Origin of the sequence: Halomonas saccharevitans, assembly GCF_900116405.1 — a bacterium.
Classification (GTDB): Bacteria; Pseudomonadota; Gammaproteobacteria; order Pseudomonadales; family Halomonadaceae; genus Halomonas; species Halomonas saccharevitans.
Genome location: NZ_FPAQ01000018.1, coordinates 1 through 54281 on the forward strand (window position 1 = coordinate 1; position 54281 = coordinate 54281).

The 54281-nt window shown below is 67.4% G+C and carries 57 protein-coding genes, 1 tRNA gene, 2 rRNA genes and 1 pseudogene (1 of these 61 running past the window's edge); 30 read left to right on the forward strand and 31 right to left on the reverse strand.

All coding sequences use genetic code 11. The annotated features are described in order from the left end of the window. The 4 genes and pseudogenes from BM388_RS09620 to rlmM form a co-directional block, all read left to right on the forward strand. A 23S ribosomal RNA gene (locus tag BM388_RS09620) occupies positions 1–76 on the forward strand; the annotation flags it as partial. Positions 77–159: 83 nt separating this feature from the next. Continuing rightward, positions 160–275 (forward strand): 5S ribosomal RNA (rrf, locus tag BM388_RS09625). A gap of 109 nt (positions 276–384) precedes the next feature. After that, a pseudogene (locus BM388_RS09630) lies at positions 385–828 on the forward strand (DUF2721 domain-containing protein). Next, positions 812–1879, forward strand: a complete 1068-nt coding sequence (gene rlmM, locus BM388_RS09635) for a 23S rRNA (cytidine(2498)-2'-O)-methyltransferase RlmM (protein ID WP_089849531.1) — start codon at positions 812–814, stop codon at positions 1877–1879. The pseudogene BM388_RS09630 and the gene rlmM overlap by 17 nt, the downstream one beginning before the upstream one ends. Positions 1880–1915: 36 nt before the next feature. Here the strand turns inward: rlmM and BM388_RS09640 are convergent, their stop codons facing one another. Then, a complete protein-coding gene (locus BM388_RS09640; RefSeq protein WP_089849533.1) occupies positions 1916–2206 on the reverse strand; it encodes an antibiotic biosynthesis monooxygenase family protein in 291 nt (96 codons plus the stop codon). 42 nt (positions 2207–2248) lie between these two features. Between BM388_RS09640 and tusA the strand changes: the two genes are divergently transcribed. Beyond that, on the forward strand, positions 2249–2500 hold the full coding sequence (gene tusA, locus BM388_RS09645; RefSeq protein WP_089849535.1) for a sulfurtransferase TusA: 252 nt from the start codon (positions 2249–2251) through the stop codon (positions 2498–2500). Positions 2501–2515: 15 nt separating this feature from the next. On the opposite strand, the gene BM388_RS09650 is transcribed toward tusA, so the two are convergent. The 3 genes from BM388_RS09650 to BM388_RS09660 form a co-directional block, all read right to left on the reverse strand. Then, positions 2516–3232, reverse strand: a complete 717-nt coding sequence (locus BM388_RS09650) for a hypothetical protein (RefSeq protein WP_089849537.1) — start codon at positions 3230–3232, stop codon at positions 2516–2518. Positions 3233–3329: 97 nt separating this feature from the next. Next, the gene (locus BM388_RS09655; RefSeq protein WP_089849539.1) at positions 3330–4406 is read right to left on the reverse strand and encodes a DUF3080 family protein; all 1077 of its coding nucleotides are present in this window, start codon (positions 4404–4406) and stop codon (positions 3330–3332) included. Then, complete coding sequence (locus BM388_RS09660) at positions 4378–5769, reverse strand: MATE family efflux transporter (protein ID WP_089849674.1); 1392 nt, start codon at positions 5767–5769, stop codon at positions 4378–4380. The genes BM388_RS09655 and BM388_RS09660 overlap by 29 nt, the downstream gene beginning before the upstream one ends. Before the next feature lie 202 nt (positions 5770–5971). Between BM388_RS09660 and BM388_RS09665 the strand changes: the two genes are divergently transcribed. Next, the gene (locus BM388_RS09665; protein WP_089849541.1) at positions 5972–6556 is read left to right on the forward strand and encodes an elongation factor P hydroxylase; all 585 of its coding nucleotides are present in this window, start codon (positions 5972–5974) and stop codon (positions 6554–6556) included. Positions 6557–6592: 36 nt separating this feature from the next. Here BM388_RS09665 and BM388_RS09670 read toward each other — a convergent pair whose 3' ends face one another. Next, positions 6593–7147 (reverse strand): hypothetical protein, encoded by a 555-nt coding sequence (locus tag BM388_RS09670; RefSeq protein ID WP_089849543.1) that lies wholly within the window; start codon positions 7145–7147, stop codon positions 6593–6595. A gap of 1 nt (position 7148) precedes the next feature. After that, positions 7149–8036 (reverse strand): TatD family hydrolase, encoded by an 888-nt coding sequence (locus tag BM388_RS09675; RefSeq protein WP_245781515.1) that lies wholly within the window; start codon positions 8034–8036, stop codon positions 7149–7151. Positions 8037–8151: 115 nt separating this feature from the next. Here BM388_RS09675 and BM388_RS09680 point away from each other — a divergent pair, with 115 nt between their 5' ends. Continuing rightward, on the forward strand, positions 8152–10089 hold the full coding sequence (locus BM388_RS09680; RefSeq protein WP_089849547.1) for an ATP-binding cassette domain-containing protein: 1938 nt from the start codon (positions 8152–8154) through the stop codon (positions 10087–10089). 124 nt (positions 10090–10213) lie between these two features. Here the strand turns inward: BM388_RS09680 and BM388_RS09685 are convergent, their stop codons facing one another. Next, positions 10214–10660: a universal stress protein gene (locus BM388_RS09685; protein ID WP_089849549.1), complete on the reverse strand. Its 447-nt coding sequence runs from the start codon at positions 10658–10660 to the stop codon at positions 10214–10216. 107 nt (positions 10661–10767) lie between these two features. Here BM388_RS09685 and BM388_RS09690 point away from each other — a divergent pair, with 107 nt between their 5' ends. Continuing rightward, positions 10768–11358 (forward strand): hypothetical protein, encoded by a 591-nt coding sequence (locus tag BM388_RS09690; protein WP_089849551.1) that lies wholly within the window; start codon positions 10768–10770, stop codon positions 11356–11358. Positions 11359–11364: 6 nt separating this feature from the next. Here BM388_RS09690 and slyA read toward each other — a convergent pair whose 3' ends face one another. Continuing rightward, on the reverse strand, positions 11365–11808 hold the full coding sequence (gene slyA, locus BM388_RS09695) for a transcriptional regulator SlyA (RefSeq protein WP_089849553.1): 444 nt from the start codon (positions 11806–11808) through the stop codon (positions 11365–11367). A 181-nt stretch (positions 11809–11989) separates the two neighbouring features. Next, positions 11990–13201, reverse strand: a complete 1212-nt coding sequence (locus BM388_RS09700) for a DUF5924 family protein (protein WP_425431922.1) — start codon at positions 13199–13201, stop codon at positions 11990–11992. Between the two features lie 145 nt (positions 13202–13346). Between BM388_RS09700 and fadB the strand changes: the two genes are divergently transcribed. Then, on the forward strand, positions 13347–15536 hold the full coding sequence (gene fadB / locus BM388_RS09705) for a fatty acid oxidation complex subunit alpha FadB (protein WP_089849556.1): 2190 nt from the start codon (positions 13347–13349) through the stop codon (positions 15534–15536). Between the two features lie 51 nt (positions 15537–15587). Continuing rightward, positions 15588–16766, forward strand: coding sequence for an acetyl-CoA C-acyltransferase FadA (gene fadA / locus BM388_RS09710; RefSeq protein ID WP_089849558.1), 1179 nt, complete (start codon positions 15588–15590; stop codon positions 16764–16766). 267 nt (positions 16767–17033) lie between these two features. Here the strand turns inward: fadA and BM388_RS09715 are convergent, their stop codons facing one another. Both BM388_RS09715 and BM388_RS09720 read right to left on the reverse strand, forming a co-directional pair. Beyond that, positions 17034–17495 (reverse strand): flavodoxin family protein, encoded by a 462-nt coding sequence (locus tag BM388_RS09715; RefSeq protein ID WP_089849560.1) that lies wholly within the window; start codon positions 17493–17495, stop codon positions 17034–17036. Between the two features lie 113 nt (positions 17496–17608). Beyond that, positions 17609–18070 (reverse strand): potassium channel family protein, encoded by a 462-nt coding sequence (locus tag BM388_RS09720; protein WP_245781517.1) that lies wholly within the window; start codon positions 18068–18070, stop codon positions 17609–17611. Positions 18071–18258: 188 nt separating this feature from the next. Here BM388_RS09720 and BM388_RS09725 point away from each other — a divergent pair, with 188 nt between their 5' ends. From BM388_RS09725 to BM388_RS17580, 3 genes are all read left to right on the forward strand, one after another. Beyond that, a complete protein-coding gene (locus BM388_RS09725; RefSeq protein WP_089849565.1) occupies positions 18259–19842 on the forward strand; it encodes a thymidine phosphorylase family protein in 1584 nt (527 codons plus the stop codon). Continuing rightward, entirely contained in the window at positions 19842–20747 is a 906-nt protein-coding gene (locus BM388_RS09730) for a ribose-phosphate diphosphokinase (protein WP_089849567.1), read from the forward strand. The genes BM388_RS09725 and BM388_RS09730 overlap by 1 nt, the downstream gene beginning before the upstream one ends. A gap of 190 nt (positions 20748–20937) precedes the next feature. Then, complete coding sequence (locus BM388_RS17580) at positions 20938–21594, forward strand: cell division protein ZipA C-terminal FtsZ-binding domain-containing protein (RefSeq protein WP_139233921.1); 657 nt, start codon at positions 20938–20940, stop codon at positions 21592–21594. A 57-nt stretch (positions 21595–21651) separates the two neighbouring features. On the opposite strand, the gene BM388_RS09740 is transcribed toward BM388_RS17580, so the two are convergent. The 5 genes from BM388_RS09740 to BM388_RS09760 form a co-directional block, all read right to left on the reverse strand. Next, positions 21652–22917, reverse strand: coding sequence for a M20/M25/M40 family metallo-hydrolase (locus BM388_RS09740; protein ID WP_089849571.1), 1266 nt, complete (start codon positions 22915–22917; stop codon positions 21652–21654). Between the two features lie 94 nt (positions 22918–23011). Further along, a complete protein-coding gene (locus BM388_RS09745; protein ID WP_089849573.1) occupies positions 23012–23965 on the reverse strand; it encodes a zinc metalloprotease HtpX in 954 nt (317 codons plus the stop codon). Between the two features lie 245 nt (positions 23966–24210). Then, entirely contained in the window at positions 24211–24432 is a 222-nt protein-coding gene (locus tag BM388_RS09750; protein WP_089849575.1) for a hypothetical protein, read from the reverse strand. Positions 24433–24920: 488 nt separating this feature from the next. Next, complete coding sequence (locus BM388_RS09755) at positions 24921–25511, reverse strand: NADPH-dependent FMN reductase (RefSeq protein ID WP_089849577.1); 591 nt, start codon at positions 25509–25511, stop codon at positions 24921–24923. A gap of 45 nt (positions 25512–25556) precedes the next feature. Then, complete coding sequence (locus BM388_RS09760) at positions 25557–26612, reverse strand: SO_0444 family Cu/Zn efflux transporter (protein ID WP_089849579.1); 1056 nt, start codon at positions 26610–26612, stop codon at positions 25557–25559. Positions 26613–26841: 229 nt separating this feature from the next. Here BM388_RS09760 and BM388_RS09765 point away from each other — a divergent pair, with 229 nt between their 5' ends. The 3 genes from BM388_RS09765 to BM388_RS09775 all read left to right on the forward strand — a co-directional run bounded on the left by BM388_RS09765 (position 26842) and on the right by BM388_RS09775 (position 28928). Then, positions 26842–27600: a VIT1/CCC1 transporter family protein gene (locus tag BM388_RS09765; protein WP_089849581.1), complete on the forward strand. Its 759-nt coding sequence runs from the start codon at positions 26842–26844 to the stop codon at positions 27598–27600. Between the two features lie 188 nt (positions 27601–27788). Next, entirely contained in the window at positions 27789–28226 is a 438-nt protein-coding gene (locus BM388_RS09770) for a nucleoside deaminase (protein ID WP_089849583.1), read from the forward strand. Between the two features lie 198 nt (positions 28227–28424). Next, a complete protein-coding gene (locus BM388_RS09775; protein ID WP_089849586.1) occupies positions 28425–28928 on the forward strand; it encodes an Hsp20/alpha crystallin family protein in 504 nt (167 codons plus the stop codon). 31 nt (positions 28929–28959) lie between these two features. On the opposite strand, the gene BM388_RS09780 is transcribed toward BM388_RS09775, so the two are convergent. Continuing rightward, entirely contained in the window at positions 28960–29598 is a 639-nt protein-coding gene (locus BM388_RS09780) for a DsbA family oxidoreductase (RefSeq protein WP_089849588.1), read from the reverse strand. A gap of 168 nt (positions 29599–29766) precedes the next feature. On the opposite strand from BM388_RS09780, the gene BM388_RS09785 reads away from it, so the two are divergent. Beyond that, positions 29767–30105, forward strand: a complete 339-nt coding sequence (locus BM388_RS09785) for a zinc ribbon domain-containing protein YjdM (RefSeq protein WP_089849590.1) — start codon at positions 29767–29769, stop codon at positions 30103–30105. A 2-nt stretch (positions 30106–30107) separates the two neighbouring features. Here the strand turns inward: BM388_RS09785 and BM388_RS09790 are convergent, their stop codons facing one another. Together BM388_RS09790 and BM388_RS17845 are read right to left on the reverse strand one after the other, a co-directional pair. Further along, the gene (locus tag BM388_RS09790) at positions 30108–31019 is read right to left on the reverse strand and encodes a complex I NDUFA9 subunit family protein (protein ID WP_089849678.1); all 912 of its coding nucleotides are present in this window, start codon (positions 31017–31019) and stop codon (positions 30108–30110) included. Between the two features lie 48 nt (positions 31020–31067). Continuing rightward, positions 31068–31208 carry a hypothetical protein gene (locus tag BM388_RS17845; protein ID WP_175535071.1) on the reverse strand — a complete coding sequence of 47 codons (141 nt, stop codon included), beginning with the start codon at positions 31206–31208 and terminating at the stop codon, positions 31068–31070. Between the two features lie 244 nt (positions 31209–31452). Between BM388_RS17845 and BM388_RS09795 the strand changes: the two genes are divergently transcribed. The 7 genes from BM388_RS09795 (at position 31453) to BM388_RS09825 (ending at position 38359) form a co-directional block, all read left to right on the forward strand. Next, a complete protein-coding gene (locus tag BM388_RS09795; protein ID WP_089849591.1) occupies positions 31453–31914 on the forward strand; it encodes an SUF system Fe-S cluster assembly regulator in 462 nt (153 codons plus the stop codon). 71 nt (positions 31915–31985) lie between these two features. Next, entirely contained in the window at positions 31986–33428 is a 1443-nt protein-coding gene (gene sufB / locus BM388_RS09800; protein ID WP_089849594.1) for a Fe-S cluster assembly protein SufB, read from the forward strand. Positions 33429–33621: 193 nt separating this feature from the next. Further along, complete coding sequence (gene sufC, locus BM388_RS09805; RefSeq protein ID WP_089849597.1) at positions 33622–34374, forward strand: Fe-S cluster assembly ATPase SufC; 753 nt, start codon at positions 33622–33624, stop codon at positions 34372–34374. After that, positions 34371–35720 (forward strand): Fe-S cluster assembly protein SufD, encoded by a 1350-nt coding sequence (gene sufD / locus BM388_RS09810; protein ID WP_089849599.1) that lies wholly within the window; start codon positions 34371–34373, stop codon positions 35718–35720. The genes sufC and sufD overlap by 4 nt, the downstream gene beginning before the upstream one ends. A gap of 3 nt (positions 35721–35723) precedes the next feature. Next, the gene (locus tag BM388_RS09815) at positions 35724–36965 is read left to right on the forward strand and encodes an aminotransferase class V-fold PLP-dependent enzyme (protein ID WP_089849601.1); all 1242 of its coding nucleotides are present in this window, start codon (positions 35724–35726) and stop codon (positions 36963–36965) included. An 18-nt stretch (positions 36966–36983) separates the two neighbouring features. Beyond that, positions 36984–37556 carry a putative Fe-S cluster assembly protein SufT gene (gene sufT, locus BM388_RS09820; RefSeq protein WP_089849603.1) on the forward strand — a complete coding sequence of 191 codons (573 nt, stop codon included), beginning with the start codon at positions 36984–36986 and terminating at the stop codon, positions 37554–37556. A gap of 20 nt (positions 37557–37576) precedes the next feature. Continuing rightward, complete coding sequence (locus BM388_RS09825) at positions 37577–38359, forward strand: SanA/YdcF family protein (protein WP_245781518.1); 783 nt, start codon at positions 37577–37579, stop codon at positions 38357–38359. Here the strand turns inward: BM388_RS09825 and BM388_RS09830 are convergent. The 4 genes from BM388_RS09830 to BM388_RS09845 form a co-directional block, all read right to left on the reverse strand. Next, positions 38280–38726, reverse strand: coding sequence for a hypothetical protein (locus BM388_RS09830; protein WP_089849607.1), 447 nt, complete (start codon positions 38724–38726; stop codon positions 38280–38282). The two genes, BM388_RS09825 and BM388_RS09830, sit on opposite strands and share 80 nt — an antisense overlap. 115 nt (positions 38727–38841) lie before the next feature. Continuing rightward, positions 38842–39750, reverse strand: coding sequence for a 30S ribosomal protein S6--L-glutamate ligase (gene rimK / locus BM388_RS09835; protein ID WP_089849609.1), 909 nt, complete (start codon positions 39748–39750; stop codon positions 38842–38844). Positions 39751–39813: 63 nt separating this feature from the next. Then, complete coding sequence (locus BM388_RS09840) at positions 39814–40251, reverse strand: ATP-dependent zinc protease family protein (RefSeq protein ID WP_089849611.1); 438 nt, start codon at positions 40249–40251, stop codon at positions 39814–39816. A 24-nt stretch (positions 40252–40275) separates the two neighbouring features. Further along, positions 40276–41301 carry a DUF3549 family protein gene (locus tag BM388_RS09845; protein ID WP_089849613.1) on the reverse strand — a complete coding sequence of 342 codons (1026 nt, stop codon included), beginning with the start codon at positions 41299–41301 and terminating at the stop codon, positions 40276–40278. A 297-nt stretch (positions 41302–41598) separates the two neighbouring features. Between BM388_RS09845 and BM388_RS09850 the strand changes: the two genes are divergently transcribed. Together BM388_RS09850 and BM388_RS09855 are read left to right on the forward strand one after the other, a co-directional pair. After that, positions 41599–41931, forward strand: coding sequence for a YqcC family protein (locus tag BM388_RS09850; RefSeq protein WP_089849615.1), 333 nt, complete (start codon positions 41599–41601; stop codon positions 41929–41931). A gap of 9 nt (positions 41932–41940) precedes the next feature. Then, on the forward strand, positions 41941–42441 hold the full coding sequence (locus tag BM388_RS09855; RefSeq protein ID WP_089849617.1) for a gamma-glutamylcyclotransferase family protein: 501 nt from the start codon (positions 41941–41943) through the stop codon (positions 42439–42441). 70 nt (positions 42442–42511) lie between these two features. Here the strand turns inward: BM388_RS09855 and BM388_RS09860 are convergent, their stop codons facing one another. Beyond that, positions 42512–43147: an OmpW/AlkL family protein gene (locus BM388_RS09860; RefSeq protein ID WP_089849619.1), complete on the reverse strand. Its 636-nt coding sequence runs from the start codon at positions 43145–43147 to the stop codon at positions 42512–42514. Between the two features lie 198 nt (positions 43148–43345). Then, positions 43346–43936 carry an OmpW/AlkL family protein gene (locus tag BM388_RS09865; RefSeq protein ID WP_089849621.1) on the reverse strand — a complete coding sequence of 197 codons (591 nt, stop codon included), beginning with the start codon at positions 43934–43936 and terminating at the stop codon, positions 43346–43348. A 264-nt stretch (positions 43937–44200) separates the two neighbouring features. Here BM388_RS09865 and BM388_RS09870 point away from each other — a divergent pair, with 264 nt between their 5' ends. Continuing rightward, entirely contained in the window at positions 44201–44509 is a 309-nt protein-coding gene (locus BM388_RS09870) for a hypothetical protein (RefSeq protein WP_089849623.1), read from the forward strand. 123 nt (positions 44510–44632) lie between these two features. Here BM388_RS09870 and putP read toward each other — a convergent pair whose 3' ends face one another. From putP to BM388_RS09900, 6 genes are all read right to left on the reverse strand, one after another. Then, positions 44633–46123 (reverse strand): sodium/proline symporter PutP, encoded by a 1491-nt coding sequence (gene putP, locus BM388_RS09875; RefSeq protein ID WP_089849625.1) that lies wholly within the window; start codon positions 46121–46123, stop codon positions 44633–44635. Between the two features lie 177 nt (positions 46124–46300). Continuing rightward, the gene (gene putA / locus BM388_RS09880) at positions 46301–49492 is read right to left on the reverse strand and encodes a bifunctional proline dehydrogenase/L-glutamate gamma-semialdehyde dehydrogenase PutA (RefSeq protein ID WP_089849627.1); all 3192 of its coding nucleotides are present in this window, start codon (positions 49490–49492) and stop codon (positions 46301–46303) included. Positions 49493–49666: 174 nt separating this feature from the next. Continuing rightward, entirely contained in the window at positions 49667–50503 is an 837-nt protein-coding gene (locus tag BM388_RS09885; RefSeq protein WP_089849629.1) for an AraC family transcriptional regulator, read from the reverse strand. Between the two features lie 71 nt (positions 50504–50574). Beyond that, positions 50575–50940, reverse strand: coding sequence for a hypothetical protein (locus BM388_RS09890; protein WP_089849631.1), 366 nt, complete (start codon positions 50938–50940; stop codon positions 50575–50577). Positions 50941–51043: 103 nt separating this feature from the next. Then, a tRNA-Gly gene (locus BM388_RS09895) sits at positions 51044–51117 on the reverse strand. A gap of 411 nt (positions 51118–51528) precedes the next feature. Continuing rightward, the gene (locus BM388_RS09900; RefSeq protein ID WP_089849633.1) at positions 51529–51936 is read right to left on the reverse strand and encodes a CBS domain-containing protein; all 408 of its coding nucleotides are present in this window, start codon (positions 51934–51936) and stop codon (positions 51529–51531) included. A gap of 272 nt (positions 51937–52208) precedes the next feature. Here BM388_RS09900 and BM388_RS09905 point away from each other — a divergent pair, with 272 nt between their 5' ends. From BM388_RS09905 to BM388_RS09915, 3 genes are all read left to right on the forward strand, one after another. Continuing rightward, positions 52209–52772: a YqaE/Pmp3 family membrane protein gene (locus BM388_RS09905; RefSeq protein ID WP_089849635.1), complete on the forward strand. Its 564-nt coding sequence runs from the start codon at positions 52209–52211 to the stop codon at positions 52770–52772. Positions 52773–52847: 75 nt separating this feature from the next. Next, complete coding sequence (locus BM388_RS09910) at positions 52848–53717, forward strand: EamA family transporter (RefSeq protein ID WP_089849637.1); 870 nt, start codon at positions 52848–52850, stop codon at positions 53715–53717. 63 nt (positions 53718–53780) lie between these two features. Then, positions 53781–54281: the 5' portion of an NAD(+) kinase gene (locus tag BM388_RS09915; RefSeq protein WP_089849638.1), read on the forward strand. 381 nt of this gene lie beyond the right edge of the window; 501 of the gene's 882 nt are visible here — the first part of the coding sequence; its start codon is at positions 53781–53783; its stop codon lies beyond the right edge, outside the window.

Consider the following 54281-nt stretch of genomic DNA (forward strand, 5'->3'; position numbering starts at 1 on the left):
TGGTTGATAGGCCGGGTGTGGAAGCGCTGCAAGGCGTTGAGCTAACCGGTACTAATGGCCCGTGAGGCTTGACCATATAACACCCAAGCGGTCTGCCGATGGCAACCGACACGACGGATACGCGAGACGCATCTCGTCAGCATGATTCACCGTTTTTCGCCTGACGACCATAGCGTACGGGAACCACCTGATCCCTTGCCGAACTCAGCAGTGAAACCGATCAGCGCCGATGGTAGTGTGGGGACTCCCCATGCGAGAGTAGGTCATCGTCAGGCACCTATTCCGAGAAAACCCCGAGCTCATAAGAGCTCGGGGTTTTTTCATGTTCAGTCCGCGACAGCGTTGCCTGTCGCCATGAGCGCAGCCATCATCCCGGAGATACCCGTGACGCTGACCACTCCCGCCCTGCTGTTTCCTGCCATCTCGCTGTTGTTGCTGGCCTATACCAATCGTTTCCTCACCCTGGCCCAGCTGATCCGCAAGCTGGCCGATGAGGAGTGAACCCAGCACCACGAGGGCAATGCCAAGCAGATCGTGCTGCTGCGCCGGCGTATTTCCCTGACTAAACGGATGCAGCTGGCCGGCGTGCTGAGCTTCCTGTTCTGCACCCTCTCGATGTTTGCGCTCTTTCTCTCTCTCGACCTGCCGGGGGTAGTGCTGTTCGGGGCTAGCCTGGTGCTGCTCTCCGTCTCGTTGATCTACTCCTGCTGGGAGATCCAGATATCCACCAATGCCCTTAATGTCCAGCTCCAGGACATCGAGGCGCTGGTGGCCTCCGGTTCCCGGCGATCACTGTCGAGCAAGGAACACCATGACCACGCCGAGTGAACTGCTGCTCTACTGCCGTCCGGGTTTCGAGCCGGACCTGGCCGCCGAGATCACTGACAAAGCTTCTGCTCTGGGCCGTCCCGGGACGACCGAGTATCGTCCCGATGGGGGCTTCGTACGTTTCCTGACCGAGGGTGGCGAGCCGGCCAACGGGCTGCATCGGGACCTGCCGCTTTCTGGCCTGGTGTTCGCGCGCCAGAGCCTGGTGGCCCTGCCACCGCTGTCGCTCTCCCGGGAGGACCGGCTTTCGCCGATCCTCGAGCAGGTGAAGGCTAGCGGATGGAGCTTCGAGGCGCTGTGGCAGGAGACTCCGGATACCAACGAGGCCAAGGCCCTGGCCGGCCTGATCAAGGCACTGAAGCGTCCGCTGGAATCGATGCTGAAAAAGCGTGGCGCGCTGCGGCGCAAGGCGGGTGGTCGTCGACTGCACCTGCTGTGGAGTGACGGGGATCGCGTTCAGCTGGGCATGAGCTTTCCTGGCAACCGCAGCGAACTGCTGGGTGGCATTCGGCGATTGCGCTTTCCCCATGCAGCCCCCAGCCGCTCCACGCTCAAGCTGGAAGAGGCCTGGCACGAGTTCGTGCCGAGAGACGAATGGGAAGAGCGGCTGGGCGAGGGCATGCAGGCGGCCGACCTGGGCGCGGCTCCGGGGGGCTGGACCTGGCAGCTGGTGCAGCGTGGCATGCATGTCTATGCCATCGACAATGGCCCCATGGACAAGGGACTGATGGCCACCGGCATGGTAGAGCACCTGCGCGAGGACGGCTTCGTCTGGGCGCCTCCCGGGCAGCTTGACTGGCTGGTCTGCGATATCGTCGATCAGCCGTCGCGGGTCATGTCGATGGTGCAGCGCTGGCTGGTGCGCCGCTGGTGCCGGGAGGCGGTGTTCAACCTCAAGCTGCCGATGAAGCGGCGCTGGCAGGAGGTCAACGACTGCTTGTCACGGCTCGAGTCGGCCCTTGCCGAGGCCGGAGTACGGGCGCAGGTGGCGTGCCGCCACCTCTACCATGACCGTGAAGAGGTGACGGTGCACGTGCGGCTCCGGGATTGAAGGCACTCATCGCGTCTCGGGTGCTGGCGGCGGCCATCAGACGCTGGTCGCCGCATAGATCCTGATGCGCTCATCCTCGGTCAGCAGCGGCAGCAGGCCCTGCATGACTCGGGCACGGGTCTCGCTCTGATGCCACTCCTTCCAGGCGCGCAGGTCGCGCCACTTGGTGATCATCAAGCGCCGATCGCTGTGGCCAAACTCGACGAGGCTCTCGCCCCCGATGAAGCCCGGTGCACCAAGAGAGTGGCGAATCGCATCCCGGGCGGCCGCCTCGTATTCTTCTTCCAGGCCGGGCATGATACGACGTTCGATAATGATCTTGATCATCCGGTAACTCTCCTACTTTCCTGTCCTGCAACGAGGTCATCGATGGTTGATTCAGCGGATTCCTTGCCGCCCACTGACGCACGGCTCGATACTACCGGGCTCTACTGCCCCGAACCGATCATGCTGATGCACAACCGGGTGCGCGACATGAGCCCCGGAGAGGTGCTCGAGGTGGTGGCCAGCGATCCGGCCACGACGCGGGATATTCCCAAGTTCTGCAGTTTTCTCGGTCACGAGCTTATCTATCAGCACGAGGACGACGGCCATTATCGTTATGTGATCCGGCTCGGCTGAGACGCGCCCGGCTCGTCATTCGGCCGAGGGGGCCGAGTCGCTGCCGGGCATGACCATCAGGGCCAGTGCCTCGAGGGTGGTGGGATCTTCCTCGCGGATACGGCTGGCGATCTGACGCTGGAAGAAGTAGACCACCCTGTGCTGGCTATGGCCGGGATAGAGGCAGGGGTCGCCGGGCAGGATCGGCGTCGTCTTGACTAGGCGTTCATCGGCGAGCAGGGCCTCCACCGCGCCGTCGCTGTAGAGTCGCCAGCCGAAGACCTGCTTGAGCTGCCAGGGCGCATCGCCCTCGTCCATGCACAGGGCATGGGTCCCCTGCGTCTCCGGGAGCTGCTGGATCAGCGTGGTCTCGTCGGTCTCCTCATAGTCGAAGTAGGCCGCGGCATGCTCGAGCTCCAGCACCTTGTGCTCCGGCGCCTGCTCGAAGAGCTCTTCGGTCTCGGGGTCGCGATAGCCGACGAAATGGCCGTGTTCGGCGTCATCGAGGCGGTGACAGGGCGTCAGGGCCTCCATCCAGGGCACCAGGCCCACCACCTCACCATCTTCCTGTAATCCCCACGCCAGCAGGGGCATGCCGTAGAGGGTGTCGCCATCCGAGGAGAGGCGATAGACCATCTCCAGATTATCCAGCTCGGGTGACAGGCGAATCAGCCGGCGGCGTGCCAGCTGGCGTTGGCGCATGGCCTCGAGGTCGATGACTCGAGCGCTGCGATGTGACTGCGGGATTCCCATGATGTCCCTCCAAGTGCTGCATGGTCGCGGCATCGGCCTGGTCAGCAGCGCACTGCGTCACTGTAGCTTCATCAATAGCACAGAGTGATTGCCGAGGTTAAGTCCCGGCGATGGATTGGCAGCGACGGGCGAGGCGAGACAGCAGCGCCTGGTGGTGATCGCGGGCCTCCATGAAGGCCGGCAGGGGAGCCTCGGGATGGCTCAGCGACAGCCAGGCGCGGCGATATTCGGCCACTGCCGGCGGCGGCGCCACCTGGGCGTCGAGCAGGGCGTCGATGGCCTCGAGCCAATGGCGGGCCGAGCGCTCCAGGGCCGCCAGCCACTCGGTCAGGCGTGCGGCCTCCGGGGAGCGGGTCAGCCCCTCGAGCCCAGCGGGGCAGGCCTGCCCATCGGGGCGGGCCAGCGCCTGCTCGATCAGCGTCGAGGCCTCACCCAGTCGCTGTTCGGCCAGCAGCAGGGTGCGCAGCAGCTCGGCGGAGAACGGGCGCTCCTGCAGCGTCTTGAAATGGCTCTCCAGGGTGGCAGAGTCGGCGGCCCAGTCGGGATCGAACTGACGCAGGGTCGCCTCACGCAGGTAGGCCAGGGCCGCGCTGCGCGGCCGAGTCTCGTCGAGGGCCTCGGGCGCGAGGGGCGAACTGGCCCGGGAGAAATTCTTGACCCACTCCTCGGAGGCGAACAGGGCATTCCAGCTCACCCGCGGCAGCTGTTCGGTCTTGATGTCGGTGAGGCGCGAGAGCCGTTCGCGGCTGGCGTCGGAGAGCGTTGCCGGCACTTCGGTGTTCCAGCACTCGCTGAGTCGCCGCCACAGTTCGAGCTCGTAGAGCCAGCGCTGGCTGGGCGGTGCCACTCGTCCCAACTGATTGTTGCGTCCCGCCACCAGGGAGGGGAGATGGCAGTCGCGCAGGGCATAGATGTCGAGCATCCCTTCGCGGGTCTCGGCGACCTCGAAGAGCCGCTGGTCGCGTTCGGGAAAGGCGCCGATATTGTCCGGGGAGGCTCGGGTCGGCGCCTCGAGGTCCAGGGTGTCGGCCAGATGCTGCTGGTAGTCACCCAGCAGCGCCTCGCTGTCGCCTTCGCCGCAGCCGGCAAGCAGCGTCACCGCCACGGCCAGCAGCAGGCAACGTCCCGGGCGGCGACGCCTGCGCTCAATCGCCGGAAGTCTCGATCGTGTCATGGGTCCTCGCCTTGCCGATGCGCCTGAGTCGTTCGCCCAAGAGTATCGCGGCAGTGGTCAGGCCGGCGACCAGGCCGATCCAGTAACCGTGTACGCCCAGCGGCTTGATCCAGTCGGCGAGACCGACCTGGCCGAGCCAGTGGCCGCCCCCCAGCCCCACCAGCCAGTAGGCCAGCAGGGTGATCAGCATGATGATCCGGGTGTCCTTGTAGCCGCGCAGGGCCCCGGCCAGATTGACCTGCAGCGAGTCCGAGACCTGGTAGATCATCGCCAGGCCGACCAGCGACAGGGTCAGGCGCGCCACCTCGCTGTTGTGAGTGTAGAGCGCGATTACCGGCTCGGCCGTGAGCCACAGCAGCAGGCTATTGAGCCCCGCCACGCCCAGTGCCACCAATATTCCGTTCCAAGCCACCAGCCGCGCCTGCTCGGGGCGGCCCTGGCCGAGGGTATTTCCCACCCGTACGGTCAGCGCCATGCCGAGCGACAGCGGCAGCATGAAGAGTATCGAGGTGTAGTTGAGCGCGATCTGGTGGGCTGCCACGGTGATCTCGCCGAGGCTGGCCACGAACAGCGCAATCAGCGTGAACAGCGTCACCTCGACGAAGATCGCCACCCCGATCGGCATGCCCACGCGCAGCAGCTCGGCGATCAGCGGCCAGCGCGGCCTGGAGGGCGCCTGCCAGAGGTCGACGTCGCCGTAGGCCCTGGAGCGTCGCGTATAAGCGACCATGGCCAGGCACATCACCCACATGGAGATCGCCGTGGCGATGCCGCAGCCCAGCGCGCCGAGGGCGGGCAGACCCTGCAGCCAGGCGGGCAGCCCGGCGCCGAACAGGCCGGTGAGGCCGTCGCCGCCGTAGATCAGCACGAAGTTGCAGGGGATGTTGACGGCGAGCCCCACCAGGCTGATCCACAGCGAAGGGCGGGTGTGGTTCATGCCGTCCGAGAAGGCGCGCAGCGCCTGGAACAGCGCCACCCCCGGCATGCCGAAGGCCAGGGCCGCCAGGTAGGCCGTGGCGCGGCTGGCGACCTCCTCGGGCACCGCCATCAGCCGGAAGATCGGCATCACCACGCTCCACAGCAGCAGCGCGGCGACGATGCCCAGCACAAGGGCTACCCATAGCGCCTGGTGGACGCTGGGCCGGATGCCCGCGGTGCGCCCGCCGCCGAGCAGCTGGGCGACGATGGGCGTCAGCCCCATCAGGGTGCCGGTCATGAACAGCATCAGCGGCATCCACAGGCTGGCACCGACCGAGACCGCCGCCAGGTCCGTGGCGCTGAGCCGCCCGGTCATCATGACATCGACGACGCTCATGCCGGCCTGGGCCAGCTGGGCGCCGCAGATCGGCAGGGCCAGGCGCATCAGGGCGGGGGTCTCCCTGCGGCTGGCGGCCAGCAGGCGTGAGGAAAACGGCACCAAGGCGAGGCTCCATGCAGCAGTGGGGAGTGCGCCGTCGATCCGCGACGCGCGCCGTAAAGGCGCTCAGTCTATCAGGCGGCAGCGATTTTCGCTCCGCGCCTCCGGCGCCTATAATGGCCCCCTTTGCCACTGCCCGGGAGCCCGCGTGAGCCACCGACTCGAGGATGTCATCGCCCTGTTCGACGGCCTCTTCCAGCCGACCTTCGGGACTCGATTGGTGCGAGGCGGGGACGAGCCGCTCTACCTGCCGGCGGATGCGCAGAGCCCCTGGCATCGGGTGATCTTCGCCCGCGGCTTCTTCGCCAGCGCCCTGCACGAGATCAGCCACTGGTGCATCGCCGGGGCGCGGCGCCGCGAGCTCGAGGACTACGGCTACTGGTACCTGCCCGACGGTCGCGATGCCGACCAGCAGCGCCAGTTCGAATCGGTCGAGGTGGCGCCCCAGGCGCTGGAGCGGCTCTTCGCCGAGGCCTGTGGGCTGCCCTTCAACGTCAGCGTCGACAACCTGGGCGAGGTCCAGGTCGATCGCGAGGGCTTCCGGGCGCGGGTCGAGGCGCGTGCCGAGCGCTACCTGCACGAGGGACTGCCCGGGCGAGCGGCGGCCTTCCGGCGTACGCTGGCGGCCTACTACCGCGAGGGCGCGAGCCTGGCGGCCGCCGTAGCCGCCGGGCGTGCTCTGCTCGAGCCCGAGACGCCGGCGGGGCCGCGGCGGCTCGAGACGGTCGAGTAGGCAGTCGGCGCTGTCTGGCGAAGCCGGCGCAACGCGTCAGTCGTCGACGTCGTCGCCATCCATCAGCCGGCCATCGAAGGGGATCGCCTCGTGGGCCTCGGCGTCCGGGGAGAGGCGCTGGTGCAGGTGCAGCATCACCTCTACCTCGTGCTCCGGGCGCAGCGGCTCGAGGCCCAACTCGCCGAACAGGTCGCCGCGGGCGCGCGGCCAGTCGCCGGGTTCCAGGTCGCCATAGAGGCTCTCGGCCGGGGCCAGCTCCACGAAGGGATCGAGGCCGTAGGTGTCGAAGAGGCGCGAGATGGCCGCCTCGTCGTCGCCGACGCCCGCGGTGTAGAGGGTCTGGTTGAAGTGGTCGTTCTCCAGCTCGCGGATCACGTCCAGCGGGCTCACGCCGATGCTGGTGAGCTCTTCCATGCTGTAGCCGCCCAGCGAGTGCATCTCGCTGTCGAGCCAGTCGTCGTCGGGCTGGATCAGCGTGTGCTTGATGCGCCCGTCGGTGAGCGTCCAGGCGATCGCCAGCGGCAGGCCGTCGTCGTCGCCGGTCTCCACGGCGATGAAACCGGGCGTCTCGTTATTGCCGGAACCGGCCATGTCAGCATTCCTTTCGTTCGGTGTCGGGGGGCGTCGCGCCCTTCGGCAGGCGGAAGAAGGCGCGGGCGGTGGCCGTGGTGGCCCGTGCCAGCTCGGCCTCGTCCAGGCCCCGCCAGTAAGCGATCTCGCGCACGATCCAGGGCAGCAGGGCCGGCTCGTGGCGCCTGCCCTTGAGTTTGGCAGGTAAATTACGCGGCAGCAGGTAGGGGCAGTCGGTCTCCACCATCAGCCGATTCAGGGGAATCTCGCCGACCAGCTCGCGCAGGTGATGACCGCGGCGCTCGTCGCACAGCCAGCCGGTCAGGCCGATGTGCAGGTCGAGGTCCCGGTAACCGTAGAGCGTCTCACGATCGGCGGTGAAGCAGTGGATCACGGCGTCATTGATGTCGTCACGCCAGGCGTGGAGCATCTCACGCATGCGCCGTCCGGCATCGCGCTCGTGGAGGAACAGCGGCTTGCCACTCTGGGCCGCCAGGCCGAGCTGGGCCTCGAAGGCGCGCTCCTGCTCGGCGGGGGTCGAGAAGTTGCGATTGAAATCCAGGCCGCATTCGCCCACCGCGACCACTTCCGGGGCCCGGTGGAGCTCGCTCATGGCGGCGGCGAGACTCGGCGACCACTGGCTGGCATCGTGGGGATGCACGCCGGCCGTGGCGTAGACCCCCGGGTAGCGGCGCGCCAGCGCCACGGCCTGCTCGGCGTGCTCTCGATCGGTACCGGTAAGAATCAGCGTGGTCACGTTGGCGGCCCGGGCACGCTGGACCGTCGCCTCGAGGTCGCGGGCGAAGCTCTCGTGGGTCAGGTTGGCGCCGATGTCGACCAGCGGGGCCGGTGAGCACAGCCTCAGCGCCTCGGGCAGCACGTCGTCGAAGGGGGGCGTCGCGTCGGCCACGGCGGAACACTCCTGTGAAAGCGGGCGCGCATTGTACCCGGGAGAGCGGGGGTGGGGCCACGTCGGCCCGACCATGCGTTACACTAGCGCCCTTGATGAACGACGAGGTGAACGCGTGACCCTGCTACGACTGGAACAGCTGCAACTGGCTTACGGTACCCACGTACTGCTCGACGGCGCCGACCTGGTGCTGGAGAAGGGCGAGCGCCTGGCCCTGGTGGGGCGCAACGGCACCGGCAAGTCGACCCTGCTGAAGATCGTGTCGGGGGAGATCCAGGCCGACAGCGGCCACATCTGGCGCGCGCCGGGGCTGAAGATCGGCGTGCTCGCCCAGGAGTTGCCTGATGCCTGTGGGCAGACGATCTTCGACGTGGTGGCTCAGGGCCTCCCCGAGGCCGGCGAGCTGCTCTCCGAGTACCATCACCTGATTCACGACGACGATCCGGACATGGATCGCATGGCCAAGCTGCAGACTCGCATCGAGGCCATCGACGGCTGGTCCTTCCATCAGCGCATCGACGTGGTGCTGACCCGGCTGGGACTTCCCGAAGATGCCGCCATGGCCGATCTCTCCGGCGGCTGGCGCCGCCGCGTGGCCCTGGCCCGGGCGCTGGTCGCCGAGCCCGACCTGCTGCTGCTCGATGAGCCCACCAACCACCTGGACCTGGACACCATCGCCTGGCTGGAGGAGCAGCTCGCCGACTTCAATGGCGCGGTGCTGTTCATCACCCACGACCGGGCCTTCCTCTCGAAGCTCGCCACGGCGATCCTCGAGCTCGATCGCGGGCGCCTGGGCCGCTACCCGGGTGACTACGCCGCCTACCAGGAACAGAAGCAGCACGAGCTGGAGATCGAGGCCCGGGAGAACGCCGAGTTCGACAAGAAGCTCGCCCGCGAGGAGGCGTGGATCCGCCAGGGCATCAAGGCGCGGCGGACCCGCAACGAGGGCCGGGTGCGGGCGCTGCAGCAGCTGCGTCATGAGCGCAGCGAGCGTCGCGAGCGCCAGGGCAAGGCCGCGCTCTCCGTGGACAGCGGCGCGCGCAGCGGCAAGCGGGTGGTGGAGCTCTCCCACGTCACCCACCGCTTCGGTGACGAGGTGGTGATCGACGACCTCAGCCTGGAGATCCAGCGCGGCGATCGCCTCGGCTTCATCGGTCGCAACGGCGCCGGCAAGACCACCCTGCTCAAGATCCTGCTCGGCGAGCTCGAGCCCAGCGAGGGTCAGGTGCTGCTCGGCACCAAGCTGCAGGTGGCCTATTTCGACCAGCTGCGCGCCGGCCTGGAGCCGGAGAAGACCGTCTACGACAACGTCGCCCAGGGCAGCGATCGCATCAGCGTGGGCGGGCGCGACCGCCACGTGATGAGCTACCTGCAGGACTTCCTGTTCACCCCGGATCGCGTGCGCCAGCCGGTCAAGGCGCTCTCCGGCGGCGAGTCCAACCGCCTGCTGCTGGCCAAGCTGTTCACCCAGCCGGCTAACGTGCTGGTGCTCGACGAGCCGACCAACGACCTGGACGTCGAGACCCTGGAGCTGCTCGAGGAGCTGCTGCTCGACTTCGATGGCACCCTGCTGCTGGTCTCCCACGACCGGGCCTTCATGGACAACGTGGTGACCAGCGTGCTGGCCTTCGAGGGTGAGGGCCGGGTGCAGGAGTACGTGGGCGGCTACACCGACTGGGTGCGTCAGGGCGGCAAGCTGCCGCCGGCGCCCTGGGAGGGGGCGGCCCGCCAGGGCGTCGAGCCGACGGCCGAGGCGGCCAGCAAGGAGAGTGAAGCCAGGGCGCAGAGCGAGGCGGCCCCGTCGCCGACGGCCCCCAAGCGCGTCAAGCTCTCCTACAAGCTGCAGCGCGAACTCGATGGCCTGCCCGCCGAGATCGAGCGACTCGAGACGGACGTCGCGGCCTTCGAGGAGCAGGTGGGAGCGCCGTCCTTCTATCAGCAGGAGGCCGAGACCGTCGCCGCGACCCTGCAGTCGCTTCACGACACCCAGGCCGCGCTGGACGCGGCGATGGAGCGCTGGATGGAGCTGGAGGCGATGGCCGCCGGCGAGTGACGGTTGCGGGCGCGCCGGCGGGCAGCGCCGGTGTTCCCCGCGGCCCGGTGAATCGGGCCTAGATGCGAGAAAGGCGCCCGAGGGGCGCCTTTCCGAAGGGGGATCGCGGGGTCGTCTCGGCGGGTTACTCCTCGCTCTTGGCACCGACCCGCACGGCGAGCACGTCGCACTGGGCGCCATGCAGGACGCCGGTGGAGGTGGAGCCCAGCAGCAGGGCGAAGCCGTGCCGGCCGTGGGAGCCGACCACGATCAGATCGACGTCCTGCTCCTCGGCGAAGCGGTGGATCTCGGTGTCCGGCATGCCGACCACCACGTGCTGATTCTCGCGGTCGACGTGGCCGTCGGCGATCTCGGCGAGACGCTGCTTGGCATGCTCGTCGAGCTGGTCCTGGATGCTGGTGAGATCCATGGGGATGTCGCCGCCGTAGGCGAAGCCCAGCGGCTCCAGGGTGTGCATGATGGACAGCTTGGCCTCGTTGCGATCGGCGATCTGCATCGCGCGCTCGAGGACCTTGTGGGAGTCCTTGGTCAGGTCGACGGCGACCAGGACATGACGATATTCATTGCTCATGGTGTGACTCTCCGTACCGCGTCCAGCGTGTCTGATGGTGCTTCAACTCTAGGACGCCTTGTAAGACAAGACAACGACTTGCGTCAATATTCAGCGAGGAGACCGCCATGGTCTGGTTACTCATCATCGCCATCGTCGGACTGGTCTTTGCTCCGGTGATGTGGCTCAAGCCCTCGCCCGCTCAGCGGCGCATGGGCAGGCTGCGCACGGCGGCTCGCCAGGCGGACGTGACGGTCAGGTTCGAGTCGCCGCCCCTTCACGGGGTGCGCGGGACCATGGCGGCCTACCGCTGGGCCTATTCCCAGCGGCACCCAGGGCCGGATTTCGTGCTGGTGCGCGACGAGGCGGCCAGCGCCTCGCTGAAGCCCTTCCGGGAGGGCTGGCGCTGGCGCGTCGAGCCGCTGCGCCCGCTGCCGGTCGAGGCCCTGGCACGACTCGAGGACGCCCTGGCGGGGCTGCCCGGGGACGCGCTGGTGCTGGAGTCCGGCAGCCTTGCCCTGACCCTGTGGTGGGAGGAGACAGTGGCGATCGAGGCCCTGTCGCCGCTGCTGGCAAGGCTCACGGCGCTGCGCGATGCCCTCTCTGGGCGCCCCGATCGGCCGGGCCGCGATCGGCCGGGCCGCGATCGGCCGGGCCGCGATCGGCCGGGCGGCAACCGGCCAAGCGGCCAGGCGGATACGCCCTCGATGCCGCGCTGAGGCCGCTCACTCCTGGGCTTCGCGGGCCTGGATCGCCAGGCCGTTATCCTCGATGCGTGACAGCAGGCTCGTCAGGTGCGCCACGTCCTCGGCATCGAGGCCGGCCAGCATCTCGGCGCGGGCCTGATCGACCACCGCATCGATCTGCTGGAGCAGCGGCGTGGCCTCGTCGGTCAGGAAGATGCGTTTGGTGCGCCGATCCTGGTCGCAGCCGCGCCTCTCGATCAGCCCCTGCTCGGAGAGCTGGTCGAGGGTGCGCACCAGCGACGGCGCCTCGACGCCGATGGCTCGGGCCAGGTCGCACTGGGGCTGGCCGTCGCCGAGGCGCCACAGGTGATAGAGGGTGATCCAGCGCGTCTGGGTCAAGCCCAGGGGGGCCAGACGGCGGTCGAGGACGGCGCGCCACAGGCGCGGCACGCGAGACAGCTGGAAGCCGATGTTCTGGGGCATGGGTCTGTGCATCCGCGGGAAGTCTGACGGGATTGTCGGAACCACTGGCGTGAAATGCAAGCAGGCTTACCATTTCACCGGCGACACCCCGCATCGCGTGCCCCTCTACTGTGCGCCCTGCGTATATCGCCCTTTGCCGACCCTCCCTTCATCAACGCTCCCTGTGGTGATCATTCTCCCGTCAACGGTCGCCGTCGCGGGCCGACGCGGGCTGCGGCAGCAGCCCGCGGATGTCCAGGCCGGGCATGCCGGAGGGTGCCTGGATCGTGCCGTCGGCCAGGGTGGCCGCTTCCCTGTCGTCGCTGACGGTGAAGCGCAGCACCCCGATGCGCTGATCGCTGTCGGTCATCACGTCGATGCGCCAGTCACCGCTCGGATCCTCGGGGAAGTTCTGCTTGTGGCTCCAGGCCCGGTAGCCCGCCGCTCGCCCGCCCCGGATCGCCAGCGGTATGCGGTCGACCTCCACGCCGTCGTGCCGCCAGACGTGCACGATCTCCTCGTTCAGGCCGCGGGGCGCATGGATCGCCGTGTAGGCATAGAGCCCCTGGCCGGTCAGGGCCGCCGGGGGCAGCGGCGTGCTGCCCAGCGGATGGCGTGCCTGGCGCGCGAAGGCCGGAGAGAGCGCGCTGCCCGAGATCCACAGGCTGGCGGGTGGCACCCAGGCCCGACCGGCCCAGGCGGCGCCCGCCAGCAGCGGCAGCAGGGCCAGCATCGCCAGCACGCGGGGCGTGCTCAGCGGGCGCAGCAGCTGCATAAGGCTCGGCAGGCTGAACAGCAGCATGGCAACGGTGGCCAGCACCAGGCTCTGGCCGGTGGTCAGCTGCAGCAGGGTCGGCAGGGTGACCAGCACCACCACGAACACGCACTGGGCGTGGAAGGCGAAGTAGAGCCAGCGATGACGCTCGGCCATTCGGTAGTAGAGCGGGTCGAGGATCGACAGCAGCGCCATGGCCAGGAGCAGCAGGGTGAAAAGCGCCTGGCCGCTGTGCCATACCGTGGTGGCCAGCAGGAACGGCAGGACGAAGAACAGGGTCTCCTGGTGGATCAGCTGGGCGATGAAGGCGGTTACCCCGCGGGGCAGCGCCGGGTAGCCGCGGCGCTCCAGCAGGCGGCCGATCAGGCTCTCGGAGAGCAGCAGGATCCAGGCCATCAGCATGCCCAGCGCCAGCATGGCTCCCAGCCACTGCTGGCGCTCCACCAGGAAGAAGCTGGCCAGGCCCGCCGCCAGGGCCATCGGTGGCCACAGCCAGCGCCAGGGCCTCAGGCATTCCATCAGGCGCTCTAGGTGCGCCTGCCAGACCGCCAGCCGCGACGGTGGCCCGTCGGCAGGTGGCTCGGCGGAGTGCGGCTCTGTCGATAGAGAGGGGAGATCGGTGTGGGGCGCTCGCGTCATGGCCGCATCTTACCAGTATGGCCTCTTGCCGGGTGAGCCGCTCTCTACCTGCCATGCTGGAGGAACGGGCTTGACGTGGACGCGGGACTGTCCCAAGCTGTCGAAAATCAAACGGCCGTATGAATTCCTGTAGGGAGATTCGTGGATGATCTATCAAGGCAATGCCATCACGGTGGCGCGTGGTCCCGAGGATGGCGGCGATGACATCGCCAGGCTCACTCTCGATCTGAAGGGCGAGTCCATCAACAAGCTCTCCAGCGCCGTGATCGAGGAGCTCGGCCACGCCGTCGAGGCGATCCGTGCCGAGCAGGGCCTCACGGGGCTGGTGATCGGCAGCGCCAAGGAGGTCTTCATCGTCGGTGCCGACATCACCGAGTTTCACGGCATGTTCGAGCAGGGCGACGAATCGCTCAAGGCCATGCTCGAGCGCGTGCACGGCATCTTCAATGCCATCGAGGACCTGCCGTTTCCCACCGTCACCGCGATCAACGGCCTGGCGCTGGGCGGCGGCTGCGAGCTGACCCTGACCACCGATTTTCGCGTCATGGCCGAGTCGGCGAAGATTGGCCTGCCCGAGACCCAACTCGGCATCCTGCCGGGCTGGGGTGGCTGCGTGCGCCTGCCGCGGCTGATAGGCGCCGACAACGCCGTGGAGTGGATCGCCGGTGGCAAGGAGAACCGCGCCGAGGCGGCCCTCTCGATGGGTGCCGTGGATGCGGTGGTGCCCCAGGCGGAGCTCGATTCGGCGGCGCTGGACATCCTGGCCCGCGCCCACGACGGCGAACTCGACTATCGCGGGCGCCGGGCGCAGAAGCAGGCCCCGCTGAACCTCGGCCCCATCGAGCAGATGATGGCCTTCGAGACCGCCAAGGGCTACGTGGCCGGCAAGGCGGGCCCGCACTACCCGGCGCCGGTAGAGGCCATCAAGGTCATCCAGAAGGGCGCCGGCGAGACCCGTGAGCGGGCCCAGGCCATCGAGGGCAAGGCCTTCGCCAAGCTGGCGCTCTCCGACGTGGCCTTCAACCTGGTCGGGCTCTTCCTGAACGACCAGGTGGTCAAGAAGAAGGGCAGTCGCTATGAGCGCGAGGCCCGCCCGATCGCCCAGGCCGCGGTGCTGGGGGCCGGCATCATGGGCGGCGGCATCGCCTACCAGAGCGCCTCGAAGGGCACGCCGATCCTGATGAAGGACATCAAGGACGAGGCCATCGAACTCGGCCTCAAGGAGGCGCGCAAGCTGTTCGCCAAGCAGGTCGAACGCAAGAAGCTGACCAGCGCCCAGATGGCCGAGAAGCTGACCAACATCCGCCCGACGCTCTCCTACGGCGACTTCGATCACGTCGACCTGGTGGTCGAGGCGGTGGTCGAGAACCCCAAGGTAAAGGACGCCGTGCTGACCGAGGTGGAAGGGCAGGTCGGCGAGCACACCGTGCTCACCTCCAACACCTCGACCATCTCGATCACGCGCCTGGCCGAGAACCTCAAGCGCCCCGAGAACTTCTGTGGCATGCACTTCTTCAACCCGGTGCACCGCATGCCGCTGGTCGAGGTCATCCGCGGGGAGAAGACCTCGGATGCCGCCGTGGCGGCGACCGTGGCCTACGCCCGCGCCATGGGCAAGACCCCCATCGTGGTCAACGACTGCCCGGGCTTTCTGGTCAACCGGGTGCTCTTCCCTTACTTCGGCGGCTTCAGCCAGCTGGTGGCGCAGGGCGCCGACTTCCGGCACATCGACAAGGTGATGGAGCGTTTCGGCTGGCCGATGGGCCCCGCCTATCTGCTCGACGTGGTGGGCATGGATACCGCGGTGCACGCCGGTGAGGTGATGGCCGAGGGCTTCCCGGAGCGCATGGCCGGCATGGGCGGCGACGGCGACCGGAGCGCCATCCAGGTCATGGTCGACAACGATCGCCTGGGTCAGAAGAACGACCGGGGCTTCTACGCCTACGAGGAAGACCGGAAGGGCAAGCCGAAGAAGGTCGTCGACGACGCGGCCATCGAACTGGTCAAGGGCGTGGCGACGTCACACCGCGAGTTCTCCGACGAGGAGATCATCGCCCGGATGATGGTGCCGCTGTGCCTGGAGGCCGTGCGCTGCCTCGAGGATGACATCGTGGCAAGCCCGGCCGAGGCCGACATGGCGCTGATCTACGGCATCGGCTTTCCGCCGTTTCGCGGCGGCGCGCTGCGCTACATCGACGCCATGGGCCTCGATGCCTTCGTCGATCAGGCCGACCGCCTGGCAGAAGAGCTGGGGCCGCTCTATGCGCCCACCGAACGGCTGCGCGAGATGGCCAGCGCCGGCGAGCGTTTCTATCCCGCCCCGTCCCCGGCCTGAGGCCACGACCCACGATCGGCAAGTGTCGGACAGAATTCCAAGGAGTAATCGATGAGCGTGAATCCGAGAGACGTGGTGGTGGTCGACTGTGCCCGTTCCGCCATGGCCAAGGCCAAGCAGGGGGCCTTTCGCCACGTACGGGCCGAGAACCTTTCCGCTGCGGTGATGCAGGCGCTGTTCGACCGCAACCCGGGGCTCGACCCGGCCGAGGTCGACGACGTGATCTGGGGCTGCGTCAACCAGACCCTGGAGCAGGGCATGAACATCGCCCGCAACGCGGCGATCCTCACCGGCATCCCGCGAAGCGTGCCGGCCCAGACGGTCAACCGCCTGTGTGGCTCCTCCATGAGCGCGCTGCACATCGCCACCGCCAACATCCGCGCCGGCATGGGCGATGTCTACCTCATCGGCGGCGTCGAGCACATGGAGCACGTCGGCATGACCCATGGCGTCGACGTCAATCCGGCGGCCAGTAAGCACGTGGCCAAGGCGGCCATGATGATGGGCCTGACCGCCGAGCTGCTGGGCAAGATGCACGGTATCTCCCGCGAGGATCAGGATGCCTTCGGCGTGCGCTCCCATCAGCGGGCCCAGGCGGCCATGGAGAACGGCGGCTTCGATCGTGAGATCGTCGGCATCGAGGGCCACGACGCGCGCGGCTTCCGCGTCCGCGTGGATCGCGACGAGGTGATCCGCGGCGATGCCAGCCTGGCGAAGATGGCTGAGCTCAAGCCGGCCTTCGACCCGCGCGCTGGCACGGTCACCGCCGGCACCTCCTCGGCGCTCTCCGTGGGCGCCGCCGGCATGATGGTGATGAGCGGCGAGCGGGCTCAGGCCCTGGGGCTTACGCCCATCGCCCGCATCCTCTCTACCGGTGTCGCCGGCTGCGATGCCTCGATCATGGGCTACGGGCCGGTGCCGGCCTCGAAGAAGGCTCTGAAGGCCGCCGGCCTGACCGTCGACGACATCCAGACCGTGGAGCTCAACGAGGCCTTCGCCGCCCAGGCACTGCCGGTGCTCAAGGACCTGGGACTGCGCGATGCCATGGACGAGAAGGTCAATCTCCACGGTGGCGCCATCGCGCTGGGCCACCCGCTGGGCTGCTCGGGTGCACGCATCAGCACCACCCTGCTCAACGTGATGCAGGAGCGTGACACCACCCTGGGCCTGGCCACCATGTGCATCGGCATGGGGCAGGGTGTGGCCACGGTGTTCGAGCGGCTGAAATAGCCGCAACCACCGGGTTCGCGGCCAGGCCACGACGTCGAACGCACAACGGCACCCTCAGGGGTGCCGTTGTGCGTTGTGAAGGTAAGTCGCGACGGTGCGTTATGGCCCTTCGCGGCTAACTGCCTTATTGAGGTAATACTCAATAAACCGGGTTTCTGCTTCGGGAAGCTGCCGGGACACTCTTGAGGTTTAGCATGACGCGTCCAAGGGGAGGGGAATGTTCCTGGTGCGTCGAGGGCGAAACATCATGCTGTATCTCGAACGGCGTTACAGGATGCCGGCGTCGAGCCCCGCGGCCAGCGCCATGGCCAGCTCCTCTACCTGATTGGCGAAGCCCTCCTGCCACTCGCCGCGCAGGATCAGCGGCGCCTGCACCCACTTCCAGCGCAGCCCGGTGACGATGCTCTCCACAGCGCGCCGAGTGCCGGTGCCGTCGTGGCCGGCGCGCACATAGAGTGCGCAGGGCAGCCCCTGCTGCTCTTCCAGCACCGGGTAGTAGCTGCGATCGAAGAAGTCCTTGAGGGCGCCGCTCATGGTGCCGAGGTTCTCGGTGGTGCCGAGCAGGATGGCATCGCAGGCCCGCACGTCCTCGGGGCCTGTTTCCAGCGGCGGCATGACCACCACCTCCACGTCCTCGATGTCCGGGTGGCGGGCGCCGCGCTCGGCGGCCTCGCGCAGTCGGCGGGTATTGGGTGAGGGCGCATGGGCCACGATCAGCAGGCGAGGCATGGCGATCTCCCGAGGGATGAGTGTCGCCTGCCATCATGCCATGGGGCGGGCTCGCCGACAGGGGGGCCAAGGCCGCGTCGCCCTCGTCATCCTCCCTTTCTGCTCAGGCTCCGTCAGCGCTCGCGGCGGGCGGACCAGTGGCGCTGCATCTCGAGGAAGGTGATCGAGGCCGACCAGGTGATCAGCATCAGGCCGATCAGCGCCTCGGTGCCGGTGATGAACCGGATCGGTCCCGTCGGCACCAGGTCACCGTAGCCCAGGGTGGTGTAGGTGATCGCCGAGAAGTAGACGTAGTCAAAGAAATCGAGGCTTGCCATGCCGACCAGTTCGCCGGTCAGGGGGTGCGCGCCGAGCAGCGCGAGGGCGAAGGCGAAGAGCCAGATCTGGGCAACATGGGTGCCGAACAGCACGAAGCTCAGCATCAAGAAGCGCACGCGCAGGGAGTGGCGCGACCGCTCCAGGCGCTGCCAGAGGCGCAGCGACACCTCGTAGTGCATCAGGATGCAGATCAGCACGGTGACCAGGGTGATCGCCACCGCCCAGAGATGACCGTTGTAGAGCGAGGCAGCGAGCACGGTGGGCATTCCTCGGGTCGAATAAACGGCAAGCCTAGCGCGATCCCGCCCCCGCCGTCACGGGCCTGGCGAGGCCCCTGAAATGACGCTGCCCCGGGACGCTGCTAGGCTGAAGCCATTTCTCATCGGGTGACCTGCCCGCGCTCCCCCGGCGCGGCGCCAACCAGGCACCCCGCAAGGACTACACGATGACCCGATCCCCCGCCGCTGAGGCGGCGTCCGCTCAGGATCACCTCTCGCCACTCAAGCTGACCCGCGTCGGCATCGATACCTACCGGGAGAACGTGGCCTACATGCACCGGGAGTGCGACCGCTATCGGGCCGAAGGCTTCCAGGCGCTGGCCAAGGTGGAGGTGCGGGCCAACGGCCAGCGCATCCTCGCCTCGCTCAACGTGGTAGATGATGCCTCGATCGTCTCCTGCGGGGAGCTGGGGTTATCCGAGGACGCCTTCGCCACGCTAGGAGTGGCCGAGGGCCATCCGGTGAGCATCCTGCAGGCCGAGCCGCCGCCCTCGATTCCCGCCCTGCATCGCAAGATCGCCGGCGAGCGCCTGTCCCGCGATGACTTTGGACAGATCGTTCGGGACATCGCCGAGCGGCGCTATTCGAAGATCGAGCTGACCGCCTTCGTGGTGGCTTGTGATCGCAACGAGCTCGACCGCGAGGAGGTGTTCTTCCTGAGCGATGCCATGAGCCGGGTGGGGCGCCGGCTCGACTGGCACGAGCATCCGGTGGTCGACAAGCACTGCATCGGCGGCATCCCCGGCAACCGCACCTCGATGCTGGTGGTGCCGATCGTCGCCGCCCATGGCCTGCTCTGCCCCAAGACCTCCTCCCGCGCCATCACTTCGCCCTCGGGCACCGCCGACACCATGGAGGTGCTTGCCAACGTCGACCTGCCCTTCGAGGAACTGGGTCAGCTAGTGCGTACTCACCGGGGGTGCCTCGCCTGGGGCGGCACCAGTCAGCTTTCGCCGGCCGACGACGTGCTGATCTCGGTGGAGCGTCCGCTCTCCATCGACTCGCCGGGGCAGATGGTCGCCTCGATCCTCTCCAAGAAGGTTGCCGCCGGCTCCACCCACCTGCTGCTCGACATCCCCATCGGCCCCCACGCCAAGGTGCGCTCGATGCCCGAGGCGCGCCGGCTACGCCGGCTCTTCGAGTTCGTGGCCGGGCGCATGGGCCTGACACTCGACGTGGTGATCACCGACGGCAGCCAGCCGGTAGGGCGGGGCATTGGTCCCGTGCTGGAGGCCCGGGACGTGATGCGAGTGCTCACCAACCACCCCGAGGCGCCCATGGACCTGCGCCTGAAGGCCCTGCGCCTGGCCGGGCGAATGCTGGAGTTCGATCCGGACGTGCGCGGCGGTGATGGCTTCGGCCTGGCGCGGGAGATCCTCGACGCCGGCCGGGCCTTCGAGAAGATGCAGGCGATCATCGCGGCCCAGGGCGCCAAGCCCTTCGATCCCGATCATCCTCCGCTGGCGCCGCACTGCGTGGAAGTGACCGCTCGCTCCGGCGGCGTGGTCACCGCCATCGACAACCTGCAGCTGGCGCGCATCGCCCGGCTCGCCGGAGCGCCGCGGGCGATCGGTGCCGGAGTCGACGTGCTGGCGCGCATCGGCGATGCGGTCCAGGCCGGTCAGCCGCTGTATCGCGTCTACGCCGCCTACCCCAACGAGCTGACCTTCTCCCGCCAGGCCAGCGAGCGCGATAGCGGCTTCGCCATCGGCCGGCCCGACCAGATCAACCGACTCAACGTGGAGGGCTGATGACCCCCGTTCTGCTCTACTGCGACGACGAGGCCGCCGCCGCCCGCCGCCTGGCCGAGGCCGCGGAGTTGTCCACCGCCGCCATCGAGCGCCACCGCTTCCCCGACGAGGAGCTGCGCCTGACGCTGCCCCTGCACGATGCTGCGGCCTTCCCCGAGACCCTGGTGGTCTATCGCAGCCTCGACCGGCCCAACGACAAGCTCGTCGAACTGCTGCTGATCGCCCGCCACGCCCGGGCCAGGGGCGTGCGCCGACTGGTGCTGGTGGCGCCCTATCTCGCCTACATGCGCCAGGACATCGCCTTTCACCCCGGAGAGGTGGTCAGCCAGCCACTGATTGGACACTTCCTCGCCGAGCTGTTCGACGCGGTGATCACCGTCGATCCCCACCTGCACCGCATCGAGCGCCTCGATCAGGCGATTCCCCTCGAACACGCCATCGCGCTCTCCGGCGCCCCGCGACTCGCCGAGCTGATCGCCGAGAAACGCGAGAACCCCCTGCTGCTGGGGCCCGATGAGGAGGCGCTGCAGTGGGTGCGCCAGGCCGCCGGGATCACCGGGTTCGAGGTCGGCGTCTGCCACAAGACCCGCAACGGAGACCGTAACGTGGCAATCACGCTGCCCGAGATCGACGTGGCCGACCGTCACGTGGTGCTGATGGACGACGTGGCGAGCTCCGGCCACACCCTGGCCCGCGCCGCCGAGGCGCTGCTCGCCGTCGGAGCCGCCTCGGTGGACGTGGCCGTCACCCATGCGCTGTTCGCCGACGATGCCCTGGCGGTGATCGAGGCCGCCGGGGTGGGGGAGGTATGGAGTACCGACGCTATCGCGCACCCGAGCAACGCCATCGCCCTGGCGCCGCTGCTGGCGGCGGCCCTCGAGCGGGTGCTCGCGGCCGCGCAATAGCCCGTGGACCCTGTGCTGGAGAGCCGACAGGCGCGCTCGACGGGGAAGCATCTGGCGAGAGGGGTAGTCAAAGCGTGGAATAGCGAGAGCTTTTGCCTCATGTTATCGCTCTAAGCGCCTTGTGCGCATTTTATCGTCATGTTCTTGTTTAAAGATATCGATAATGGTGCGATACAAAAGGCGACGCGCGATGGAGATGACGAACGGAGCGGTGCTGCTGGCCGGCGTGGCTTTGACCATGGGGCTCGCGGCTGTAGCCGTGCTCTGGCGTTGGCGCCGCGACCGCCGCCCTGAGGCGCCGGTCGAGAGGGATTTTGCGGAGCCCGTCCCCGAGGCGCCGCCGGAGAGTCCGTCCCCGGTCGATCCTCCCGCGTCGTCCATACCGGCCGCGAGCCAATCGGCGGCACCGGAGCCCGAGCAGGTGGCGCAGCGTTTTCGTGTCGCCACGGATGGCGAGGTCCGGCAATGCCTGTTCGTGGTCCTCGACTGGCCCGGGCTCGATACCAATCGCCGCATCCGCCGCAAGCTGGAAGAGGCCGGGGCGGTCTTTGACGTCCGACAGCGGGTCTACAACATTCATCCGCCGCGCACCGGCTATCGCATGATGATTGCCAACAGTACGCCACCCGGCGCGCTGCCGCCCTTGCACGAAGAGGGCGAGCAACCGGTGGTCGACGGCCTCTCCATCCTGGTGCATTTCCGCAACCGGCGCCGCGTCGCCCACAGTCCCGACGCGCTGATCGACTTCACCCGCGCCATCGCGGCGATCGGCGGCAAGATTCTCGACGCCGAGCGCCGCGAGGTCAGCGACGAAGAGTTCGAGCAGCTGCGCGGTGCCAGGCCCTAGTCATCGACACCGCGGCCGCGCCGGGATCTTCTCGAGGTCCCGGCGCGGCTCGCCAGACTAGCTCGGCTCATCACCCTCCTTGTTTGCCTCGGGCTTGGCGGCCCCCTGGTGCCCCAGCGGCCCCGCCTGATCCAGGCGCGGATGGTGGTCGAGAAACTCCCGGTGTGGATCCGGGAGGGCGTCCAGGGCCTGGACGGTATGGGTGATGGCGTGGATCGCCGCCAGCACGTCCTTGGTGTAGCCGGTCTCGGAGATGGTGTGCATGTTGCGAATCGGAAAGCCGATCGAGGTGGACACGCAGTCCACCGCGGCGAGCACGCCGGCCATGCCATCGGTGCCGGTGTCGGGACCCACGATGTCACGCTGCATGGGGATACCCCGCTCCCGGGCGGTGGTCTCGACGATCCGGTTGAGCTGTTCGCTGGCGATGGCGCCCACCGACATGGTGAAGCCCTTGCCCATTTCCAACGGCTGCATGCGTCGATCGCCGATGCCCGGGGCGGCCACGTAGTCGTGGTTCACGTCCACGGCGATGATGGCGTCGGGGCGTAGCTCACCGGCCAGCACTCGGCTGCCAAAGCGGCCTATCTCCTCGTAGCTGGCGATGGCGAACAGCACGCGCACCTTTTCGGTGCCGCCCGCCTCGGCGATCAGCCGCGCCACCTCGGCGGTGGCGAAGCAGCCCAAGCCGTTGTCCAGGTAGGCGCCGTAGAAGGTGTCCGGGCTGAAGCCTTCGCGGATGGGCCGGTTCAGCAGGACGGAATCGCCGGGACGCACGCCCAGGTTCTCCACCTGCTGCTTCTTGTTCTCGCCGTGGATCTGCAGGTCGAGGTAGATCTGCTCCTTCTTGATGCCCTTCTCGCCGGAGCGCTGTGCCGGGTCGGAGAAGTGAATGGCGCCCAGCGCCTCCACGGTGCCGCCCTCGATGCGCCGATAGTGACCGGGCGCCTTGGGGTCTTCGCTGAACAGCGTGACTTCGTGGCCGATCAGCACGCCCGGCAGGAAGGAGTCGGTGTTGATCCAGATCTTGCCGTCATCGCCGATCGAGCGCACCTGCATGCGGATCTTGTCGGCATGGCCGATGATCATCACCTTGAACAGGTCGTCGCGACCCGGGTGGGTATCGAGCACCACGCCCGCATGGCCCTTGAACTGCTGCAGCCGCCAGTGGGCGGGGGTGACGGCCTCGAAGTGGGGCTGCAGCACGCCGTAGGTCATCGCGCCTTCGAGCCCCACGGGGCTCGGGGCGGCGAGGATGCGCCGCATCAGGTCGAACTGCGCCTCGGGCATGGCCTGGGTCCAGGGGGCTTGGGGATCGCTCATGGGGGCTTCTCTCTCGATGGCTCGGGTAAGGGAGGAGGTGATGGCGGTGAGCCTTTGATCCACAGGATGCGGCCTCGCCCCAAGGGCGCGCAACTCAGCGTCGCAGCCAGTAGCGCCGGCCGAGGGGGCCAGGAGGCTCGTCGATCACCGGGGAATGAGCCGGGTCGCCGAGCAGCGAAGGCGTCGCCTGACCCGCGGGCGCCTCGGCCGCCAGCAGCCGACGGATGCGCTCGCGGGTCGAGGGGTGGGTGCGCAGCCACTCGGGGCCCACCGGCGGTTGGCGGCCGAAGAGCGTCAACAGCCAGCGGCCGTGATGACGCTCCAGCACGGCCAGCGCCGAGGCCAGGGCCTGGGGATCGCCGGTCAGGCTCGCGGCCTCCAGGTCGGCGGCGTACTCGCGGTGTCGCGAGAGGGCCAGCTGCAGCAGGGTGCTGAGGGTGGGCGAGAAGGCCACGATCAGCAGTACTCCCCAGGGCAGGCGCAGCTCGCCGGCGAGGATCATCGGCAGCATCAGCAGCAGGCCGACCTGCAGTACGGTGGTCAGAAAGAGCGTCAGGCGCGTCATGGCCGCGGCCATCGACATCACGCGGGTATCGCCATGGCGCAGGTGGCTGACCTCATGGGCCAGCACCCCGGCCAGCTCGCGCATGGTCAGGGTGCGCAGCAGACCGGCGGTGACGGCGATGCCGCCATCGTGGCGAGAGCCCACCGCGAAGGCGTTGAGATCGGGGGATGGCGCGTAGAAGAGCTGGGGGGCGGCGGCGAGTCCGGCCCGCTGGTAGAGGGCGTCGAGCAGTCGATAGAGGGTCGGCGCCTGATGGCGCTCGACCAGGCCGGCGCCGGCCTCGGCGAGGATGACGCGAGCCGGCACCCAGCTGCCGGCCAGCGCCCCGCCCACGGCCACGCCGAGGCTCATCAGCAGGCCGAGACCACCGGCCAGCAGATAGCCGGGTACCGCCAGCACCAGCCCCAATCCGCCCATGATCAGCAGGGTCTGCAGGCCGTTCTTCAGGCGGCTTCGCCCGCGTCGCGGTGTCTCGGTCGTCATGAGGCTCGATGACCTTAGGTGGTGGGCGATACGCTCAGTATCCCTCGTCGAGTCGAGGCTGTCATGGCGGGTGATGGCAGGCCGGCCTCTACGCAGGCAGGCCAGGCTCCTCGCGGGGCCTAGCCTGTGTCGGGGGGAGGGGCAGAGTGTCTCGTCTGAAGCCGTATCGAACGGGCGGTCGTGACCGGCTTGGCCCTCCTTGGCGTCTGCGCATGGTCGTGGGCCTAGCGAGACCGCCGTCTACCTTAGTGCCACCAAGGCTCCTGTTGTGGGGAGCTCAGCGGTGTTTCCTGGCGCTGGATACGCTTGGTACCCATCTCCTGTTGGCCGGCTGCCTGGCTCGTGTCGGCGATTCCCTGATGCAGGCGCGCACTGCGCTCTTCTAGATACGTCGAATCACCCGCCAGGGAAGCACTCACGGAGCCCAGGCTGATTACCAGGATGGCCGTCAGTGTCGTGAGTTTCATGGGACGCCTCATCGTGTCGTGTCATGGCGCTGACGCTGACGCTGTCGGGTCGGTCGGGCGCCAACTATCGGGCCGATCCGTGAGTGTCCATCATCGCAGGGCTCGCCGGTCGAAGGCGGACGTGTCATGGCGGACACCTGGGGTGCCGGTCGTCAAGGCGGGCTGAGCTGGAGAGGGTCGCGTGAAGAAGGAGGGTCTGATTGACATGACAGCCGAGGTTCTTGGCGCTGGCCTTCGGATCGCCGTCGCGGGCGCCTTGGCGCTGACCCTATCAGTATAGGGCCCGGCGTTTGCGTCGCGGCACGACGGCACCCGGAAGCGCCGCCTGACCGGCGAAAATCAGGCGTTCGACTGCCCTTCGCGGCGAGCCCGTCGGCCCCTGTCATGATAAAGCTAGGGCGTCGGATTCGAGATGCGCGGCGATGCGAAATGGCCGCTCAGCGCCTCGGCCGAGTCTTCGAGGCGGTGCTCTCGTTCGGGCCGTTCGTTCAGCCCCTCAGTCGGTGCAGGGTGTCGACTAGCCGCTGGCACAGGCCGTCGAGCTTCTGCTGCTGTTCGTCGTCGCCGAGGCGGCCCTGATCGTCGAAGGCCTTGGCGGCCCTGGCTACGGCGAGCTGATCGGGCAGCACGGTCACGCCGATGTTGGTGAGCAACTGGCGGGTCAGCGACAGGCTGCGCAGGCCGCCGAGTCCTCCTGGGGAGGCGGAGACCACGCCGGCCAGCTTGCCGGCGAAGAGGTCCAGGCCGCTCTCACCCTCGTGGGGGCGCGTCAGCCAGTCGATGGTGTTCTTGAGCAGCGGGGTGATGAAGCCGTTGTACTCCGGCGAGGCGATCAGCAGGCCATCATGCTCGGCCAGGCCGCGACGCAGCACCAGGGCGTTCTCGGGCAGGCCCTGCTCGGCTTCCAGGTCGCCGTCGTAGAGCGGCATCGGATGGTCACGCAGGTCGATGAACGTGGGGCGGCCACCCGCCCGCTCGATGCTCTCGGCGGCCTGGCGGGCCAGCAGCTTGTTGTACGAGCCGGTGCGGGTGCTACCGGCGAAGACCAGGATGCGGGGGTGGGGCTGGCGATCGGTCATGGGGTCTCCTCGTCGTTCCGTCGATGTGGTGCGCTTCTCACGGGGTTAGGCGTGGCGGGGCAGGTGGCCGGCAAGCGAGCGGCGCAGCGGCTTCACGGCCAACAGGATCAGCACGCTAAGTCCCAGCCATTCGACCCAGCCGGGCAGCAGCTCGCCGACCTCCTCGATCTGCCGGGCGATGTCCAGTTGCCACCGGCCGGCCAGGGCATCCACCCCGAGCCCCAAGGCGACGGCGCTCACCAGGATGCCGGCGAGATAGGCCAGCAGTGCCCGGTTGCCCATCTCGCGGCGGAAGACGCCCAGCGTGGCCAGGCTGGTGACCGGTGCGGCGATCAGGAAGACCAGCACGGTGCCGGGCGAGACGCCCGCCAGCAGCAGCCCGGCGGCGATGGGGGTGGCGGCGGTGGCGCACAGGTAGAGCGGGATGCCGATCATCGCCATCACCAGCATGGCGACCGGGCCGCTGCCCAGCACGGCAAGCTGCTCGGGCGGGGCCAGGGCGATCAGGACGCCGGCGACCAGCAGCCCCGCCAGCAGCCAGAGGCTGATGTCGTCCAGAATGTCGGTGAAGGCATAGTGCAGCCCGCCGGCCAGCCTGGCGGCGAGCCCGGGCGACGCCTCGACCGCCGCCGGCTCGGCCTGGCCACCGTCGCAGCAGCCGCCGCAACCGGGCTCGGCCTTGGCAGGGGCCTGCTCGACCGCCGGCACCGTGCGACCCACCAGCAGGCCGGTGACGATGGCGGTGAAGACCGCACATATCGCCCGGGCCGCGGCCATGAAGGGGCCGAGCAGGGCATAGGTGATGGCCAGGGAGTCCACCACGATGCCCGGCGTGCCGATCAGGAAGGCGGTGGCGGGGCCGCGAGAGGCGCCGCCTCGATACATGGCCAGGGCCGTGGGAATGGCCCCGCAGGAGCAGAGTGGCAAGGGGGCGCCGATCACCGCGGCCCGCGCGATGCTGCCCAGCCCCCGTCCGCCGACCCAGCGCGTGAGCACGGCCTCGGAGACCAGCGCCTTGATCAGCCCGGCCATCACCAGTCCCAGCAGCAGCCAGGGCGCGGCGGAAAGGGCAACGGCCAGGATGGCGTCGAGTAATAGCATGAGTTGGCTCCTCGAGGGCATGTCGTATTCTGTGACCGTCGACCACCCGTGGGTCAAGCGCTGTTGCGCTCCCGGACGTCGGCGATCACCTCGCGGTGGCCTTGCCAGGCCGTGTTGCGCGGTTGGTTATGGTGCCTCCCTCGGAGCAGGCCGTCGGGGCCGGGCCTTCAACTGTCCCAGGCCGGCTGTGCCAAGCTTGGAGCAGGATGAAAGACGCGCGGGGTGATCCATGAGTGATCGGAGGCGGGAGGCGCTGGAGCAGGAGCATCGACCGGAGGTGATCGAGCGGCGGCTGCGAGCCCCTTCCCGGCATCGTCACCTGCCCGATGCCATCCTCGGCGGTATCGACGGCTGCGTCACCACCTTCGCCGTGGTCACCGGGGCCTTCGGCGCGGGATTTTCCTCCACGGTCGCGCTGGTGCTGGGGGTCGCCAACCTGCTCGCGGACGGTTTCAGCATGGCGATCAGCAACTACGAGGCGATCCAGGCCCAGCGCGAGCATGTCGACGGCGTGCGTCGCACCGAGAATCGCCACATCGACCTGGTGCCGGAAGGGGAGCGCGAGGAGATTCGCCAGATCTTCCAGCGCAAGGGGTTCGCGGGGGAGACCCTGGAGCGGGTGGTGGAGACCATCTGCAGAGATCGCGAGACCTGGGTGGAGACCATGGTGTCCGAGGAGCATGGTCTGCAGCCCGTGGGGCTCAGCCCGTTGCGCTCGGCGTTGGCTACCTTTCTGGCCTTCCTGGTGGTGGGCGCCATGCCGCTGCTGCCCTATGCACTGCCGGGGCTGGAACCTACACGACAATTTCTGGCGAGCCTGGCGGTGGCCGGGCTGATGTTCTTCCTGATCGGCATGGGCAAGAGTCTCGTCTATCACCGGCCGGTGCTGACGTCGGGGCTGCGGACCCTGCTGATCGGCGGTGCCGCGGCGGGACTGGCCTTCTTCACCGGCCATCTGGCCCGATCGCTTTTCGGCGTGGGGCCGTGACGAGGGCGATTCGCGACGCTTAGGGGGCGGAAGTGTCGCCGCTCGGGTCGATGAAAGCTAGGCGGGGGCCGTCTCCATCTCGGCTATCCCGCAACGGCCGGTTGCCTGGCCGACCGGCATCAGGCTGGCGCGTTCTCGGTAGGGCGACGTAGGCTGGTGCACATCGTCACTCAGCAGGGAGTCCGCCAATGGAACATTTCATGCAGGCCGCGCTCGAGGAGGCCCGCCAGGGGCTCGACGAGGGCGGCATCCCCATCGGCTCGGTGCTGGTGCATCGCGGTGTCATCATCGGCCGCGGCCGCAATCGCCGCGTGCAGCTGGGCAGCGCGGTGCTGCATGGCGAGATGGACGCCCTGGAGAACGCCGGCCGCCATCCGGCCGAGGTCTACCGCGAGAGCACGCTCTACACCACGCTCTCGCCCTGCGCGATGTGCAGCGGCGCCATCCTTCTCTACGGCATCCCCCGGGTGGTGATCGGCGAGAACCGGACCTTCCTGGGCGAGGAGGGGCTGCTCAGGGAGCGCGGCGTCGAGGTGGAGGTATGGCAGGATCCCGAGTGCATCGCGCTCATGGAGACCTTCATCGCGGCCTCGCCCGCGCTGTGGCACGAGGACATCGGCGAGTAGCGCGCGGCGGCTGCGCATGACGAAAGGCGCGCTGATCTGGATCAACTCGCCCGGGCACGACTGGACTATCTTCATGACGAGGTGGGTCCGCTCGACGAGCGACGATCGTTGCCGTCCTTTCGACGCCTCCCCTGAGGTCTTCCGGGCCCCGCCCCATCCTGTTCTGTCTGCCAGATCCGCACTGGAGGAGTCATCGTCATGGCCAAGAAAGCATCCAAGGAGGTTCCGGTCTCGACCGAGTCGTCAGCCCAGCCGTCGGAATCCCGGGGGATGAGCCCGTTTCGCGAATTCGATCGGCTGCTCGACAGCTTCTTCGATCGCGGCCGCATGCCATCGCGCTGGGAGCATCCCCTCTGGGAGCGCTTCGCCGCCTTCGAGAAGGGCATGCCCAAGGTCGATGTCATCGATCGAGACGCCGAGGTGGTGGTGCGTGCCGAGGCCCCGGGCTTCGAGCGCGAGGAGCTCGATGTCTCGGTGACCGACGGCGCGGTGACCATCAAGGGCGACCACCGTGAGGAGAGCAAGCAGGAGGAGGGCGAGTACTTTCGCTCCGAGATCTCCCGCGGCTCCTTCACCCGCACCGTGCCCCTGCCCGGCGAGGTCGATACCGACAAGGCCGAGGCCAGCTTCAAGAACGGTGTCCTGGAGCTGACGCTGCCGAAGATCAAGCGCGCCAACCGCCGCAAGGTCGAGGTCAAGTAGCCCGGGGCCGAGCGTTCCCTAGTCCAATAGGTCAGCCCATCAGGTCGCGCAGCCGCTCCACGGCCAGGAACAGCTGTCGCCGCGGCTGCGTGCCTTCGAGTACCCCGGCGTGCTCGCCATCCAGCGAGAAGCGCAGCCCCGGCACGCCGCCGATGCCGAGCTCCCCGGCGAGGCGCCGATCGGCCAGCACCTGCTGGCGGTAGTCGCCCGCGGCGAGCGCCCCGTTCAGGGCGGCGCCGTCCAGGGCCAGGCCGTCCGCGACCGCGGCGAGGGCCTCGGGGTCGGCCAGGTCCAGGCTCTCCTCGAAGAAGCCGCGAAACAGCGCCGTGCGCATCGCCGCGCCGGCATTGGGGCGCTCATGGGCCTGATCTTCGGCCCAGGCGCTGGCCTCTTGGGCCAATCGCGAGCGCGGCTGAAGTCGGGGCAGGCGCAGGGTCATGCCGCGCTCCGCCGCCATGGGAGTGACGGCCCGCGCCCAGACGTCGTGCAGGTAGTCGCCGTCGGGATCGAGGGTCGGCTCGGGTGCTGGGCGCAGCTCGAAGGCGCGCCAGCGGATCGCCAGTTCGTCGCCGAAGCGCTCGGCCAAGGCCTCGAGTTCAGGCGCCTCGAGGTAGCAGAACGGACAGACGTAGTCGCTGAAGACATCGAGGGTGATGCGCGGCCGAGTCATCGGGGCCTCCTGGGGGGATGGGGCAAGGCCCGACAGGGTAACAGCGAGCGGGCGGCCGAGTGTGGATTCCGGGGGGCGGCGCTTGAGACCGCACAAGCTGTCGACTGGAGCGGTACGCGCGCCGGGTGTAGTCTTGCCGCCTTCATTTCCATGCACAGGACATCTTTGATGAGCGATCTGCCCAACTGCCCCGAGTGCGGCTCCGAGTTCACCTACGACGACGGCATTCAGTACGTCTGCCCGGAGTGCGGCCACGAATGGTCCAAGGATGCATCGGCGGCGAGCGAGGACGAGGCGCTGATCCGTGATGCCAACGGCAACCCGCTGGCCGATGGAGACACCGTGACCGTGATCAAGGACCTCAAGATCAAGGGCTCCTCCTCGGTGGTGAAGGTCGGCACCAAGGTCAAGAACATCCGCCTGATCGACGGGGATCACGACATCGACTGCAAGATCGACGGCATCGGACCGATGAAGCTCAAGTCGGAGTTCGTCAAAAAGGCCTGAGGTCAGTCTCCGGCGGGTGCCGGGAGGCAGCTCGGCAGGCTCTCGCGCAGCGAGTGGGGCAGGATGCCGAGGACGGCAAAGTCGCCGACCTCGGCGTCGGCGACGTTATCGACCTGCATCAGGATGACCTGATCGCGGGTCAGCGGCGGCCCGGGCAGCCGGCTGGCCAGTGCGGCGACGAAGCGCCAGGCCAGGAAGGGCAGCGGCACCAGGGGGCGCGAGCGATTGAGGTGGGCGAGCAGCAGCTCGAGGATCTCGCGGTAGCGCAGCACCTCCGGGCCGCCGAACTCGAAGAGGCGACGCGGGGTCGCGGGGCGGCCGGTCAGCTGGGCGATGGCTCGGGCGACATCGTTCACATGCACCGGCTGCAGCCGGGTCGCGCCGCGGCCGAACAGCGGAATCAGTGGCAGCCGGGTGAGGCCCGCCAGGCCCGAGAGGAAGGCGTCGTCGAGGCCGAACAGCACGCTGGGACGCACTATGATCGCCTTGGGCAGGGCATCGAGTACCGCCTCCTCGCCGCGGGCGCGGGCCCGCACATAGGCCGAAGGCGAATCGGGGGTGGCGCCGATGCCGGAGACCTGCACCAGCCGCGCGATGCCCGCCGCCCGTGCCAGGCGGGCCAGTCGACCGGCCCCGTCGACATGGATCGCCTCGAAGCTCGCCTCTCGGGTCTCCACATAGAGGCTGACGGCATTGACCACGGCGCCGGCGCCCGCCAGTGCCTCGCTTACGCTCGCCTCGTCACGCAGGTCGGCGGTGGCGAGCTCGATGACGTCGCCCTCCTCGGCCCAGGCGGGCAGCGCCGGGCGGCGGGCGGCGATGCGCACCGCACGGCCGGTTTCCACCAGCTCTCGAACGACGGCGTCACCGAGAAAGCCGGTGCCGCCGAAGACCACGACGGGGGCTTCGCGCATCATCGTCTCACCTGTCGCCGTGCAGCGTCTGCTGCGGGGCGGCGTCGCTCAGCCCCGGCGCGGATCATCGTCCTGCCGGTTCGTTTCCGAGCGGGTGATCGCCCGCTTGACCAGGCGAAACACCAGCCAGTGCAGGGCGGCGAGCGCGGCCAGCGCCGCGCCGATCAGCAGCATGAAGGTCGTGGTCATCGTGTCGGCCTCGCGGGTAACGACGAATGGGATTAGCGACATGCTACCGAGGCGTCGCGGCGGTGGAAAGATCGGCAGCGGGTTGAATGAGAATGATTGGCATTATTGGTCGAATGGCGGCGAACGTGCCGCGATCCTGTCGGTTCTGACGCATCCCGGGCAGCGGGGCTTCACATCAAATTCATACAGGACTAAACTGGTCCCCAATCGAACACGAGGGGGTCGAACCCCGGGGAGTCAGGCCTTGCTGAAGCTTTCCAGACTGACCGACTACGCGGCGGTGGTGATGGCGCAGATCGCCAGGCACCCCGAGCAGCCCCACGCCGCGGCCGAGCTCGCCGAGGCGGTTCAGCTGCCGCACCCCACGGTCAGCAAGACGCTGAAAATGCTGGTGCGTGCCGGGCTGCTGGAGTCGCGACGCGGCGCCCAGGGTGGCTACTCGCTGGCGCGTCCGGCCTCCCGGATCACCGCCAGCGACATCATCTCGGCCATCGAGGGGCCCGTGGCCATGACCGAGTGCAGTCAGGTCGGCGGCGACTGTGACCTGGCCGCCACCTGCGGGGTCGCCGACAACTGGCAGCGCGTCTCGCTGGCCATTCGCACCCTGCTCGACAGCGTCACCCTGGCCCACCTGGCCGATACCAATCCGATCAAGCTGCCGGTGCAGCTGCCCATTCAAAGCGTGAGTCTGGCCGCTGAGGCCTGACGCACTCGAGTATTTCACTACCCGAGGCGAGCCAGTGCTCGCCGACCCAACCGCCCGGGAGGGGAGACATCATGGCAAGTCAGGAAATGGAACAGCTTGTCCGTCGCGAATACAAGGAAGGTTTCGTGACCGACATCGAGAGCGACACGGTACCGCCCGGCCTGGACGAGAGCACCATCGCCTTCATCTCGAACAAGAAGGGCGAGCCGGAATGGATGCTGGAATGGCGGCTCAAGGCCTACCACCAGTGGCTCAAGATGACGCCGCCCTCCTGGGCCCACCTCGACTACCCGCCCATCGACTATCAGGCGATCTCCTACTACAGCGCGCCCAAGCGCGAGGAGGACAAGCCCCAGAGCCTCGACGAGGTCGATCCCAAGCTGCTCGAGACCTACGAGAAGCTCGGCATCCCGCTGCACGAACGGGCGGCCCTGGCGGGCGTGGCGGTGGACGCGGTCTTCGATTCCGTCTCGGTGACCACCACCTTCAAGGAGAAGCTGCACGAGGCGGGGGTGATCTTCTGCTCGATCTCCGAGGCGATGCGCGACTACCCGGAGCTGGTCCGGCAGTACCTGGGCAGCGTGGTGCCCCAGGGCGACAACTACTTCGCGGCGCTCAACTCTGCGGTGTTCACCGACGGCTCCTTCGTGTTCGTGCCCGAGGGCGTGACCTGCCCGATGGAGCTCTCCACCTACTTCCGTATCAACGCCGCCAATACCGGGCAGTTCGAGCGCACGCTGATCATCTGCGAGAGCCGCGCCCAGGTGTCGTACCTGGAAGGCTGTACCGCGCCCCAGCGTGACGAGAACCAGCTGCACGCCGCGGTGGTCGAGCTGGTGGCCCTGGAAGACGCCTACATCAAGTATTCCACGGTGCAGAACTGGTACCCCGGCGACGAGGACGGCAAGGGCGGCATCTACAACTTCGTCACCAAGCGCGGCGACTGCCGCGGCGACCGCTCGCGGATCAGCTGGACCCAGGTCGAGACCGGTTCCGCCATCACCTGGAAGTACCCGTCCTGCGTGCTGCGCGGCAAGGACAGCATCGGCGAGTTCTACTCCGTGGCGGTGACCAACGGCCGCCAGCAGGCCGACACCGGCACCAAGATGATCCACATCGGCGAGGGCACTCGCTCGAGCATCATCTCCAAGGGCATCTCGGCCGGGCGCAGCAACCAGTCCTACCGCGGCCTGGTGAAGGTGGGCCCGCGAGCCAAGGGGGCGCGGAACTTCACCCAGTGCGACTCCCTGCTGATCGGCGATCAGTGCGGTGCCCACACCTTCCCCTACCAGGAGATCGGCAACAGCACCGCGACGGTGGAACACGAGGCCACCACCTCCAAGATCGGCGAGGACCAGCTTTTCTACTGCCAGAGCCGGGGCATCTCCGAGGAGGACGCAGTCAGCATGATCGTCAACGGCTTCTGCAAGGACGTCTTCCAGGAGCTGCCGATGGAGTTCGCCGTGGAGGCGGAGGCACTCTTGAACGTCACCCTGGAAGGCGCCGTGGGCTGAGGAAACGGCTGCGCGACGTCTGCACGGCGTTGGAAGCAGGATCGAGAATGCTCATTTACGGTCGTAAACTCCGCTTCTCTCACCTGCTTCCGCCTTGTTCAGGCGCCGCTCGCGCGTTTCTCCGGATTCGCGAAAAGGTCAACACATTCAAGGAGTCGCGCCGGCGGCTCACCACGAATCAAAGGTAGTCAACATGCTCGAAGTCAAGGATCTGTACGTCACAGTCGAGGGTTCCGAGATCCTCAAGGGCCTGAACCTGACCATCAACGCCGGTGAAGTCCACGCCATCATGGGCCCCAACGGGGCCGGCAAGTCGACCCTTTCGGCGGTGATCGCCGGTAAGGACGGCTACGAGGTGACGCAGGGCTCGATCACCTTCGAGGGCCAGGACGTGCTGGAGATGGAGATCGAGGAGCGCGCCCGTGCCGGCCTGCTGCTGGGCTTCCAGTACCCGGTGGAGATCCCGGGAGTGAAGAACATCTACCTGCTCAAGGCGGCGCTGAATGCCAAGCGCGAGGCGCAGGGGCTGGGCGAGATCCCCGCGCCGGAGTTCATGAAGCTGATCAAGGAGAAGGTGGCCTCCATGAAGATGGACACCAGCTTCCTGCAGCGGGCCGTCAACGAAGGCTTCTCCGGCGGTGAGAAGAAGCGCAACGAAATTCTGCAGATGCTGGTGCTCGAGCCGCGCCTCGCCATGCTCGATGAGATCGATTCCGGCCTCGACATCGATGCCATGAAGGTGGTGGCCGATGGCGTCAACTCCCTGCGTGCCGAGGATCGGGCCATCCTGCTGGTAACCCACTACCAGCGCCTGCTCGACTACATCGTGCCGGATCGGGTTCATGTGCTGGTCGACGGCCGCATCGTCAAGAGCGGCGACGCTGCGCTCGCCCTCGAGCTCGAGAGCCGTGGTTATGACTGGGTACAGGAGGAGTCCGCCGCATGAGTGAAGACGTGAAGACCTTCCTCGACCGCCTGGCCGAGCGCAACGCCGCCCGCGAGCCGGAACCCACCTGGATCGCCGCGCGGCGCCAGGCGGGTGCGGCGCGCTTCGAGGCCATGGGCTTTCCCCATCGCCGGGTCGAGGCGTGGAAGTATACCGACGTGCGCGCCATCGCCCGGGGCGACTTCTCCCTGGCCCGCGACGCCGAGTTCTCGCCCGCCAGCGCGGCGGCGCTGACGCTGCCGATCGAGGCGCACCGCCTGACCTTCGTCGACGGCGTCTTCGCCCCGGCGCTGTCGCGGCTCGACGAGCTGCCCGAGGGCGTTGCGCTGATGCCGCTCTCGGCGGCCCTCGAGGAGAATCACGAAGCCGTGGGCGGCCCGCTGGGCCGACTGACCGGCGTCGAGTTCTCGTCCTTCGCCGCGCTCAACACCGCCTTCATGGAGGAGGGTGCCGTGCTGCGCCTGGCGCCGGGCACCGTGGTCGAGAAGCCCATCGTGCTGCAGTTCCTCTCGCGGGCCGGCGAGCAGGCGGTGATGAGCCATCCGCGTATCCTGATCCAGATGGCCGGTCGCAGCGAGGCCACGGTGATCGAGCATCACGTGGGCGAGGAGGGGGCCGCCAACTTCACCAACCTGGTCGAGGAGATCATCCTCGAGCGCGGCGCGATCCTTAACCACTACAAGCTGCAGGAGGCCTCGCTCAAGGACCTGCACGTGGCCAGCCTTCACATGGAACAGGCCCGCGACAGCCGCTATACCTCCTTCAACCTGAACCTGGGTGGCGGCCTGGTGCGCAACGACCTGATGGCCGAGCTCAACGGCGAGGGAGCCGAGGCCAACCTCTACGGCCTGTTTTACGGGCAGGGGCGCCAGCACGTGGACAACCACACCCTGGTCAACCACAACGCGCCGCGCACTTACTCCAAGGAGAACTACAAGGGCATCCTCGACGACCGCGCCCATGGCGTGTTCAACGGCAAGGTGATGGTCAAGCGCGACAGCCAGCAGATCGAGGGCTACCAGAGCAATGCCAACTTGCTGCTCTCCGACCGCGCCGAGATCGATACCAAGCCCGAGCTCGAGATCTACGCCGACGATGTCAAGTGCTCCCACGGCAGCACCACCGGCCAGCTCGACGAGGAGGCGGTGTTCGCCCTGCGTACCCGCGGCATCGACGAGCAGACGGCCCGTGGCCTGCTGACCCTGGCCTTCGCCGGTGAGGTGATGGATCAGGTGGCTCTCGACGCCGTGGCTGAACGGGTCGAGCTGGCGGTCGCCGGCAAGCTGCCCGAGCGCTTCAACCTGGCCGGCCTGGTGGAAGCCGCCGTGGCCCTGAACGAGGAGTAAGCCATGGCCGATTTCAGCGACCTGACCCTTGACGTGGCGAAGCTGCGACGCGACTTCCCGATCCTCGATCGGGAGGTCCACGGCAAGCCGCTTATCTACCTGGACAATGCCGCCACCAGTCAGACCCCGCGCCAGGTGATCGAGGTGTTCGACGACTACTACGGTCGTTACAACGCCAACATCCATCGCGGGCTGCATACCCTGTCCGACGAGGCCACCGCGGCCTTCGAGGGCACGCGGGAGACGGTGCGCGCCTTCCTGAACGCCGCAGACCACCGCGAGATCGTCTTCACCCGCGGTACCACCGAGGCGATCAACCTGGTTGCCAACGCCTGGGGTCGGGTCAACCTGAAGGCCGGCGACGAGGTGCTGATCTCGCGCCTCGAGCACCACTCCAACATCGTACCGTGGCAGCTGCTGGCCGGCGAGCTCGGCTTCACCATCAAGGTGATTCCGGTCGACGAGTGCGGCGTGCTGGACCTCGCGGCCTACCGCGACCTGTTCACCGAGCGCACCCGCCTGGTCGCCGTGAACCACGTTTCCAACGCTTTCGGTACCGTCAATCCGGTGGCCGAGATGGCCCGCGTGGCCCATGAGCACGGCGCCCGCATCCTGATCGATGGCGCCCAGGCCGCGCCCCATCAGGCCATCGACGTCCAGGCCATCGACGCCGACTTCTACGCCTTCTCCGGCCACAAGGTCTACGGGCCCACCGGCGTCGGCGTGCTCTACGGCCGTGCCGAGCTCCTCGAGGCGATGCCGCCCTGGCAGGGCGGCGGCGAGATGATCAAGACGGTCTCCCTCGAGGTGCCGACCACCTTCGCCGACATCCCCCACAAGTTCGAGGCCGGCACGCCGGCCATCGCCGAGGTGATCGCCCTCGGGCGGGCCCTCAGGTGGGTCAGCGACATCGGCCTCGATCTGATCGGTGCCTGGGAGGCGCGCCTGCTCGAGCACGCCACCGAGGGCGTGGCCGGCATCGAGGGGCTGCGCATCCTGGGCACCGCGCCGGACAAGGCCGGCGTGCTCTCCTTCGTGGTCGACGGGGCCCACTCCCAGGACATCGGGCTGCTGATCGATCAGCTCGGCGTGGCGATCCGCACCGGCCACCACTGTGCCCAGCCGCTGCTGTCGCAGTTCGGTTTGGACGCGACCTGCCGGGCATCCTTCGCCGCCTACAACACGCCCGAGGAGATCGACGTCTTCGTCGAGGGGCTCGAGCGCGTCGTCGGCATGCTGCGCTGAGGCTTATCAAGGAGCGACATGAGCGATATCGAGCAGATAGCCACCCTGCACAAGGGTCAGGAGCTGCCCCTGCAGCGTGACGTGGCGGCCATCTCCATTCCCTTCGGCAAGACCGTGACCCTGACCGAGGACAGCATCGTCAGCGTGATGCAGGCCAAGGGCAGCACGGTCAGCGTGGGCTATGAGGGTCGCCTTTTCCTGGTCGAGGGCGCCAACCTGGACGCCTTGGGCCTGGAAGCGCTGCCGCGTCCGACGCTTCCCGAGGGCGCCTCGGAGGAGGAGATCGAGCAGTTCGTGTGGGACCAGCTGCGCACCTGCTTCGATCCCGAGATCCCGGTCAATATCGTCGACCTGGGCCTGGTCTACGGCTGTCGCATCGAGCGGCTGATCAGCGGCGAGCGCATCGTCACCATCCGCATGACGCTGACCGCCCCGGGCTGCGGCATGGGCGATGTGATCGCCGCCGACGCGCGTAACAAGATCCTCGGCGCCCCTCAGATCAGCAAGGTGCACACCGAGATCGTATTCGATCCCCCCTGGAGTCGTGAGATGATGAGCGACGAAGCGAAGCTGGAACTGGGCATGTTCTAGCAGTTGCGCCGGGGAGATCCATGCGCCTGCCACTCGGGAAGGTCTTCAAGGGAGTATTGATGACGCTGGGAGCGCTCGCGCTCCTGGTTGTACTGCTGTTCGTGCTGGCCAACGTCTACGTGCTGGGCCGCACCGTGGGGCGCATCGAGTCGGTTTCCGCGCAGTGCGTCAGTGAACCGGTGGGCATCGTCTTCGGCACGTCCCACTGGACGCGCAGCGGAAGTCGCAACCCGCACTTCGAGGGGCGCATGGAGGCCGCCGCCAGGCTGATCCACCAGGGGCGGGTCGCTCATCTGCTGATCTCGGGCGATAACAGTACCCGCTACTACAACGAGCCGGTGACCATGTGGCGCGACCTGCGCGGCCGCGACGTGCGCGACGTGGACATGACCCTGGACTATGCCGGCTTCAGCACCTTCGACACCCTTGCGCGGGCGCGGGACGTGTTCGGCGTGAAGCGCGCGCTGCTGATCACCCAGGATTGGCACTTGCCACGGGCGCTGTTCATCGGTGAGGCGCTGGGCCTGGAGGTGCGCGGCTGCGCGGCGCCGGAGCGCGCGGTGTCTGGGCTCTGGCGGCTCAAGCTGCGCGAGTGGGTGGCGCGGGTGGCCACCCTGGGGGATCTCTACGTATGGGAGCGCGAGCCGCACTTCCTGGGGCCGCTCGAGCCGCTGGACATCACACCGGCCGAGCGCGAGCGACTGTTGCTGCCGCCGGGGATGTTCAGCGCTTCTGGCGCTGCTTCTGCAGGCGATACAGTTCCCGAATCAGCGCCCGACAGCCCTTCCAGCACTCCTCGATGACCGGCTCCAGCGGCTCGGGCAGGGGGTGGGTGAAGAGCGTGGAGAGGGCCTGCATCAGCACCCGCTCCTGTTCGAGCAGCTCACCGATCACCACCAGGCTCTCGTTGCCGACGAAGCTCTTCAGGCGGCTCCACAGCCACATGTAGTCGTCGCGCTCGACATCGGCATCGCGGGGCAGCAGGTTGAGGTGCTTGCGCGACAGCTCCTGCAGTTTCTGCATCGATCGGCTGCGCGTCTCATAGTGAGGCTTCAGGCTATCGCGCAGCGCCGGATGCAGGCGCTCGAGATTGTCCTGGAAATAATCGATGCTGTCGGCCATTGCCTCCAGGGCACTGTCCATCGCCACCTGGCGATTGTCGAGAAACATGAGCGGTCACCTCCTCCGGTGACGCAGATTGTGGGGCTGTCGCCGTGCATTTGCCACCCCCACGGACCAATAAATCCCGGGTTCACCGTTAGTCTTTGGACGCAGGCCGATTCTCTCACCCCTTGGGGCGGGGCGGCACCTTGTGGCGCGGGGCGGCGTTGCGCTCCAGGTGCTCGATGATCAGCGAGGCGATGTCCTTGCCGGTGGCCGTCTCGATGCCCTGCAGGCCCGGAGAGGAGTTGACCTCCATGATCACCGGGCCATGGTTGGAGCGCAGCAGGTCGACGCCGGCCACCCTGAGCCCCATCGCCTTGGCCGCGCGGATGGCCGTGGAGCGCTCCTCCGGGGTAATGCGGATCGAGCTGGCGCTGCCGCCGCGGTGCAGGTTCGAGCGGAACTCGCCCTCTGCGGCCTGACGCTTCATCGAAGCCACCACCTTGTCGCCAATCACCAAGCAGCGGATATCGGCGCCCTTCGCCTCCTTGATGTACTCCTGCACCATGATGTTGGCCTTCATGCCCATGAAGGCCTGGATCACGCTTTCGGCGGCCTGGTTGGTCTCGGCCAGCACCACGCCGATGCCCTGGGTGCCCTCCAGCAGCTTGATGACCAGCGGAGCGCCCCTGACCATGGTGATCAGGTCGGGGATGTCGTCCGGGGAGTGGGCGAAGCCGGTGATCGGCAGTCCCAGCCCCTTGCGTGACAGCAGCTGCAGCGAGCGCAGTTTGTCCCGGGAGCGCGTGATGGAGACGTTGTCGTTGAGCACGTAGGTGCCCATCATCTCGAACTGGCGCAGCACCGCGCAGCCGTAGAAGGTGACCGAGGAGCCGATGCGCGGAATCACCGCGTCGAACGGCTCGAGCTCCTCCCCCTTGTAGTGGATCGAGGGGTGGTGCGAGGCGATGCTCATGTAGCAGCGCAGGGTGTCGACCACGCGCGCGCTGTGGCCGCGCTGCTCGGCGGCCTCGATCAGGCGCCGCGTTGAGTAGAGGTTACGATTGCGGGACAGCAGCGCGATATGCATTCAGCAGGACTCCGGATCGGGGCAGAGGCGGTGTAGGGCGTGGGCGGTGTAGGACGGCGTGGGTCAAGGCTCGCCGTGCAGGAAGGCGACGCCGGGTGCCACCAGCAGGCGACGCAGCGCGCGTCGCCCGAGCAGCATAGGGTGGCGCATGTCGCGGCGGTCGGTCAGGCTGAGCTCCACCGGGAAGGAGAGGGTGCCCAGCTGCATGGTCGTGCGGATCACGTAGCGCCATTCGGCCTGGCCGTTGGAGCTGGTCACCCGGCGCCGGTCGTGCAGGTGCATGCGATGCACGTGGGCCGGCGTGCCGGGGCCGCCGCTGCGCGTGGTGAAGCCGACCCAGAGGAGCCCATCCTCTTCATAGGACTCGATGTCCTCGGCGTGCAGCGCCGAGGTCCGAGCGCCGGTGTCGGCCTTGGCGCACAGCGTCAGATGCAGCTCCGGCAGGGTCACCATCTCGCGGCGACCGATCACCGCCTTGGGCGTATAGGGCAGTTCTTTCATCATCTCGCTCCCAGGTCTCTGCGCTCAGCGTGACAGGTCTGCCAGGCGCCGGCCAATGGCGGAATCCGCCTCGGCGTCGCGCAGCGTCATCAGCAGCGGCAGGCGCAGCCGCGGGATCAGGGCCAGGTCACGGGCCACGGCCATGAAGTCGGTGCCGGGCGCTTCGGCCAGTCGCCTGAGGAAGCGGGGCAGGCGCTCGGCGTCTTCCAGGTGGTGCCAGCCCCGCCCGGCCATGGCCGCCAGCAGGTCGGGGCCGCAGGCATCCGGATCGTCGAGCAGGGCATCGAACCAGGCGCCCGCCTGCTCCGTCGAGGCGCCGCCCATGGCGCGCACGCAGGCGCAGAACGTCTCGATATCGCCGCTGGCACCAGCGGCCTCGCCCCGCCGCCGCAACGCGCTTGCCAGGGCATCGTCGATGGCCACGTGTTCCAGGCAATAGCACAGCGAGGTCAACACCTCGCCGGGCAGGGCGTCGAGGCGGGCGGCGACAGCCTGGCTCGTGGCGGCATCCAGGCGCACTGCGGCGTCGGCCAGCCCCTGCAGCCCCAGGGCGCGCCAGTCGATCGCCTGCTGCCCGGTCAGGTAGGCCTCGGCGGGTTCCAGGTGCTCGCTTGCCGGCTGGCCGGCATCCCGACTGGCGCGCGCATGCAGCACGGCTCGGAAGGGCAGCGAGGGCGTGAAGGCCAGCGGATTGTCCTTCATCAGGTTATCGATCCGTTCGCCCTCGGCCCGTCCCAGGCCCTGAACGCTGCGACCCAGGGTCTCCAGCAGGCGCTGCACGAAGGCATCGCGCGGGGCCGGATTGAGGTGGCCCTGCTCGTCCAGCGGCAGGGCCAGGAACCAGATCAGCGGGTCGTCCATCTCACCGACCCGGAAGACCATGGCCAGGCGCGCGGTGCCCTGCCATGGCGCCGGCCAGGCCAGCTCCCCGGCCTCGAAGGCGGCCAGGGTGTCGAGCGGGCAGGGCTCGACGCGCCGCCCCAGGTGATAGAGTCGCACCTCGGCGCCGCTGCGCTGAAAGAAGTCGTGAAGGCTGTTGATCGGTTGCATGCTGTCTCCGGGTCACGAACCGTGCACTCTACCGCGGCGCCGGGGTGCTGTCAGCCGTCCCGGGGCGTCGTATTGGTGCCGCCGTGCTGGTCATTTCCTGATCAGTCGGCGTCAGGGCCCATGAGGCCTGGCCAAGGGGCACCTTTCCAGCGTTTATCCACAGGCCCATTCAGGGTATCTGTGTATTGTGCACAAGATCGACGTGCGTCGCCTTCCGGGCGGTGGACAACCCGCCGGGGTGGCCAGTGACGGGGCCAAGCGGGGATAATAGCGACAAATGTACCGGAGAGATTGATCATGACCGTTCACGATGAACTCGGCGACGCCCTGCGCGAGCTCGAGGCCACCATGAAGGCCGCCAGCCTGTGGCGCATGGAGCGTCCTGACGCGAACGCCTTCGAGAGCGTGCAGCCATTCTGCATCGATACCATGACGCTGCCCCAGTGGCTGCGTTTCGTCTTCATCGCGCGCCTGGAGGTGCTGGTCGAGACACGCTCGCCGATGCCGGCTCAGTGTGACGTGGCGCCGGCGGTGGAGGCCTGGCTGACCCAGGAGGGCACGCGCGCCAGTGACCGGCTGCTGATGTGCCGCGTGGTCGAGGAGATCGATCGCCTGGTCACCGAGAACTGAGGCCGTCCGATGCCCTTCTATTTCGCCTACGGCAGCAACATGAATGCCGCCCGGGTCGCCGCCCGGATCGGTCGTACCCGCCGGGCGCTTGCCGGCGTGCTGCACGATCATGGCCTGCGCTTCGACAAGGCCTCGAGGGTGGCGGGCATCGCCCATGCCAACGTGGCGACGTCGGCCGGTGAGCGGGTGGAGGGCGCGCTGTTCGAACTCGAGCACTCCGAGCAGATCCGCGACATGGACCCCTTCGAGGGGTATCCCCACGACTACGGCCGTCATCGCCTGCCGATCGCGACGCACGAGGGCACGATCGAGGCCTGGGTCTATATCGCCGCGCCGGGCACCACCGCGGACGCCCTGCGACCGGCTCGGGAGTATCTCGAGCATCTGCTGGCCGGGGAGCCCTTCCTGACGCCCGATTATCATGCCCGCCTGGCCGCGGTGGAGGCGGTGACCGGGCTCGATGCGACGACCCTGGCCGCGCTCGGGCTCTCGCGCGAGACGCCGCGCTAGCGTCAGGGCACCAGGCCCAGACGCAACAAGGCCCGCCAGTTGGCGGGCCTTGTCATGTCGGGCAAGGCGATCAGAAGCGGTAGCTGACGCCGGCCATCACCACCACCGGGTCGATCTCGACTTCGCCGACATCGTCGCCATTAACGGTGACATCGGTATCGATATCCAGGTACCAGGCGGCGGCGTTGAGCGCCCAGTTGTCGTCGATCAGCAGGTCAACGCCCACCTGGCCGGCCGCGCCCCAGGAGTCGTCGAACTCGACGGGAAGGCCAGCTTCAAGCTCTTCATCGGAGAACATGGTGTAGTTGACGCCGATGCCGGCATAGGGCTGAACGCGGGCGTCGGTGCCGCCCAGCGGGTAGTACTGCACGGTCAGGGTCGGCGGCAGGTGATCGACGGAGCCACCGGTTACGCCCTCGACCTGGAAGTCGTGGTCGAAGGGCTCGGCGGCCAGCAGCTCGACGCCAAGCTTGTCGGTGAAGCGATAGCCCAGGGTAAAGGCGAAGGCGCTGTCGTCGTCGACCTTTACATCGTAATCCACGCCACCGAGGGTCAGGTCGCTGTTATCGCTCTTGGGCTCGACCTTGGCCACGCCCACGCGGGTGAAGAAGTCGCCGGCGCCGTAGGCGAAGGCCTGGGTGCTGGTGGTAAAGGCGGCGGCGGCAATGCCGGCCACGAGCAGCGAGGAAAGGGCGTTCTTGCGCATGGGTCATCTCCTGATGGATGAGGGGGCGGCGGCCTTGCCGCATCGGATCATGCTAATAGTCTATCGGCGTCTTTTTTGGAGAATATTGATCCAGCGCAAGAGTAGTGCGTTATGAGGCTGCAGGTAAAGACATGCTTACTCTGAGACTCAGGCCCCTCGCGGCGGTGTGACGTCTTGGCCTTCATGCATGGGGGCGGATCAGAAGCGGAAGGTGGCGCCGTCGCCGATAATCATGGGGTCGATATCGGCCTCGCCCGGAGCCGCGCCGCTGGCGCCGACCTCGGCATCGGTAATCGCATATCGCGCGAAGGCCCCGATCAAGGGATAGCTCGTCACCGCCATGTCAAGAACGTCCTGGCCGGCCGGGCCGTAGGGCTCATCGACGTCCAACCCCTCGAGCTCTTCCTCGGAGATGTGGGTGTAGTCGAGACCGCTCCCCACGTAGGGCTGTGTTAGCGAGCCGCTGTCGCCCATCGGGTAGACGTGGATCATTAGATTGAGGGGCAGGCGATCCACGCTGCCCGCGGCCTTGCCGAAAGCCGCGATGCCGTTGAGTTCAATGCCCGGCCTGTTGCTGAACAGGTATCTCGCACCGGAGGACATGCTGCGCGGGTCGAAGGCCTTTAGCTCCCCGAGAATGTCGAGAGAGCCGCTGTCGTCGGTAACCTCGGCCTTGGCGATACCTCCGCGCATGACAGTGTCGTCGACCTGGTAGGCCACGGCGATCGGGGCGGTGGCGAGGGCGGTTGTGGCGAGGGAGGCCATAGCGATCAGATGTCTGGAATTCATGGGAGGGTTCCTCGTGTCATCGACCGTTCGGGCGAGCGGTGGGGAAGAAGGCACTTATTAGCGTAGCGAAGGAATCTTGTTAATGTCTTGTCGCATTTTGCTATCGGTGAGATAGGCGTCTTGGGGATTTTTTTGCGAGACTTGCAGTTACCATAGTCGATAAATAAAGCTCTTGTATAACTTTTTCACTTTTCCTCCACGGCGCCTCGAAAGCACGCCGAAATTCGGCTTCACTCAAGGGGGATGATGACACCGGAGTCGCTCATGGCTGGCCGACCTCTCGTTAGTGCCGATTTTGCCGGACGCCTCGACCATCCGCTGCTGTCGCTGCTGCTGGCGGCGCTGTTGGCATTCTGGCTGCTGCTTCGCCCCGAGCCCATCCAGGCGCTGCCGATGGCGTGGCGCCTGCCACTGATCCTGGTCGGCGCCTGGGCGCTGGGGACGGCCTTTGTGCGGCCGATGGCCCTCGAGGTGGGGGAGGGCGGACTTTCGCGCCTGGCGGGCGCAGGGCTCAGCCGATGGACCCTGTGGGGATTCGCGGGTGTGATCGTTTGCCTCGAGGCATGGCGCTGAACCCGAGACGAAGAAAGCCGCCCGAAGGCGGCTCTCTTCATGTGCTCCCATCGCTGGCGTACCGATGGGATTGGGCTCCCGCGGGAGCCCTTTTACTACGTGGATTGCGTTATTCGCGCTCTTTTAGCGAGTAATGTGCTGATACTCACCGGCATCGGCCGTCGCGCTGCTCACCGCCATAATGGCAACGAAGGCAGCGATGAAGCCGGGAATGATCTCGTACACACCGGGTCCGCCCAGGAATGATGCGTTCCAGCCCAGTGAAATCCAGATCATGACGGTGACGGCACCGACCACCATGCCCGCGATGGCGCCGGCACCGTTGGTGCGCGACCACATCAGCGACAGGATGATCAGCGGGCCGAACGCCGCACCGAAGCCTGCCCAGGCATTACTGACCAGGCCCAGAACCTGGGAGTCCGGATCGGAGGCAATGACGGCTGCCACCAGGCCCACCAGTACGACACTGATCCGGCCTATGGTGACGGTCTCCTTGTCCGTGGCCTCCTTGCGCAGGAACAGGCGGTAGAAGTCCTCGGTCAGTGAGGAAGACGACACCAGCAGCTGGCTGGAAATGGTGCTCATGATCGCCGCCAGCAGGGCCGCGTAGAGGAAGCCGGTGATCAGCGGGTGGAACAGCAGGTCCGCCAGGATGATGAAGATCGTTTCCGGATCTTCCACATTCATGCCGTTGCGGACGGCATAGGCCCGCCCGAACACACCCAGCGAGATTGCGCCGATCAGAGAGATGAGCATCCAGCTCATGCCGATGTTACGGGCAACAGGGACGTCCTTCAGGGTCCGGATGGCCATGAAGCGCACGATGATGTGCGGCTGCCCGAAATACCCAAGCCCCCAGGTCACTGCCGACAGCCAGCCGACGATGGTCAGCCCCTCCGTCCAGGAGAGCAACGTGGGGTCGACTTCATTCAGCGTCTGGGACGCCTGGTTGAAACCGCCGCCACCTTCGCCAAAGAGCACCACCGCCGGCATGATCACCAGGGCCAGCATCATGATGCAGCCTTGCACGAAGTCCGTCATGCTCACGGCCAAAAAGCCGCCGACGACCGTATAGGCCAGCACCACGCCCAGTGTGATGACGACGCCCGCAGCGTAGTCGCTCATGCCGCCGATGTTGATGACGCCGGAAAATGCGCTTTCGAACAGCTTGCCGCCCGCGACCAGGCCCGACGCCGTGTAGACCGCGAAGAAGACCACGATAACGATGGCGGATACCGTTCGCAGCGACATGGCCCGAGTCGGGAACCGGTTGGCCAGGAATTCCGGAATGGTGATCGCGTTACCATAGTGAACCGTCTGTTCGCGAAGGCGCGGTGCCACCAGCGTCCAGTTGAAGAACGCCCCCACGAGCAGGCCGATGCCAATCCAGGCCGACCCCAGCCCTGACACGAACATGGCGCCGGGCAAGCCCAGCAGCAGCCAGCCGCTCATGTCCGACGCACCCGCCGACAGGGCGGCGACCTGGGGGCTGAGGGCCCGGCCGCCCAGCATGTAATCCTCAGACGTGGAAGTGGATTTGCGCATCGCATAAAAGCCGATGGCGATCATGAGCGCAAAGTAGGCAAATAGACTGATCCACACGCCAATAGCCATATGAACTTCTCCAAATTATTGGGTCGGATGTAGCACCGACAAGTTGTTAGTGCGCCTTCAGGCCGTCGCGTCGATGGCGAGCATCGCGATCTGGCAGGGCACGGAGATGAAGCCAGTAGCGGCATTGCTTTTAATCATCAGAGGGTCCTTCCGTCTTGTTGTGATGACGAGCGGGGATCACTCGTCGCCTAGCGCCAGCAGCGACGCGTTGCCACCCAGGGCGGCAGTGTTTTCCGTCACGGTCTTCTCGGTGGCGAAACGCAGCAGGAAAAGCAGACCGCCGGCCTTGGGACCGGTGCCCGAGAGCCCTTGTCCGCCGAAAGGCTGTACGCCCACGACCGCACCGATGATATTGCGGTTGATGTAGACGTTGCCGGCACGGATCTTCTGTGCGATCTCGTCGGCGAAGGTCTGGTTGCGGCTGTGAACGCCGAAGGTCAGACCATAGCCCCGGCCGTTGATGGAGTCGATCACCCGATCGATCTCGCTGGCGCGGTAGCGCACGATGTGCAGGACGGGACCGAACTGCTCGCGCTCCAGGGCCTCGATGCCATCGATCTCTAACGCCACCGGTGCGACGAAGGTGCCGTTGGCGGTGTGGGTCGGATCGAGTCGCGTCTCGGCGACCAGGCGATCCTCGCCCTTGAGCTTGTCGATATGAGCCATCAGGCCCCGGCGGGCGTCCTCGTCGATCACCGGGCCCACGTCGGTGCCCAGGTGGCGCGGGTCGCCCACGTGCAGCTCGTCCATGGCGCCCTTGAGGATCTCGATGACCCGGTCGGCCACGTCGTCCTGCACGTAGAGCACGCGCAGGGCGGAGCAGCGCTGGCCGGCGCTCTGGAAGGCCGACTGGATGACGTCGGCCACCACCTGCTCGGGCAGGGCGGTGGAATCGACGATCATGGCGTTCATGCCGCCGGTCTCGGCGATCAGCGTCGGCAGGGGCGCGTTCTCGCGAGCCGCCAGGGCACGGTTGATGATCTGGGCGGTATCGGTGCCGCCGGTGAAGACCACCCCAGTGATGCGCGGATCGCCGCTCAGCACGCTGCCCACGGTGGGGCCGTCGCCGGGCAGCAGCTGCACCACGTCGCGCGGCATGCCGGCGTCATGGAGCAGCTCGATGATGCGGTTGGCGGCCAGCGAGGTCTGCTCGGCGGGCTTGGCCAGCACCGGGTTGCCGGCGACGGCGGCGGCCACGACCTGACCGCAGAAGATCGCGATCGGGAAGTTCCAGGGGCTGATCGCCGCGAACACGCCCTTGCCGCCCATCATCAGCTCGTTGGACTCACCGGTGGGCCCCGGCAGGCGGGTCGTGCTGCCGAACAGTTCCTCGGCGCGCACCGCATAGTAGCGGCAGAAGTCCACTGCCTCGCGGATCTCGTCGACCCCGTCGGTCAAGAGCTTGCCGCCCTCGCGGGAGCACAGCGTCATCAGCTCGGCGAGGTTCTCTTCCATCAGGTCGCCCAGGCGGCTGACGATGGCGGCGCGCTCGGCGACCGGCGTGGCGTCCCAGCGCGGGAAGGCCGCCCAGGCGGCGTCGACGGCCCTGGCAGCCTGGTCCCTGGAGGTCCACTGCACGCTGCCGACCCTGACGCGGCGGTCGAAGGGGCAGAGCACGTCGTGGCGGGCGCCGGCGTCCTCGGCGACGTCGAAGGCCAGCAGCGGCCGCGCGTGGTACTCCTTCTCCATGAAGGTCGCCATCTCGTCCATCAGCGGGCGGTACTGGCTGTTGATGTTCAGGTTGACGCCCCGGGAGTTCTGCCGCGCCGGGCCATAGATGTCCTTGGGCAGCGGGATCCGGTGGTTGGCATAGGTCTGGTACTGCTTGAGCGTCTCGACCGGATGCACGCACAGCGACTCGACCGGCACGCGCGGGTCGACCAGCTGGTGCACGAAGGAGGAGTTGGCGCCGTTCTCGAGCAGGCGGCGCACCAGGTAGGGCAGCAGGTCCTTGTGAGCCCCCACCGGCGCATAGATGCGGCAGTAGGTGCCCTTCGGCGCGCGCTTGAGGGCAGCGTCATAGAGCGCCTCGCCCATGCCGTGCAGGCGCTGGAACTCGAAGGGGCGCCTGGCCTCGTTGGCGAGCTCGAGGATGGTGCTGATGGTGTGCGCGTTGTGCGTCGCGAACTGCGGGAAGATGCGCCCGCGGGTGTTGTCCGAGAGCAGGAAGCTCACGCAGGCCAGGTAGGCGACGTCGGTATTGGCCTTGCGGGTGAAGACCGGGTAGCCGTCGGCACCGATCTGCTGGGATTCCTTGATCTCGGTGTCCCAGTAGGCGCCCTTGACCAGGCGCATGGGGATCTCGTCGCCCTGGCGGTCGGCCAGGCGGTTGAGGTAGTGCAGCACCGGCAGGGCGCGCTTGGCATAGGCCTGCACGACCAGGCCGAAGTGCCCCCAGCCGCGGCAGGTGTCGCTCTCGTAGACGGCGCGGAAGACCTCCAGCGACAGCTCCAGGCGATCGACTTCCTCGGCATCGATGGTCATGGCGACGTCGCGCTCGCGGGCCATGGCGGCCAGTTCGCGCACGGTGCCGACCAGCTCCTCGAGCACCTGCTCGCGGCGGCCGAACTCGTAGCGGGGGTGCAGGGCCGAGAGCTTGATGGAGATCGACGGCGACGGCGTGCTGGCCGTGAGCGCCTTGCTGGTCTTGCCGACGCTCTTGATGGCGGCGGCGTAGGACTCGAAATAGCGCTTGGCGTCCGCGCGGGTGCGGGCGGCCTCGCCGAGCATGTCGTAGGAGTAGGTGTAGCCCTTGTCGAACAGCGGCTTGGAGCGCTTGAGCGCCTCATCGATGTCGCGCCCCAGCACGAACTGCTTGCCCATGATCTTCATCGCCTCGTACATGGCGCGGCGGATCACCGGCTCGCCCATGCGATTGACGAGCTTGTTGATGAAGTGCGCGGGCTTGCCTTCCTTGGGCTTGTCCAGATTGATGACGCGGCCGGTCATCAAAAGGCCCCAGGTCGAGGCATTGACGAACCACGACTCGCTCTGGCCCAGGTGTGACTTCCAGTCCGACGGGCCCAGCTTGTCCTCGATCAGGGCGTCGGCGGTGGCCTTGTCGGGGATGCGCAGCATGGCTTCGGCCAGGCACATCAGCATCAGGCCCTCGTGGGTGTCCAGGCTGTACTGCTGAAGCAGCTCATCGATGGAGTCCACGGCGGTGTCCATCTCGCGGACTTCTCGCACCAGCTCCGCCGCCTGGTGGGCGGTGCGCTTGAAATCGGCCTCGTCGGCGGACAGCAGGTCGACCAGCTCGCGAACGAACGCTTCCTCGTCGACCGCATAGTGATCACTGATGCGGGCGAAGAGGGTGTCGAGGTCCTGCTGCCAGGTCTCACCTGCCAGCATGTTGTTGGCGTTTAGCATCTAACTCCCCAGAGTGTAAGCCGTCGTCAGAGGGCGATGCCCGGCCGCCCGAGAGCTGTAGCGGGCGGCGCGGGAGATGCGTTGAGGGTAGGAGCGCGAGTGTCGTCCTGCTTGGCGAATTCTCGGTAGTATTTAACGGTTTCACGGTTTATGGCCGTGAAACGGTTGAAATTTCTACTTTGGTCTAAGGGTCCTGGCCGCTGCGCTTTGGGCCGGCGAGCTGACGGGTGAGGCGAGTTGACCGCGCGGGTCGCGACGCAGCTGGCTGGGGGGATACCCGAAGGCCTGCCGGCAGGCCCGCGACAGGGCACTCTGGCTGGTGAAGCCCGTTCGCGCGGCGATCTCCGACAGCGGCAACCGGCTCTGCTGCACCAGCTGGCGAGCGCTATCCAGTCGGCGGCGCATCACGTATTGCCAGGGTGACATCCCCGTGCTCTGGCGGAAGCGTTCGCTGAAGTGTGCCTCGCTGAGGCAGGCCTCGGCGGCCAGGTCGGCGACGCGCAGCCGCTCGCCCAGGTGATGATCGATGAAGCGATCGAGGGCCGTCAGGTCGAGTCGACGCGCGGGCGTGGCCGGCTCGTTGGCCAGCCGCGCGTGGAGGGAGCCTAGCAGGGTGCCGGCCAGTCGCTCGCTGTGCAGCGGCGCAAGGTTGCCCTCGCGGGTCAGCAGGCTCAGCTCCTGGAGCAGGAAATCCAGGTAGTGGCGCAGCGCGGGGTCGAGGGAGAAGAAGCGCGGCGCGTCGAACAGCTGGATCAGGTCGCGCTGGTGGCCCGTCACGGCGAAGGCGTCGTGGGGCAGGTCGAGAATCAGCTGGCGGTTGTCGCCGTGGCCGGCGTAGTAGTGCAGGTGGTTGGCCGGCACGATGCAGCCGGAGAAGGCCGAGATGGATCCACCCAGCCCCTCGATCTCGAACTCCGCCTTGCCACGCAGGCCGATCACGATCTGGTGAAAGTCGTGGGCGTGGTGGCGAATCGCGGTGTCGAGGGGGATCTGGCGGATGGCACTGGTCACGATAGGCCTCCGGCGGGGCATGTCAGCAGCATGACACCACAGTATACCAGGCGAGGATTCAACGCTTTGCGTCAATCCTCGCGGCGGCGCAGGGCGGTGTGGGCCGCCAGGTGATCACGCAGTGCCGCTAGCTCCTCCTGGCCCTCGTCGTCGAGCAGAGGCTTGCCGCGCGCCATGCGCCCGTGCCGCCCATGTTCGTCCATCAGTCGATCGGCCCGGCGGCGAATCCCCTCCAGGTAGTCGTCGTGGCGAATCGGGTAGCCGATGATGGTGTTCCACTCGGTCTCGCTGACGCTGCTCGCCAGCGCCTTGTCGAACAGCGCCATCAGCTGCTCGGGCTCCGTGCGATAGCGTGGGGTGCCGGAGAGCATCATCAGGGCGATCATGCCGCCGAAGATGACCAGGCAGACGGTGAGTACCAGCAGGAAAATGGACATGGTCGCGGCTCCGTGCAATCGAGCAGGTACCGATCGCTCAGCGGCAGGTGCGGCGGATCCAGTAGATGGATGTCTTCAAGGGCTGAGGCGGCACGCCGGGGCGTGGAGCGGGTGAAGGGAATCGAACCCTCGTCTTAAGCTTGGGAAGCTTCTGCTCTACCATTGAGCTACACCCGCGAGGGGATTTGGATAGTAAAACCAAGTGGTTAGCCTTTGCAAGCGAGCCGCCGATTTTTTCTTTTGGATCCGCGCTAAGTGGCTGTTCCGCGGTGCCTTGCCGGTCGGCAGGGAGTGTCAGGAAGGTATAGCAGAGTTTTTTTTGCGCTCTGCCGAACTTTTCTCTTCACCGGTGTCAGATGTTGCATAGGCAGCAACGCGATAGCAGTCGCTAACACTGTTGCCTAGCTTGCATTATCGATCTTTGCCGCCCCATGGTTCATGGGGCGGCTTTTCTTTTAGGGCATGTCAGGTGTTCTGCTGGGGCTTTGTCCTGAGCCGGCCTGACCCGCCACGTGTCGGCCCGAGCCAACAGGCCTCGCCACCCAGCGCGGGGTCGAGTGGCGAGGGCGGGTGTCCTGTCGTCGAGGATCAGGAGTGGCGCATGCGGATCAATGCGCTCAGCACGTCGCGGCGGGTGACGATCCCCACCAGCCGGCCCTGCTCGACCACCGGATAGACCTTGGGCTTGGCACCCAGCATCTCCTGAGCCAGATCGGTGATGCTCTTGGTGGGCGACACCGAGAGCACCTCGTTGCGCATCATCTCCCGAACCAGCGGCGGCTCGTCGCCGAGATAGGAGCTCTCCAGCACCTTGCCCATCACGTCCTGCTCCGAGATGAAGCCGATCAGGTGGTCCCGCTCATCGACCACGGGCACGCCGGGCAGGCGGTGCAGCGCGAGGCCCTCGGCCAGGGTGGCGACCGAGGTCTGGCCGGTGACCCGGTAGCAGTCCCGGGACATGATCTCACGCACGATCGTGGGGGCCTTGTTGGGCATGGCATAGCTCCTTGTGCCGGGCAATCATGGTCTGGACGGCGCCGCGATACCCGGGGTGATGGCCAGGGCGACTCGTGGCGCTGCCTCGTCTCGCCTCCAGCATAGTCGACACCCCCCACGCGCGGCGAAGGGGCCTGTTAACGCTGGCGGCGTGCGTCGCCGCGTCCGGCGCTCGGTCAGGAACCCGACAACGCTTGCCGGCTCCAATATGGCACACTCATGCACACCAGCCGTCGGTGTCGCCGGCGGTGACCGACCGAGGGAGTCGCATCATGGATGCTCGGGAGTACATGGCCCGCAAGGGGCTGGATACGGGGCGTGATCAGGAGCGCCCCAACACCCTGGAGGAGAAGGCCTGGTCGCGTGCTATCGAGGCGGGGGAGCAACCGCCTCGCGCCGGCACGCCCTTCGACTGGGAGGACTGGGAGCGCTATCACGAGACGCTCGCCGATGGCGCCGAGACGCTGGAGCAGAAGATCGATCACGAGGCCCACCGTCGCGCGCTCGACCACGAGGCGAGCTCGGCCGTCGGGCACTTCACGCCGGCCGCCGGCGAGCGCGTCAAGGTCGACGAGGAGCGGGGAAGCGCGCCGCCTCGCGGTGATCAAAGGGCGCGTAAGGTTCAGGACCACGCCGAGCCCCCGCCTCAGGACCTGCCGCCCACCGCCGGGCCCACGGTGGCTTTGTACGCCCTGGCCGTGCTGCTGCCGCCGCTGGCCGTGGGGCTCACGCGAGGCGGAGCGACTCGCGTGGTGCTCAGCCTGGCGCTGACCCTGCTCGGCTGGCTGCCCGGCGTGGCCTATGCGTTCTGGTGGTTGCGTCGACCGTCGCCCTGAGGCGGCGTGGGGCCTTGGCTGGGTGAGCGGGGCGGGTATAATCTCCGTCAACTACTCATTTTCCAGGAGTTTACCTTGGGCCTTCTCGTCGGCGTCACCGTCCTCTGGGCATTCTCGTTCTCGCTGATCGGCGTCTATCTGGCCGGTCAGGTGGACAGTTACTTCTCCGTGCTGATGCGCATCGGCCTGGCGACGCTGGTCTTCCTGCCCTTTCTGCGCCCCTCGCTGCTGCGCGGCGGCCAGCGCCTGGCCCTCATGGGGCTGGGCGCGCTGCAGCTGGGCGTGATGTATATCTTCTTCTACCAGTCCTTCCTGTTGCTCTCCGTGCCGGAGGTGCTGCTCTTCACCATCTTCACGCCGCTCTACATCGCGCTGCTCGACGACGCCCTGTTCGGCCGCTTCACCCCCTTCTATCTGGTGACCGCGTCGCTGGCGGTGCTCGGTGCGGCGGTGATTCGCTACCAAGGGCTCGACAGCGGCTTCTGGTCGGGCTTTCTGGTCGTCCAGGGGGCCAACCTCTGCTTCGCCCTGGGGCAGGTGGGCTATCGCCGGCTGTCGGCGAGCCTGCCGGATTCGCTGCCCCGCCACAGCGTCTTCGCCTGGTTCTACCTGGGTGCCCTGGCGGTGGCCGTGCCGGCCTTCGCGCTGCTGGGTAACACCGCGGGCCTGCCTACCACCGGCGTTCAGTGGGGCGTGCTGCTGTGGCTGGGCCTGGCGGCCTCGGGGCTCGGCTATTTCCTGTGGAACCTCGGGGCTACTCGCGTGGATGCCGGCGCGCTCGCCATCATGAACAACCTGCTGATCCCCGCGGGGCTGCTGGTCAACCTGCTGATCTGGAATCGCGATGCCGACCTCACGCGCCTGGTCGTGGGCGGGGCGATCATCGTCGGCTCGCTGTGGCTCAATGAGTGGTGGCTGAAACGCCGGCGCCTGAGCGCGGCCTGAGGGCGTTTGCTCGCCCCGTGGCCAATCGCCATAATGAGCGGCCGCGAAGCGAGAGGCCCGTGCATGCCAACTTTCAAGAACATCGGTCTGATCGGTCGTCTGGGAAGCGCCAAGGTGGTCGATACCCTCAAGCGGCTGATCCGCTTTCTCGAGGACGGTGGCTATCACGTCATCATCGAGGACCGGACCGCCACGGTGCTGCTCGATCATGGACACCCCGAGGCCAGCCGCCGACTGCTGGGGGAGCTCTGTGACCTGGTGATCGTGGTCGGCGGCGACGGCAGCCTGCTGGGCGCCGCGCGAACCCTCTGCCACAGCGGCACCCTGGTGCTGGGCGTCAACCGCGGGCGATTGGGCTTTCTCACCGATATCTCTCCGGATGAGCTGGAGGCGCGGGTCGGCGAGGTCCTCGCGGGCCGCTATGAGCTGGAGGAGCGCTTCCTGCTGGATGCCGAGCTCTACCGCGACGGCGTGCAGGTCGGCAACGGCGATGCCTTGAACGAGGTGGTGCTGCACCCGGGCAAGGCGGTGCGCATGATCGAGTTCGAGCTGTTCCTCGACGGC

What these genes read in the sequence shown, in the direction of transcription:
- BM388_RS09850 (WP_089849615.1), top strand. Translation starts at nt 41,599, where the DNA reads ATGACCGTTCACGATGAACTCGGCGACGCCCTGCGCGAGCTCGAGGCC.
- BM388_RS09745 (WP_089849573.1), bottom strand. Translation starts at nt 23,965, where the DNA reads ATGACGACCGAGACACCGCGACGCGGGCGAAGCCGCCTGAAGAACGGC.
- BM388_RS09725 (WP_089849565.1), top strand. Translation starts at nt 18,259, where the DNA reads ATGACCCGATCCCCCGCCGCTGAGGCGGCGTCCGCTCAGGATCACCTC.
- BM388_RS09750 (WP_089849575.1), bottom strand. Translation starts at nt 24,432, where the DNA reads ATGAAACTCACGACACTGACGGCCATCCTGGTAATCAGCCTGGGCTCC.
- BM388_RS09655 (WP_089849539.1), bottom strand. Translation starts at nt 4,406, where the DNA reads ATGACACGATCGAGACTTCCGGCGATTGAGCGCAGGCGTCGCCGCCCG.
- BM388_RS09685 (WP_089849549.1), bottom strand. Translation starts at nt 10,660, where the DNA reads ATGAGCAATGAATATCGTCATGTCCTGGTCGCCGTCGACCTGACCAAG.
- BM388_RS09905 (WP_089849635.1), top strand. Translation starts at nt 52,209, where the DNA reads ATGGATGCTCGGGAGTACATGGCCCGCAAGGGGCTGGATACGGGGCGT.
- BM388_RS17845 (WP_175535071.1), bottom strand. Translation starts at nt 31,208, where the DNA reads ATGACCACGACCTTCATGCTGCTGATCGGCGCGGCGCTGGCCGCGCTC.
- tusA (WP_089849535.1), top strand. Translation starts at nt 2,249, where the DNA reads ATGGTTGATTCAGCGGATTCCTTGCCGCCCACTGACGCACGGCTCGAT.
- fadB (WP_089849556.1), top strand. Translation starts at nt 13,347, where the DNA reads ATGATCTATCAAGGCAATGCCATCACGGTGGCGCGTGGTCCCGAGGAT.
- BM388_RS09715 (WP_089849560.1), bottom strand. Translation starts at nt 17,495, where the DNA reads ATGCCTCGCCTGCTGATCGTGGCCCATGCGCCCTCACCCAATACCCGC.
- fadA (WP_089849558.1), top strand. Translation starts at nt 15,588, where the DNA reads ATGAGCGTGAATCCGAGAGACGTGGTGGTGGTCGACTGTGCCCGTTCC.
- sufB (WP_089849594.1), top strand. Translation starts at nt 31,986, where the DNA reads ATGGCAAGTCAGGAAATGGAACAGCTTGTCCGTCGCGAATACAAGGAA.
- BM388_RS09760 (WP_089849579.1), bottom strand. Translation starts at nt 26,612, where the DNA reads ATGCTATTACTCGACGCCATCCTGGCCGTTGCCCTTTCCGCCGCGCCC.
- BM388_RS09865 (WP_089849621.1), bottom strand. Translation starts at nt 43,936, where the DNA reads ATGAATTCCAGACATCTGATCGCTATGGCCTCCCTCGCCACAACCGCC.
- BM388_RS09765 (WP_089849581.1), top strand. Translation starts at nt 26,842, where the DNA reads ATGAGTGATCGGAGGCGGGAGGCGCTGGAGCAGGAGCATCGACCGGAG.
- BM388_RS09825 (WP_245781518.1), top strand. Translation starts at nt 37,577, where the DNA reads ATGCGCCTGCCACTCGGGAAGGTCTTCAAGGGAGTATTGATGACGCTG.
- BM388_RS09900 (WP_089849633.1), bottom strand. Translation starts at nt 51,936, where the DNA reads ATGCCCAACAAGGCCCCCACGATCGTGCGTGAGATCATGTCCCGGGAC.
- BM388_RS09860 (WP_089849619.1), bottom strand. Translation starts at nt 43,147, where the DNA reads ATGCGCAAGAACGCCCTTTCCTCGCTGCTCGTGGCCGGCATTGCCGCC.
- BM388_RS09740 (WP_089849571.1), bottom strand. Translation starts at nt 22,917, where the DNA reads ATGAGCGATCCCCAAGCCCCCTGGACCCAGGCCATGCCCGAGGCGCAG.
- slyA (WP_089849553.1), bottom strand. Translation starts at nt 11,808, where the DNA reads ATGCCCCAGAACATCGGCTTCCAGCTGTCTCGCGTGCCGCGCCTGTGG.
- rimK (WP_089849609.1), bottom strand. Translation starts at nt 39,750, where the DNA reads ATGCATATCGCGCTGCTGTCCCGCAATCGTAACCTCTACTCAACGCGG.
- BM388_RS09815 (WP_089849601.1), top strand. Translation starts at nt 35,724, where the DNA reads ATGGCCGATTTCAGCGACCTGACCCTTGACGTGGCGAAGCTGCGACGC.
- BM388_RS09730 (WP_089849567.1), top strand. Translation starts at nt 19,842, where the DNA reads ATGACCCCCGTTCTGCTCTACTGCGACGACGAGGCCGCCGCCGCCCGC.
- BM388_RS09785 (WP_089849590.1), top strand. Translation starts at nt 29,767, where the DNA reads ATGAGCGATCTGCCCAACTGCCCCGAGTGCGGCTCCGAGTTCACCTAC.
- sufT (WP_089849603.1), top strand. Translation starts at nt 36,984, where the DNA reads ATGAGCGATATCGAGCAGATAGCCACCCTGCACAAGGGTCAGGAGCTG.
- BM388_RS09690 (WP_089849551.1), top strand. Translation starts at nt 10,768, where the DNA reads ATGGTCTGGTTACTCATCATCGCCATCGTCGGACTGGTCTTTGCTCCG.
- putP (WP_089849625.1), bottom strand. Translation starts at nt 46,123, where the DNA reads ATGGCTATTGGCGTGTGGATCAGTCTATTTGCCTACTTTGCGCTCATG.
- BM388_RS09670 (WP_089849543.1), bottom strand. Translation starts at nt 7,147, where the DNA reads ATGGCCGGTTCCGGCAATAACGAGACGCCCGGTTTCATCGCCGTGGAG.
- BM388_RS09845 (WP_089849613.1), bottom strand. Translation starts at nt 41,301, where the DNA reads ATGCAACCGATCAACAGCCTTCACGACTTCTTTCAGCGCAGCGGCGCC.
- BM388_RS09870 (WP_089849623.1), top strand. Translation starts at nt 44,201, where the DNA reads ATGGCTGGCCGACCTCTCGTTAGTGCCGATTTTGCCGGACGCCTCGAC.
- rlmM (WP_089849531.1), top strand. Translation starts at nt 812, where the DNA reads ATGACCACGCCGAGTGAACTGCTGCTCTACTGCCGTCCGGGTTTCGAG.
- sufC (WP_089849597.1), top strand. Translation starts at nt 33,622, where the DNA reads ATGCTCGAAGTCAAGGATCTGTACGTCACAGTCGAGGGTTCCGAGATC.
- BM388_RS09775 (WP_089849586.1), top strand. Translation starts at nt 28,425, where the DNA reads ATGGCCAAGAAAGCATCCAAGGAGGTTCCGGTCTCGACCGAGTCGTCA.
- BM388_RS09700 (WP_425431922.1), bottom strand. Translation starts at nt 13,201, where the DNA reads ATGACGCGAGCGCCCCACACCGATCTCCCCTCTCTATCGACAGAGCCG.
- BM388_RS09770 (WP_089849583.1), top strand. Translation starts at nt 27,789, where the DNA reads ATGGAACATTTCATGCAGGCCGCGCTCGAGGAGGCCCGCCAGGGGCTC.
- BM388_RS09790 (WP_089849678.1), bottom strand. Translation starts at nt 31,019, where the DNA reads ATGCGCGAAGCCCCCGTCGTGGTCTTCGGCGGCACCGGCTTTCTCGGT.
- BM388_RS09755 (WP_089849577.1), bottom strand. Translation starts at nt 25,511, where the DNA reads ATGACCGATCGCCAGCCCCACCCCCGCATCCTGGTCTTCGCCGGTAGC.
- BM388_RS09640 (WP_089849533.1), bottom strand. Translation starts at nt 2,206, where the DNA reads ATGATCAAGATCATTATCGAACGTCGTATCATGCCCGGCCTGGAAGAA.
- BM388_RS17580 (WP_139233921.1), top strand. Translation starts at nt 20,938, where the DNA reads ATGGAGATGACGAACGGAGCGGTGCTGCTGGCCGGCGTGGCTTTGACC.
- putA (WP_089849627.1), bottom strand. Translation starts at nt 49,492, where the DNA reads ATGCTAAACGCCAACAACATGCTGGCAGGTGAGACCTGGCAGCAGGAC.
- BM388_RS09780 (WP_089849588.1), bottom strand. Translation starts at nt 29,598, where the DNA reads ATGACTCGGCCGCGCATCACCCTCGATGTCTTCAGCGACTACGTCTGT.
- BM388_RS09840 (WP_089849611.1), bottom strand. Translation starts at nt 40,251, where the DNA reads ATGAAAGAACTGCCCTATACGCCCAAGGCGGTGATCGGTCGCCGCGAG.
- BM388_RS09890 (WP_089849631.1), bottom strand. Translation starts at nt 50,940, where the DNA reads ATGTCCATTTTCCTGCTGGTACTCACCGTCTGCCTGGTCATCTTCGGC.
- BM388_RS09855 (WP_089849617.1), top strand. Translation starts at nt 41,941, where the DNA reads ATGCCCTTCTATTTCGCCTACGGCAGCAACATGAATGCCGCCCGGGTC.
- BM388_RS09660 (WP_089849674.1), bottom strand. Translation starts at nt 5,769, where the DNA reads ATGCGCCTGGCCCTGCCGATCTGCGGCGCCCAGCTGGCCCAGGCCGGC.
- BM388_RS09830 (WP_089849607.1), bottom strand. Translation starts at nt 38,726, where the DNA reads ATGTTTCTCGACAATCGCCAGGTGGCGATGGACAGTGCCCTGGAGGCA.
- sufD (WP_089849599.1), top strand. Translation starts at nt 34,371, where the DNA reads ATGAGTGAAGACGTGAAGACCTTCCTCGACCGCCTGGCCGAGCGCAAC.
- BM388_RS09650 (WP_089849537.1), bottom strand. Translation starts at nt 3,232, where the DNA reads ATGGGAATCCCGCAGTCACATCGCAGCGCTCGAGTCATCGACCTCGAG.